Raw genomic sequence first — 56,304 nt, forward strand, 5'->3', positions numbered from 1 at the left:
CTTGACGAGGTGGAGGGGGAGATTCCGTGCAGCAATTGCAATCATCACAACAGGGCTTGCGACAGCGGGCCATCATGATGGGCCGGCCATGAAGCGAATTGACCAGCGTCGAATCCGGTTGGACGACGCCCTCTCCAGGCTGATGCAGACCGAGGCCGGCAGGGCCGAATACTGGCGCCGCCTGGACGCTGAATGCGACCACAGCCCGTTGGTTGAGTTGCTGGATAAAAGTCTCGATTTGGAGGGTGATGTCATTGAATGCGGCGTGTTCCGGGGCACATCCACCCGGCTGATCGCGCGCCGGTTGACCGAACGCTCACCGACGAAGAAACTGTTTGCCTGCGACAGTTTTGAAGGGTTCCCGCAAGACCGGATTCAGAGCAAGGACCTCAACCCGTTGCGGTTTCGCTTCCGTCACAAGATCCGCCGCAAATTCGCGCGGGCTGCCGATGTCCCGTTTCGGCTCATGCAGTTCTTCGAGGCCTACAGGGTCAATGGCTATGTGGTGAAGGGGTTTTTCTCCGATACGCTGCCGAAGCTGGTTCGCCGCAAATTCTGCTTCATCTTCATCGATTGCGACATCTATGATTCGCATCTCGACTGCCTCAACATCCTCTATGATCAGCTGGTTCCCGGCGGCCTTGTGATGTTTGACGATTATGCGCAGCCAAAATGGCCCGGCGCCTCCCGTGCTGTCGACGACTTCTTCGCCAGCCGCCCGGAAAAACCCCAATCCTTTGCCGGGCATCACGGCACAGCCTGGTATGTGCGCAAGCCGCTGGTCCTGCGGGAGGCGGCTCCCACTCCGGCTTTCATGCCAAGGCTACGCCAGTCCGCATAGCCCGAACGGTTTGGCCCCGCCGCGGCTGGCCCGGTTTCCAGTCCGTCAGGCTCCCGCGTCCGGCGAGCGCAGCTACCGCCATTTTGCGTCAGTTCGAAGCGTTGTAAGCCGCGATTGCCGCCATGTTGACGATGTCGGAATCCTTGGCGCCCATCGAAACGATCTGGATCGACTTGTCGAGACCGACCAGCAACGGTCCGATTACCGTGGAACCGCCCAGTTCCTGCAGCATCTTGGTCGAGATCGAAGCCGAGTGGAAGGCCGGCATGACCAGCACATTGGCGGTGCCGGACAGGCGGCAGAACGGATATTGCTCAAGCACGGCGGTGTTGAGCGCCACGTCGGCTGCCATCTCGCCGTCATATTCGAAATCAACCCGGCGCTTGTCTAGAATTCTGACGGCATCGCGCACCCGCTCGGAGCGTTCACCGGTCGGATGGCCGAAAGTGGAATAGGCCAGCATCGCCACACGCGGCTCATACCCCAGCCGTCGCGCCATGCTGGCCGCTTCCTCGGCAATGTCGGCAAGTTCCTCGGAATTGGGCATGTCGATGACGGCCGTGTCGGCGACAAACACGGTGCGGCCGCGGCACAGGGCCAGGGAAACGCCGATCATGCGATGCCCCGGCTTAACGTCAACGCATCGGCGGATATCCTCAAGAGCCGTGGAATAGTTGCGGGTGATTCCCGTCACCATGGCGTCGGCATCACCGAGCGCCACCATGCAGGCGCCGAAATGGTTGCGGTCGGTGTTGATCAACCGCTGGCAGTCGCGATGCAGGTAACCTTTGCGCTGCAACCGGGCATAGAGATAGTCGGTATAGGCTTCGACCCGGCGCGAGACGCGGGCGTTGACAAGTTCGATGCCGGGGCGGTCGAGATCGATGCCGGCCAGTTTGGCGGTTTCGCGAATCTGCTCTTCGCGCCCCAACAGGCAGGCGGTGCCGAGCCGCTGGTTCACATAGGAAACCGCGGCGCGCATGACCTGTTCCTCCTCGCCTTCGGCAAAGACAACCCGGCGCGGATGACGCCGCACCCGCTCGTATAGCCGCTGCAAGGTGGAGGCGATCGGATCGCGCCGGGCCGAGAGTTCCTGAGCGTAGGCGTCGAGGTTGAGGATCGGCATCTGCGCCACCTCCGACTCCATAGCCGCCTTGGCGACGGCCACGGGAATGGCCGAGATCAGCCGCGGATCGAACGGGACAGGAATGATGTATTGCGGGCCGAACCGCGGCCTGACACCCTGATAGGCCGCCGCCACGTCGTCGGGAACATCCTCCCGCGCAAGCTGGGCCAGCGCGTGCGCGGCGGCGATCTTCATGTCGTCGTTGATCGTGGTGGCCCTGACATCGAGCGCGCCGCGGAAGATGTAGGGAAAGCCCAGAACATTGTTGACCTGGTTGGGATAGTCCGACCGGCCAGTGGCCATGATCGCATCGTTGCGGATGGCCGCGACCTCCTCGGGCGTGATTTCCGGATCCGGATTGGCCATGGCGAAGATGATCGGATTCTTCGCCATCGATGCAACCATCTCCGGCGTCAGCGCGCCTTTGGCGGAGAGGCCGAAAACGACATCCGCGCCTTCCATGGCGTCAGCCAGCGAGCGCATTTTGGTCTTGACCGCATGACCGGACTTCCACTGGTTCATGCCTTCGGTGCGGCCCTCGTAGATCACCCCCTTGGTGTCGCACAGGATGATGTTTTGCGGTGGGAACCCCATCGCCTTGACCAGCTCGACGCAGGCAATTGCCGCGGCGCCTGCGCCATTGCAGACCAGTTTGGTGGTCTTGATATCCCTGTCGGTCAGATGCAGCGCGTTGATGAGGCCGGCGATGGCGATGATGGCAGTGCCGTGCTGGTCGTCATGGAACACCGGAATGTCCATAAGTTCGCGCAGCCGCTGCTCGATGATGAAGCAATCCGGCGCCTTGATGTCTTCGAGATTGATGCCGCCGAAACTGGGGCCGAGGTAGCGGACGCTGTTGATGAATTCGTCGACATTCTCGGTGTCGACTTCGAGATCAATGGCATCAATATCGGCAAAACGCTTGAACAGCACCGCCTTGCCTTCCATCACCGGCTTGGAGGCCAATGCGCCGAGATTGCCCATACCTAGAATGGCCGTGCCGTTGGATATCACAGCCACCAGATTGCCTTTGGCCGTGTAGTCGAAGGCCCGCGATGGATCGTCGGCAATCGCCTTGACTGGAACCGCAACACCGGGCGAATAGGCCAGCGACAGGTCACGCTGCGTCGCCATCGGCTTGGTTGGCGTAATTTCGAGCTTTCCGGGCCGGCCCCTGGCGTGGAAATCCAGTGCCTCCTGATCGGTTACAGCGGAAATTGAGCGATCTGACTTGTCCGTGCCTGGCATATCTTCCATCCCGTTGTGGGCGACCTTGTGTATGGTGCCTCAACCCTGTTGTCTTTGTCCTCATCCCACCGTTAGGGTGGATGGGCCGGGCTGTAAAGCCACGCATGCGGTGAAGCTTATTTGCCAAACAATTGAAAACCCAGGACAGGCATCCGCTCTTGAACGACGAATCCCCGCTAAACCCCGCCATACTGACAACTGCCCAGCTCGCCACGGCGGAAAGCCGAGCCACGGCCACGCCGATGATGGAGCAATTCATCGAGATCAAGGCTGCCAACCCGGATTCGATGCTGTTTTACCGGATGGGTGACTTTTACGAACTGTTCTTCGAAGACGCCGTCGATGCGGCGCGCGCACTCGGCATCACGCTGACCAAGCGCGGCCAGCATCTGGGCCAGGACATTCCGATGTGCGGCGTGCCGGTGCATGCCGCCGACGACTACCTGCAGAAGCTGATCATGCTCGGTTTCCGGGTGGCGGTGTGCGAGCAGGTCGAAGACCCTGCCGAAGCCAAGAAGCGTGGTTCCAAATCCGTGGTCCGCCGCGACGTGACCCGACTGGTGACACCGGGCACGCTGACCGAAGACAAGCTGCTGGATCCGTCGCAATCGAACTTTCTGATGGCGCTGGCGCGGGTCAAGGGATCGGGCGAGGCCCAGTACGGGCTGGCCTGGATCGACATTTCCACCGGTGCGTTTCACGTTGCCGAGAGCCGGCTGGCCAGGCTGATGGCCGACATCGCCCGCGTCGAGCCGCGTGAGCTGATCCTCGCCGACAATGTGTTTCACGACCCCGAAATCCGGCCTTTGATCGAGCAGATCGGCCGGGTGGCGGCGCCGCAACCGGCGGTGCTGTTTGACAGCGCCTCAGCCGAAGGCCGCCTCACCCGGTTTTTCGATGTCGGCTCGCTGGACGGGTTCGGCAGTTTCTCGCGCGCCGAACTGGCAGCGGCAGCGGCGGCCATCGCCTATGTCGAAAAGACCCAGATCTCCGAGCGGCCGGCGCTTGGCCGGCCGGAACGGGAACGCGACGGCGCACGGATGTTCATCGACCCGGCGACGCGAGCCAGCCTCGAGCTGGTCCGCACCCTGTCGGGCGACCGGCAGGGCAGCCTGATCAAGGCGATCGACAGGACGGTGACCGGCGGTGGCGGACGCAAGCTTGGCGAATGGCTGATGGCGCCGCTGACCGATCCGGACGCAATCAATGCCCGGCTCGACGGCGTCTCCTACCTGATTGCCAATCCGGCGCTGACCGACTCGCTGCGGCGCGGGCTGAAGGGTGTTGCCGACATGCCGCGCGCCCTGTCCCGGCTGGCGCTCAACCGCGGCGGCCCGCGTGATCTTGGCGCCATTCTGAGCGGCTTGAAGGCCGCACACGAGATCGCCGGACTGTTCGATGAGGCCGGTGCGCCGGCGCATCTGCAATCAGCGGTCTCGACGCTGCGGCAGGTTCCGGACGAGATCAGTTCGCGGCTCGATGCCACGCTTGATGATGAACTGCCGCTGCTCAAGCGCGACGGCGGCTTTGTCCGCGCCGGGCACTCGCCGGAGCTTGATGAACTCCGGGCCCTCAGGGACCAGTCGCGCCGGGTGATTGCCGGACTGCAATTGTCCTATGCCGAGGACACCGGAGTCCGATCGCTCAAGATCAAGCACAACAATGTGCTGGGCTACTTCATCGAGGTGACTGCGCTCAACGCCGCGCCGCTGACCGACACGGACGAGGCCAAGGCGCGCTTCATCCATCGCCAGACCATGGCCAATGCCATGCGGTTTACCACCACCGAACTCTCCGACCTTGAAACCCGCATTGCCAATGCGGCCGGCGAGGCGCTGGCGATCGAGCTGGGAGCGTTTGACCTGCTGGTGGAACTGGCGGTCGCCCATGCCGACGTGATCAAGGCGGCCGCCGATGCGCTGTCGATCATCGATGTTGCCGCCTCGCTGGCGGAGCTGGCACAGGAACAGGGCTATGCCCGCCCGCGCGTCGATGACAGTCTGGCGTTCGAGATCACTGCCGGGCGGCATCCGGTGGTGGAGCAGGCATTGCGCAAGCAGGCGGCACAGCCGTTCGTGGCCAATGATTGCAACCTGTCACCGCCAGCCGCAGCCACCGGCAGCGAAGAGGGCGGCACGATCTGGCTGCTGACCGGACCCAACATGGGCGGTAAATCCACCTTCCTGCGGCAGAACGCCCTGATTGCCATCCTGGCGCAGATGGGCTCCTTCGTGCCCGCCGGCGCGGCGCATATCGGTGTCGTCGACCGGCTGTTCTCCCGCGTCGGCGCATCGGACGATCTGGCGCGCGGGCGCTCGACCTTCATGGTCGAAATGGTGGAGACGGCGGCGATCCTCAACCAGGCCAGCCCGCATTCTCTGGTCATTCTCGACGAGATCGGCCGCGGCACCGCGACCTTTGACGGGCTGTCGATCGCCTGGGCGGCGGTCGAGCACCTGCATGCTCAAAACCGCTGCCGCGGCCTGTTCGCCACGCATTTTCACGAGCTCACGGCGCTGTCGGAAAAGCTGCCGCGGCTCTCCAACGCCACCATGAAGGTCAAGGAATGGCAGGGAGAGGTGGTGTTCCTGCATGAGGTCGGCGCGGGTGCAGCCGACCGGTCCTACGGCATCCAGGTGGCGCGGCTGGCAGGCCTTCCCGATGCTGTGGTCGCCCGTGCGCGCGAGGTGTTGCAACTGCTGGAGACCAGCGAGCGGGAAAATCCGGCGGCGCGGCTGGTCGATGATCTGCCATTGTTTGCGGTTCCCCTGCACAAGGAGCCCGTGAAACAAACCAGGGGACCATCGGAGACCGATGCGTTTCTCACCGGGCTCAACCCCGACGAGATGACGCCACGCGACGCGCTGGAGGCGCTCTACGAGTTGAAGCGGCGGCTGTCGGAACAGCCAAAGGGCTGAAACAGAGCGGCCCGGCACTGGATGTCAGATGCGAAGATTCGTCATCACCGGAGCTTCGGGCAGCGGCAAGTCAACATTGGTTGATGCCCTTGCTGCGAGCGGTTACGCGACGGTCGCCGAGGTCGGGCGACAGATCGTTGCCGAACAGATGGCTTCGCATGGCACGGCCTTGCCCTGGCGGGACAAGGCCGCGTTCATGGATCTGCTTTTTGTCCGGTCGATTGCCAGATTTGACCAGACCGGCGAAGCCGCAGACGAGATCGTATTTTTCGACCGCAGTTTCATTGAGGCCATCGCTTACGGCACCGTGATCGGCCGGGCGCCTGCGCCGGCCATGCTGCAAGCGGCAGCGCTGCGGCGTTTCGAGACGCCGGCATTTGTTTGTCCACCCTGGCGCGCGATTTTTGCAAACGACCGCGAACGGCGGCACGATTTCGAATTCGCCTGCAAAGAATATGAAGCCAATGTCGCCGCTTACGTAGCCGCCGGATATGACCTGATCGAGGTTCCACCAGCCCCTGTCTCCGACAGAGTGAGCTTTATCAGACACAGGTTGGACGATTTGTCCGGTTGTTAGCCTTCCAATCCGGCTCAAAAGAGTTAGAAAGTCGATGACATTCCGTTCCGCCAATCCGCAAGAGTTCCCATGAGCCAGTTTGACGTTCTTTGCATCGGCAATGCCATTGTCGACATCATCGCCCGCTGTGACGAGACCTTTCTCGTCGACAACACCATCATCAAGGGCGCGATGAACCTGATCGATACGGATCGCGCCGAGCTGCTCTATTCCCGCATGGGACCGGCGATCGAGACCTCGGGCGGCAGCGCCGGCAACACCGCCGCCGGCATTGCCGGCTTTGGCAGCCGGTCAGCCTTTTTCGGCAAGGTTGCCGAAGACCAGCTTGGCAAGATCTTCAGCCACGACATCCGTGCGCAAGGGGTGCATTTCGCCACCAAGCCGCTTGAACGCACACCGCCGACCGCCCGATCGATGATTTTCGTGACACCGGATGGCGAACGCTCGATGAACACCTATCTCGGCGCCTGCGTCGAGCTCGGTCCCGACGACATCGAAGCCGATGTGGTGGCCAATGCCAAGGTGACCTATTTCGAGGGTTATTTGTGGGATCCGCCGCGCGCCAAGGAAGCCATCCGGCTGTGCGCCGAGATCGGCCACAAGAACGGCCGCGAGATGTCGATGACCTTGTCAGACCCTTTCTGCGTCAGCCGCTACCGGGCCGAGTTTCTCGAGCTGATGCGCTCGGGCACCATCGACATCATGTTCGCCAATTCCGATGAAGTGAAATCGCTTTACCAGACCGATGATTTCGACGCGGCCGTCAAGCTGCTTGGCCAGGACTGCAAACTGGCCGCCGTCACCCGGTCCGAACATGGTTCGGTTATCATCCGCGGTGACGAGCGGATCGAGATCGAGGCCATTAGGGTCTGCGACGTGGTCGATACCACCGGCGCCGGCGATCTCTATGCCGCAGGATTTCTGCATGGCTATGCCAATGGAAGGTCACTCGAGGTGTGCGGAAAACTCGGCAGTCTCGCAGCCGCCCTGGTGATCCAGCAGATCGGCCCGAGACTTCAGCTCTCGCTCGCCGACGCCGCGCGCGAAGCCGGGATCATCTGATCCCTGTGCCACGGAGGCGTTGGTTACATCACGTCTTCCGGCCGGCGCCCGGCGCGCGAGCGGTAGGGTGAGAACGCCCAGCCATAACGAATGGCTCCACCGCGCACCGCAAAGGCCAGAACCACGCCCACCCCTGAAGCGGCAATCAACGGAGCTCCGAGCAGGCTGGCGGCGACAAAGCCACCGGCCCCGACAAGGGCTGCGGAGACGTAGATTTCAGGCCGCATCAGCACCGAGGGTTCGCCGGAGAGAAGATCGCGCAGAATGCCACCCAATGTCGCGGTCATCATACCGGTGACCACGGCAACACTCGGCGAGCCGCTCAGCGCCAAGCCCTTGGCGGCTCCCATCACCGCATAGGCCGACAGGCCAACGGCATCGAGCCAAAGCAAAAGCCGGTAGCGCGATTCCACCAGATGGGCCGTGAAATAGATGATCGCGGCGACCACCGCGCAGACAATCAGATAGGCCGGTTTTTCCACCCAGAACACCGGCGTGGCGCCCAGCACGAGGTCGCGAAAAGTGCCGCCGCCAATGCCGGTGATGGCGGCCATGAAGCCAAAGCCGATCATGTCGAGCTGCTTGCGCGAGGCGGCAAGTGCGCCAGTTGCGGCAAAAACAGCAACTCCGGCATAGTCGAGAACATCAAGCGGGGTCATCGGCGCTGTCTCCTCCCCGCCGTTTCAAGACGCGGGCTGCGGGCAGTCCGGCGAAGGCCGGACCGGCCCACCTCGCCTCAGGTGTCGTATCCGGCCGCCGGGTTTGGCCCATCGGATTGCGGCGCGGCCTCTTTCGGGCCGCCCTTGGCGACGCCCACCATGGCCGGACGCAGCACGCGGTCCCCGATCACGTAACCGGACTGAACCACCTCAACGACGGTATTGTTGACCACGGCGGGATCGGGAACCTCATACATCGCCTGATGAAAATTCGGGTCGAACTTCTGCCCCATCGGATCGAGCTTGCGCACGCCGTGACGCTCCAGGGTCGAGAGCATGGCGCGCTCGGTCAGCTCGACGCCTTCCACCAGGGACTTGAGGCCGTTGTCGGCAGCGGCTTCGGCCTGCTCGGGCACTGCGGCAAGGGCGCGCTGCAGATTGTCGGAGACCTGCAGCATGTCACGGGCAAAGCCGGACACGGCAAAGCTCTTGGCGTCCTTGATTTCACGCGCGGTGCGGCGGCGCAGGTTTTCCATCTCGGCGGCCAGACGCAACCGCTGGTCCTTCATCTCGGCGAGTTCGGCGAGCAGCACTTCCACCGGATCGGGGTCGGGTGCCGAAGCGGGATCTGCGGCCTGATCGATTTCAGGTGCGGCGTCTGCCGTTGGGTTTTCGTGTTCGTGGCCCTGGCTTTCATCGCTCATAGTGTGCATGTCCTGACTGTTCCGTAAAATGTCCAGAGACCGTGCCCGACAGGCACGATCCCGATCTGCCTCGCATATCGAGGTTCAGGCGGTAAAAATCAAGGCCCGAAGCCCATATGGGCGATCTATTGCATGTCACGTTCAAACCTACTCGTTTGAACGATAACGGACATGCAACATTTCCAAGCGCTACAGCGACCTTTGCGCATCCGGCTGGATGCGCGGCGCTGTAATGCATGTCGCGTTCAAACCTACTTGTTTGAACGATAACGGACATGCATCGTTTTCACAGGCTGCAGTGCCGGATCAAGCCAATCTGCTTGGCGTCACCCAGTTGGGCCGGCCGGAGCGAGACGCGTCGCCTCACTTGCGCCGTGCCGCAGATTGCCGGTTGGGGTTCGGGGTCAATTGCGCACCAGTCTGGAGACCAGTTGGGCGGTGTAGTCGACCATCGGCACGATGCGGGCATAATTGAGCCGGGTCGGCCCGATAATGCCGACGGCTCCCACCACCCGGTCATCGCCATCACGCCAGGGCGCGACGATCAACGAGGAGCCGGACAGGGAGAACAACTTGTTCTCCGAGCCAATGAAGATCCGCACACCGGAGCCCTCTTCGGCCAGCGTCATCAGTTCGATCAGGCTTTCCTTGCGTTCGAGCTCGTCAAACAGCAATTTGAGGCGATCCAGTTCCTCACCGGCGGACAGGCCATCGAGCAGATTGCCGCGACCGCGCACGATCAACCGTGCTGCGCCGGCGCTTTCACGGGTTCCGGCCCAGACGGCAAGGCCCCGTTCGACCAGATCCTGCGACAGCACATCAAGCGCGGAGCGGACTTCGGCGGTTATCCGCTCGAGCTCGGAGCGGACTTCGCTCATGGTACGCCCGGCAAGGTGGGCATTGAGAAAATTGGCCGCTTCGGTCAACTGACTGGCGGTCACTCCTTCGGGCAATTCCATGACCCGGTTTTCGACCTGGTCATTGCCACCCACCAGCACCACCAGCGCCCGCCTTGGGTCAAGCCGGATGAATTCGATGTGGCGAATGGTCGAATCCTGCTTGGCAGCGATGACCAGGCCGGCGCCACGGGTCATGCCCGACAGCATCTGGCTGGCTTCCGTCAGCAGCGATTCGACGGGCCGCCCGGATTCGCCGGAATGAACCTGACGCTCTATATTCTCGCGCATCTCCGGTTGAAGATCGCCGACCTGCATGAACGCATCGACAAAAAACCGCAACCCCTTCTGGGTCGGCAGTCTTCCGGCACTGATATGAGGCGCATAAATCAACCCCAGCCCCTCAAGATCGCTCATCACATTGCGGATAGAGGCCGGCGACAGGGTCATGGGCAACATGCGCGCCAGGCTGCGCGAGCCCAGCGGATCGCCCGATTCCATATAGCTTTCCACAAGCGCACGGAAGATCTCGCGCGCACGCTCATCAAGAGTTCCGGAAAGATCCGACGATATGGAGGGTGTGTTCATGGTCATCTAAGCAGTCCTCGGGGCCACGTCTGTCGATCCGGCAGAAGGTGACAGCGGCCCTTGCAATGGAATATAGGGGCTTGCGGCGCGGCACGGAAGGGGCAAGTGCCGCCAGGCGCTGTCGCATATGTTTTCCTTTGCATCATGACGCCGCCAACGCTAGAAGGCGGCAACATTGGGAACAGGAGAGACACCATGCGTCCATCGGGCCGGAAGACAGACAAGATGCGGGCGGTCAGCTTCGAACGCAACGTTTCCAAGCATGCCGAAGGCTCGTGCCTGGTCAAGTTTGGCGACACCCATGTGCTGTGCACCGCCAGCCTTGAAGAGCGGGTTCCGCCATGGTTGCGCAATGGCGGCAAAGGCTGGGTCACAGCCGAATACGGCATGCTGCCGCGGTCAACCGGCGACCGCATGCGCCGGGAGGCGTCATCGGGCAAGCAGGGCGGCCGGACTCTGGAAATCCAGCGTCTGATCGGCCGCTCGTTGCGCGCCGTGGTCGATCTTGAAGCGCTGGGCGAACGCCAGATCACGGTCGATTGCGACGTCATTCAGGCCGATGGCGGCACCCGCACGGCGGCGATAACCGGTGCCTGGATTGCGCTGCATGATTGCCTGAAATGGATGGAAGCGCGCACGATGATAAAGACCGAGCGGGTGCTCAAGGACCATGTCGCCGCCGTCTCGTGCGGAATCTTTGCGGCCCAGCCGGTGATCGACCTTGATTATCTTGAGGATTCGGCAGCCGATACCGATGCCAATTTCGTCATGACCGGTGCCGGCGGGATTGTCGAAATCCAGGGCACGGCCGAAACCGAGCCGTTCACGCAAGAGCAATTGCTGGAATTGCTTGAGCTGGCCAAGACCGGCATCGCCGATCTGGTTTCACTGCAAAAGGAGACGGTCGCACGGCCGCTGTAACACCTGATGTCGAACCCGTCTTTCACAACGCTTCTGGTGGCCAGCCACAACGCCGGCAAGATCTCGGAAATCCGGGGTCTGTGCGAGCCGCTGGGCATCAAGGTTACCTCGGCCGCCGAGCTGGGCCTGCCCGAGCCCGCGGAGACGGGTGACACCTTCGAGGCCAATGCGGCGACCAAGGCGCTGGCTGCGGCCAAAGCGTCGGGTCTGATGGCGCTGTCGGACGATTCAGGTCTGGAGGTCGATGCGCTCGAGGGCGCCCCCGGCGTCTACACCGCCGACTGGGCAACGCTGGCCGATGGCAACCGCGATTTCGCCGTCGCCATGCAGAAGGTCGAGGATGCGCTCAAGGCTCGCGGCGCCGAGAGCGAAGACCAGCGCAGCGGCCGTTTTGTCAGCGTTCTGTGCCTGGCAACGCCTGAAGGCGATGTCAGCTTCTATCGCGGCGAAGCGCCGGGCGTCATGGTCTGGCCACCGCGCGGTTCGCTCGGCTTCGGCTATGACCCGATGTTCCGACCCGATGGCCACAGCCGCACATTCGGCGAGATGCAGGCGGAGGAAAAGCATGGCTGGAAGCCGGGTCAGGCGACAGCGCTGTCGCATCGGGCCCGCGCCTTCAAGCTGTTTGCCGAACAACGTCTTGGCGTCGCGGCAACATGAACCAGGCTCTGCACCCATCCGGCATTACCGCCCCCGGCTCCATCCTGCCCGACACCGGCAAACCCGGATTCGGCATCTATCTGCACTGGCCGTTCTGCGCCGCCAAATGCCCCTACTGCGATTTCAACAGCCATGTCAGGCACACAGGCATCGACCAGCAGGCCTATATCGACGCCTTCCGCAAGGAAATCGGCGCGATGCGGACGCTCACCGGACCGCGGGTTGTCACCAGCATCTTTTTCGGCGGCGGCACGCCATCGCTGATGGCGCCTGCAACCGTGGGCGCGATCCTTGATGCGGTGCGCGAGGCCTGGGCGGTGCCCGACGGCATCGAGATCACGCTGGAGGCCAATCCCTCCAGTGTCGAGGCGGAGCGGTTTCGCGGCTACCGCCAGGCCGGGGTCAACCGGGTGTCGATGGGCGTCCAGGCGCTCAACGACCCGGACCTCAAACGACTTGGGCGGCTGCACAACCGTGCCGATGCGCTCAAGGCCATCGGACTGGCGCGCGACATCTTTCCACGCATGTCGTTCGACCTGATCTACGCCCGCCCCGACCAGACGGCGCAAGCCTGGGCGGCGGAGCTTGAAGAGGCGATTTCGCTCGCCGCCGATCATCTTTCCCTCTATCAGCTGACCATCGAGGAAGGCACACCGTTTCACGGGCTTTACAAGGCCGGCAAGCTGATCGTTCCTGATGGTGAGCTATCGGCTGAGCTTTATGAACTGACCCGCCAGGTCTGCACCAGTCACGGGCTGCCCGCCTACGAAGTCTCGAACCACGCCCGGCCTGGCGCCGAGAGCCGGCACAATCTGACCTATTGGCGCTATGGCGATTATGCCGGCATCGGACCCGGCGCGCATGGCAGGCTGACCACCGGCGCGGGCAAGATCGCCACGGCCACCGAACGCCATCCCGAGAGCTGGCTCAAGCTGGTGGCGGAGCAGGGCCACGGCATGACGGAGTCGACCGCGCTCAGCGCCGCCGAACAGGCCGATGAATTGCTGCTGATGGGGCTCAGGCTGCGCGAGGGAATCGATCTCAGGCGGTGGCAATTGCTGTCAGGCCGGTCGCTTGAGTCCGAACGCACGGGATTTCTGATCGAGCACGGCATGATCGAGGAGATGGGGCCAGACCGGATCCGCTGCACCCCTGCCGGCATGTTGCTGCTTGACGCTGTTGTGGCTGATCTGGCGACCTGAAACGGCCGGCCGCCGCTCAGCCTGGTGCCGCCCATCCAGCCGCCGAACGGGCGTCACGTTGCGACATTCTGGCTGATGCGCTGCCGCCGGTTGATTGCACCTGGCGTCACGGCGAGACCGCTGCAAGCGTTCTGCGCGGCGGCTGTTGATCCGTCATCCGCACAACACCCGCCTCGGACAGAAAGTTCGCGGCGTCGACCGCCGGCACTGGCGGTGAATAATAATAGCCCTGAACCAACAGACAACCGAGCTGCTTCAGCGCCGCCAGTTCCTCCTCGGTCTCAACGCCTTCGATGACGCACCCCAAACCCATGTCGGAGCTGAGCGCGAGCAGCGACTTGACGATCTTGTAGCTGGCCGGATTTTCATGCAGGCCGGACACAAAACTGCGGTCGATCTTGATCTTGGTCAGCGGCAGGGCATGCAACTGACTCAAGCTTGAATAGCCGGTTCCAAAATCGTCGAGGGCAATACCGCATCCAAGCAGCTGAAAGATTTCTATGGAGGCCTTGGCCTGGCTGAAATCATACATCATCGCGGTCTCGGTGATCTCGAAATCGATCCGGCAAGGATCGACACCGCTGGACAGTATGATGCCGACAATGGTTGCTACGCCGTCAGAGGTACTGATGTCATGGGTCGAGAGATTGAAGGAAAGCCCAACATCTTCCGGCCACGTGGACGCCGAAGCCAGCGCTTTGTTCAAAAGCACACAGGTCAATTCGCTGATCAGACCAACCCGCTCGGCGACCGGGATGAAGTGATCTGGCGGAACTTTGCCGAGCACCGGACTGGTCCAGCGCGCCAGGGCTTCGAACGACACCACCTTGGCAAAGCGCGTATCCATGATGGGCTGAAACACAACCTCCATTTCGGCCGCGAGATTGGCGCTGCCAAGCACCTGCTCGATCCTTTGGCTCTGGTCGATTTCGACAACGTGCTCTTGAGTGAACAACACCGGATGGCCGCGATTGGTGCGCTTGCTCCTGTACAGCGCATAATCGGCACGCTCATAGAGTTCATGCGCATCGGCGGCCAGATGCGGATAGACGGAAAATCCCATCGATCCGGAAACCTGCACCGTTGCCTCTGCCAAGACAAAAGGATCGCGCAACGCCGTGCACAACCGCTCTCCCATGGCAAGCAGTTCGGCATCATCGGTGCCACAGTCGGTGACAGTGACGGCAAACTCATCGCCACCGAGCCGGGAAATCTGGACGTTGCTGCCTGCAAGTGCGGCAAGCCGCTGTCCGACTTCCACCAGCAAATTGTCGCCCACCGTATGGCCATAAAGGTCATTGATCGGCTTGAATCCATCAAGGTCGATGATACCCACGGCAACACGCCTGTCACCGGATTCGGACACCGCCGCTTCGAGGTGCGCGAAAAACTGACGGCGATTGGAGAGACCGGTCAAGCTGTCGAGATTGGCCAGCTTGGCATTTTCCCGGCTGATCGCTTCCAGCTCGCTTCGTGCGCTGACGGCGCCGGCAAAATGCCGGAACTGAATCGCGACCACCAGCAGCAAGGCGATCGATACCAGCGCCATGTTTGTCGCCATGCCGACAAACGAGGCAATGCCTGCCAGACTGAAATAGACCACAAAGGAGGTGTTGATGACGATCGCGACAATGAAGGCGGCCGACCGCAATTGCTGCAAGCAGATGATGACGCCAACACCGGTAATGGCGATGAAGAAAGCGATGTTGCCCTGCCCGTAAGCATCGCCATAGGGATAGAGCGACAATGCCCAGACGGTGAGGCCGACACTGAGAACAAATGCAAATTTGTTGGTGCGGGTCAGTGCCTGATGCGCGTATTGCGCGGTCGGAACCGTGCGTCGCATCCGCCACCAGCCGACAAGCCGGACAGCGCACACCAGCGACAAACCGAGTGGAACATAAACCGCAAGCCACACCGGCGCCGTTGTCATGAATGGATAAGCAAGCGCCCATGAATTGACAAGGACGATACTGTACATCAACGGGACCTGGCTGGAGAACACCGCGAACTGGGCTTTCAACAGATCGGAATCGTCATCAGGGACTGTCAGATGGCCAGTGATCCATGCAACGAATGATCTGAACACTTTACACCGCCATCTTCTTGAATCCTGCAAAAACTCCTGCTCCGATCTTTCCTAGTATCAAGCGAACGTTAAATTAGCGTATAGGTAGAACATCCCGCCCTCATCCGTGAGACAACTGAGCAGGTAGCCCCGATATGATTTCTTGTAAGTCGCGGTTGAAATTCAACGGTATGGGGCACCGGTCCGGTTAACATCCCCCTGGCAAGCGTTCCCGGACAAGCAAAACTCGGCGCGGGTCGCTTCTGCGCCAAACTCTGCTAAACCCGCCTGATACGGAAAACCTGATGGAGGCGGGTCATGCCCATGACCGCAGCGGAGCGAAAATGACGCGCAAGACATCAAGAGCTTCCGGCGATGCCGGATCCGGGACCCCGCCTGCGGCCGAGCAGCCGGCGCGATCGTTCCGCATCGGCACGCACGAGATCAACGCACGGCCGGTGACGCCGGGGCTTTATCTGGTCTCCACGCCGATCGGCAACTTAAGCGACATGACCCTGCGCGGCCTTGAAACGCTTGGCGGCGCCGATATCATCGCCTGCGAAGACACCCGCGTCAGCCGGGTGCTGCTTGACCGCTACGGCATCATCACACGGCCCTACGCCTATCACGAGCACAATGCCGAGCGTGTCGGCCCGAAGCTGATGGCGGCCCTGACGGCGGGAAAAAGCGTGGCGCTGATTTCCGACGCCGGCACGCCGCTGATCTCCGACCCGGGCTACCGGCTGTCGCAAACCGCGATCGAGGCGGGCGTGCCGGTGGTTCCTGTCCCCGGCGCCTCGGCGCCGATGGCCGCACTGGTGGCTTCGGGTCTGCCCAGTGACGCATTTCTGTTTGCCGGCTTCCTGCCGTCCAAGGACAAGGCGCGGCGCGACCGATTTGCCGGCTTCGCCACGACCGAAGCCACGCTGATGTTCTTCGAAAGCCCGAACCGGCTGGCCGCCAGCCTCAAGGCCGCCTCCGACGTGCTTGGCACGGAGCGACCGGCTGCTGTCTGCCGCGAACTGACCAAGGCTTATGAGGAGGTGCGGCGCGGCACGCTGGGCGAGCTTGCCGCTCAGTATCAGGGCGAGAATGTGCGCGGCGAGATCGTGCTGGTGATCGGCCCCGGCACGACGCCGCTGCCATCGCAAGACGATGTCGATGCGCTGCTGGCGAAGCTCGCAGCCGAGCTTCCTGCCGGCAAGGCTGCCACCGAAGCGGCGCGGCTGACCGGGCTTGTGCGCAAGGATCTGTATCAGCGGCTGCTCGCCATGAAAGACCGCGCTGCACAAGCTCCGCAGTCGAAAGGCGAGGCGTGAGGTCGGGCGGCAAGCTTGCTCGAAAACGGCGCTCCGAGCGCAAGGGCCGGCGCGCCGAATTGTTTGCCGCCCTTTCCCTGCAGCTCAAGGGCTACCGGATCATGAACCTGCGCTACCGCACTTCGGTAGGCGAAATTGACCTGGTTGCGCGAAAGGGCGACCTGATCGCCTTTGTCGAGGTCAAGGCGCGGCGCGATCTGGCGTCGGGCGTCGATTCCGTAAGCTATGCGGCGCAGCGGCGGATTCACGCCGCCGGGGCCCTGTTTATCAGCCGCCAACCGGATTCGGCGCAGCTGTCCTGGCGCTGCGATATCGTCGTGGTCAGCCCCTGGTCGTGGCCGGTGCATCTCGAGGATGCGTTTTAAGACAGCGGCTGATGATGCGGCGCTTGTGCCGGAGCGGGCTGTTCGACCCGGTGCAATCCCTGCCAGGCCTCATCCTCGTTTACCCAGATCGAGCCACAGCCGATTTACCCGAGGGCCCGCTCGACAAGCCGCCTGAACATGGCGATACCGGGCTCGATTATGGCATCGGGAAAGTCGTAATCCGGATTGTGCAGCGCCGGACGGTCGAGCCCGGCGCCAAGACCAAACATGGCGCCTTTGCAACGGCCTGCAATTTCCCCGTAATCCTCCCCCCAGCGAAACGGATGTTCGGGTATCACCAGGCTCAGACCCAAGGCGTCGGCTGCGTCAACAATCATCTCGACCGCCTCGGCATTGTTACGGGTTTCGGTATACTCCTCGCGCGTCTCGAACCTTATCTCAAGGCCGCTTTTGTGCGCAATGTGCGTGGCGCGGTCTGAAAACGCCTGCCACATGGCGTCGAGCGCTTCGCCTCGCCCAGACCGCAACGTGACGTGAACCTCGCCTGCACCCGGGCAAACGCCAGAGGCCTGTACGCCCATCTGGCTGTAGACCGGAACAATCAACGCATACTCTGACGGGGTTTCAAACTCTTGCTGCAGCTCCTGCGCCATCAGCGTGATCCGGGCCATAGCAAAGGAGGGGCTGGCCCCGGTTTCCGGCTGGGCGCTGTGCGCTTCCTTGCCTGCAAGCCGGACGGCGGCATATTTCACCGCCGAGGCAAAGGTTCCGGTGCGACAGATGATCTGACCCGCAGCAAAGCCGGGAAGGTTGTGCAACGCAAAAGCATAATCAGGGGCAATTTTGGCATAGTTGGGGTGATGGCAACAGTTTCTCGCTCCCGAACCGGTTTCCTCATCAGGCTGAAACAACAAGGCGACGCGCCCTTTTTCAGGCCTTTGCGCAGCGAGCGCCTGCGCCAGCCCAGCGACAATGGCCATATGCCCGTCATGCCCGCATTTATGGCCGACGCCGTCATGGATAGACCGATACGGCAGGTCGAGATTGATCTCGTGGATCGGCAAGGCGTCCAGTTCGGCGCGGATCAAGACCGTCTTGCCCGCCTCCCGTCCGGCATAGATGGCCGCAAACCCGGCACCGTGCAAAGGCAGGAATTCGTCAGGCGTCGCGTGCTCCTGCAGGAAAAGACGCAGGTATTTTGCGGTCTCAACCTCCTGGCGCGACACTTCCGGATGAGCATGAAGCCAATGTCGAAGCGCAATGATCTTGTCCATGGCAGGTGTCGTCATCGTCAGGCCCTTTCGCGCGTTGGCTGCGGCCCCGGCATCGGGGGTTCAGGAGCGCTCAGGTTCCCGTTGGGAAGACCTGAACGACAGGAAATGGTTTGGTCATGTCACGAAGAGAAAATCAAAGGGTTAAAGTGACGATAATGTCGCCACCCGCCGTGACCCGAACCGGTGCCTGCCCGCACCAGAGCGCAGTGTCTGCAAGTGCAAATCGTCCCATGCTCGCCTTGCCCGAGGGTGACACTCCACTCATTCTCGCCAAACCCTCCCCCTTCCCCGTTGCAATTGCCCCCGCCGCCGCCCTATGTGGGAGATATCGAACGGCGGAGACACCAGACCCATGAGCAAGATCCGGAATGTCGCGGTCCAGATGGACCATGTGAGATCAATCAGCATTGCCGGCGATTCGACCTTCGCCATGTCGCTGGAAGCCCAGGCGCGCGGCTACCAACTGTTTCATTACACGCCGGAGCAGTTGTCGATGCGCGACGGCAAGATCGAGGCGGTGGCCGAACCGATGATCCTGCGTGATGTCGAAGGTGATCATTTCGAGCTTGGCCCGCAAGAAAAGATCAACCTGGCCGATATGGATGTGGTTCTGCTCAGGCAGGATCCGCCCTTCGACATGGCCTATATCACCTCGACGCATCTGTTGGAGCGGGTTCACCCGAAGACGCTGGTGGTCAATGATCCGGCCTGGGTGCGCAATTCGCCGGAAAAGATCTTCGTCACCGAATTTCCCGACTTGATGCCGAAAACCCTGATTTCCCGCGATCCGGCGGCGATCGCCGCGTTTCGCGCGGAAGTCGGAGACATGATCCTCAAGCCGCTCTACGGCAATGGCGGCGCCGGAGTGTTCCATCTCAGGCCCGATGACCGCAATATGGGGTCGCTTCTGGAAATGTTCGCCCAGATGTACCGCGAGCCGTTCATCGCGCAGGAATATCTGTCCTCGGTCAGGGCCGGCGACAAGCGCATCATCCTGATTGACGGCGAGCCGGTGGGCGCCATCAACCGGGTGCCGGCAGAACATGATTCACGCTCCAACATGCATGCCGGCGGCCGCGCCGAGCGGAGCGAACTGACTGCCCGCGAGCAGGAAATCTGCGCCCGGATCGGGCCGTCCCTGAAGGAGCGTGGCTTCATTCTGGTCGGCATCGACATCATCGGCGACCTGATGACCGAGATCAACGTCACCTCGCCCACCGGCTTGCGCGAGATCAGGAAATTCGGCGGGCCGGATGTGGCGGCGCTGTTCTGGGATGCGGTGGACTCCAAGCGCTGACAGCAGCAAGAGCTCATGCCGAGCGGCATTGTAGCGGGAAGCCACGGCCTGCCGGCGCCGTCTGGCAATGCAGAAAACACAACCTGACTCAACCGGTTACATCTTAGTGGTGTGTTTGTTGCCGTCTTGTTCTTGTTTTATTCCATAAAACATGCTTGAGTTCTGCCTGGATCGCGCAGGACAGGCAATTTCGACGCTTGCCCTGCGCATGGCAAGGGGCAGGCGCATGGTTGCACGGGTCAGCACGGTTTCGTTCCAGGGCATCGAGGCTGTACCGGTGGATGTGCAGGTGATGGTGGCGCCGGGCAAGGTGGGCATGCACATCGTCGGATTGCCGGACAAGGCGGTGGCCGAAAGCCGCGAGCGGGTGCAGGCGGCGCTGCATGCCTCGGGTCTGGCGCTGCCGGCCAAGAAAGTCACCGTCAATCTGGCGCCGGCGGATCTGCCCAAGGAGGGCTCGCATTTCGACTTGCCGATCGCGCTGGGGCTGATGGCGGCCCTTGGCGCCATTCCGGGCGATGCGCTCACTGGCTACGTGGTCTTGGGCGAGCTGTCGCTTGACGGCACCATCGCCAGCGTGGCCGGCGCCCTGCCCGCAGCCATCGGCGCCAATGCTCTCGGCAAGGGCCTGATCTGCCCGGCAGACAGCGGACCGGAGGCGGCCTGGGCCGGCGAGGAAATCGAAATCCTGGCGCCGCGCTCGCTGATTGCCATGGCCAATCATTTCCGCGGCACGCAGGTTCTCTCCCGCCCGGTAGCGGCGATGCGGGCGGCAGCCGCCAACATGCCGGATCTGTCGGATATAAGGGGACAGGAAACCGCCAAACGGGCACTCGAAGTGGCGGCCGCAGGCGGTCATAATCTGCTGATGGTGGGACCACCGGGATCGGGCAAATCAATGCTCGCTGCCCGGTTGCCGTCGATCCTGCCGCCGTTATCGGCGCCCGAACTCCTCGAAGTGTCGATGATCCACTCGATCGCAGGACAATTGGCCGGAGGCAAGCTGTCGGACCGGCGGCCGTTCCGCGCGCCGCATCATTCGGCCTCGATGGCGGCGATGGTCGGCGGCGGCTTGCGGGCCCGGCCGGGCGAGGTTTCGCTGGCCCACAACGGCATCCTGTTTCTTGACGAGTTTCCCGAATTCACCCCGCAGGTGCTCGATTCGCTGCGGCAGCCATTGGAGAATGGCGAGAGCGTGATTGCCCGGGCCAATCACCGGGTCAGCTATCCCGCCAACATCCAGTTGATTGCGGCAATGAACCCCTGCCGCTGCGGCATGGCCGGCGAGCCGGGGCATTCCTGCGCCCGCGGCCCGCGCTGCCAGAGCGATTATCAGGGCCGCATCTCCGGGCCGCTGATGGACCGGATCGACATCCGCATCGATGTGCCGGCGGTCACCGCGCAGGACCTGATCAAGCCGCAGCCGGGTGAGCCAAGCGCCGATGTCGCCGCCCGCGTGTCCAGGGCGCGCACGATGCAACAGGCCCGCTACGGCGAACTGGGACGACCCGACATCCGCACCAATTCGCAATGCTCGACCGCGCTGCTCGAGACCGTGGCCCAGCCCGATGCCGGCGGGCGGGCGCTGCTCAGTGATGCGGCGGAGAAAATGCGGTTTTCGGCCCGGGCCTATCACCGCATTCTCAAGGTGGCGCGCACGCTCGCCGATCTGGACGGAATCGACACGATCGGCCGGATTCACCTCGCCGAGGCGATCTCCTACCGGGTCGCGGCGGAACGGCTGTCGCAAGCGGCGTGATCTGCGCTTCTCTGTGGGGCACCCCTCGGGTCCGGCGCAGCAGCCTGCTCAACCTCCGGTGGGAGTGCCACTTGCCATACTTCGGGTACGGCAGTCATGCTTTGGCATGCCTTGCGAGCCAACCCGTCGGGGAACTGGGCAATCCAGACAGATGCAGTGCTGACTGACGGCTATTCGCCCAACCCGTCAAACAGCGCCGTCGACAGGTAGCGTTCGGCAAACGACGGGATGATGACGACAATCTGCTTGCCGGCGTTTTCCGGACGCTGGCCGATGCGAACCGCGGCGACGAGCGCGGCACCTGAGGAAATGCCCACCGGCAGACCTTCAAGCCGCGCCACCCGGCGGGCCATCTCGAAGGCCTCGTCATTGGTCACCTGGGCGACCTCGTCATAAATCCCGGTGTCGAGCACACCGGGCGCGAAGCCTGCGCCGATTCCCTGAATCTTGTGCGGTCCGGGGTTGCCGCCGGACAGAACCGGCGAGTCGGCCGGTTCGACGGCGATGACCTGAACCCCTGGCTTGCGCTTTTTCAGCACCTGGCCAGCACCGGTGATGGTTCCGCCGGTGCCGATGCCGGAAACCAGGATGTCGATGCCGCCCTTGGTGTCGTTCCAGATCTCCTCAGCCGTGGTGGTGCGGTGGATCTCGGGATTGGCCGGATTTTCGAACTGTTGCGGCATCACCGAATCCGGGATCTGATTGAGCAGTTCCTCGGCCTTGGCGATGGCGCCCTTCATGCCTTTGGGGCCTTCGGTCAGCACCAGTTCGGCGCCGAGAAGCGCCAGCATCTTGCGGCGCTCCACCGACATGGTTTCGGGCATGGTCAGGATCAGCCGGTAGCCCTTGGCGGCCGCGGCGAAGGCCAGCGCGATGCCGGTGTTGCCCGATGTCGGCTCGATCAGCACCGTCTTGCCCGGCGTAATCCGGCCTTCGGCTTCCAGCGCTTCGATCATGGCGACGCCAATGCGGTCCTTGACCGAGCCTATCGGATTGAAGAACTCGAGCTTGGCCAGAAGTTCAGCCTTGACCCCGTCTGCATCAGCCAGCTTGCCAAGTCGGACGATCGGGGTGTCCCCAACCGTGTCGATGATCGAGTTGTAGATGCGGCCGCGGCCGGGCGTGTCAGCTGAATGTTGGGACATCACAGAACTCCTTGTTGATTGCGGCGACTGTAGACGCGGCATGCCAGACAGGCCAGCCATTGCACTGAGCGGCAATGAGCGCAGATGCAAAATTATTCTCCTGCCGGATCAAAGTGTGGAAATTCTGTTCACTTCCCCCTGACAGGCTCAGCGGACGAGAAATCCGCCAGCCAGGGGATCGTCCTGCTCGATGAGGAATTCAGCCTTGCCGGAATAGAACGCCCGGCCGGAGACCCGCGCGGTGATTGCCTGATGCGGCCCGGACGTAGTTACCGAGGCGACCGCGCCTGAAAACCGGCTGCCGATGATGCTTTCGAAGACCCGCGTCTGCCCCGTCGCAATCTGACCGCGGGCCTGCATCGCAGCCAGCCGCGCGGTGACGCCTGACCCCGTGGGCGAGCGGTCGACCTGGCGCTCGGCGAAAACACAGACATTTCGGGTCGGCTGATCCGACCAGGCGTCGCGGCCATCGGTCAGTATCGTGCCATAGAGAAAGGCCAGATCATCGGCGTCGGGATGGCTGAGCGGAACTGCCGGCTGGGCCGCCCTGGTCAGCGCATCGGCGGCATCGACGAAGGCTGCGACCGGATCGCGACCGAATTTGAGTCCGAACTGACGGGCGTCGGCGAGAGCATAAAAGGCGCCGCCATAGGCGATGTCGAAGCTGATCTTGCCCCACTTGCCAAGGGTGAGCACCCTGTCACGAGCGAACAGGAAAGACGGCACACTTTCGAAGCTGACCTCGGCGGCCTTGCCGTCACGCATGACCACGTCGGCGCGGACCAGGCCACAGGGGCATTCGATGGTGACCGTGGCCATGGTTTCGCCCGCCGGCACCAGGCCCTGATCCACAGCATAGCGGCCGAGCGCGACGATGGCGTGACCGCACATGGTGGAATAGCCCTCATTGTGCATGAACAGCACCGCCAGATCGGCGCCGGGCAGGTCCGGCTCGACCAGCAGCGCGCCATACATGTCGGCATGGCCGCGCGGCTCGAACATCAGAATCTGCCTGAGATGATCGAGATTGTCGCGGACGAAGCTACGTTTTTCGAGGATGGTGCCTTTTGGCAGATCCGGATACCCACTGGTGACGATGCGGAGCGGCTCGCCGCCGGTGTGCATGTCGATGACGGTCAGCGGGCCGCTCATTGCGCCCCTGTCGAACCGAAGCCGCCGGCGCCGCGTTCGGTCTCGCTCACAGCCTCGCGAAGGTGGATTCGGGCCTGCACCACGGGCGCGATGACAAGTTGCGCGATGCGCATGCCGCGGCTGACGGTGAAGGTTTCGGTCCCGAGATTGGCGAGGATGACCTTGACCTCGCCGCGGTAATCGCTGTCGATGGTGCCGGGCGCATTGAGGCAGGTGATGCCGGATTTGAGCGCCAGCCCCGAGCGCGGCCGGACCTGGCCTTCAAAGCCAGCGGGGATTTCCATGATCAGGCCTGTTGGCACCGCCAAGCGGCCGCCCGGGGCTATTTCCAACGGCCTGTCCCGGGCCACCGCCGCGCGCAGATCCATGCCGGCGGAGCCTGCTGTTTCATAGGCCGGCAGGTCGAGGCCATCGCCGTGCGGCAGGCGCAGAATTCCGAGTTTTGGGGCGGGCGGGGACTGATGAACAGGCTGGATCATGGGGCAAGCTTTTACCCTTGGCAGACGAAGGTCAATTGCATGGCGGGCAGCAAGCGGCTAGAACGCAGCGCAATCAACAGGAATTGTCGTTCGATGCCCGATACACTTGCCGAGGAAGCCGGCCGCCGCCGCACGTTTGCCATCATCTCTCACCCGGACGCCGGCAAGACGACGCTGACCGAAAAGCTTTTGCTGTTCGGCGGCGCAATCCAGCTGGCCGGTGAGGTCAAGGCCAAGAAGGACCGCATCCAGACCCGGTCCGACTGGATGAAGATCGAGCGCGAGCGCGGCATCTCGGTGGTCACCTCGGTGATGACCTTCGAGTATGACAACCACGTCTTCAACCTGCTCGATACGCCCGGCCATGAAGATTTTGCCGACGATACCTACCGGACGCTGACAGCGGTCGACGCGGCGGTGATGGTGATCGATGCCGCCAAGGGCATCGAGCCCAGAACGCTGAAGCTGTTCGAGGTCTGCCGGCTGCGCGACATTCCGATCCTCACCTTCATCAACAAGATGGACCGCGAGGCGCGCAATCCGTTCGAGATTCTCGACGAGGTCGAGCAGAAGCTTGCACTCGACACAGCGCCAATGACCTGGCCGATCGGCCAGGGGCGATCATTCTCCGGCACCTATCATCTGAGCAAATCGGCGATCCGTAAATCCGACAAGGAAACCGAACTGACGCCGGTCAGCGGGCCGGACTCGGACAAGGTTGCCGGGCTGCTCCCGGAAAACGAGCGCGCCACCTTCATCGAGGAGACGAGCCTGGCGGCGGAAGCCTGCCGGCCGTTTGATCTGGAGGCCTTTCGCGAGGGCCATCTGACACCGGTCTATTTCGGCTCGGCGCTGAAGGCCTTTGGCGTGCGCGACCTGATCAATGCGCTGGGAGAACTGGCGCCGCCACCCCGCGCGCAAGTGGCCGATACCCGCACGGTGGAAGCCACCGACCCGAAGATGTCCGCTTTCGTGTTCAAGATCCAGGCCAACATGGACCCCAATCACCGCGACCGTATCGCCTTTGTGCGGGTCTGCTCGGGCAAGCTCGAGCGTGGCATGAAGGCGCGGCTGGCGCGCACCGGCAAGCCGCTGAGCCTGTCGGCGCCGCAGTTCTTCTTCGCCTCGCAGCGGCAGATCGCCGACACCGCTTACGCCGGCGACGTTGTCGGCATCCCCAACCACGGCACGCTGAGAATTGGCGACACGCTGACCGAAGGCGAAGCGCTGGTGTTCCAGGGGGTGCCGAATTTCGCACCGGAGATCCTGCGCCGGGTGCGGCTCGAGGATGCGATGAAGGCGAAAAAGCTCAAGGAAGCGTTGCAGCAGATGGCCGAGGAAGGCGTGGTGCAACTGTTCTCGCCCGAGGATGGGTCGCCAGCGATTGTCGGCGTGGTCGGTGCGTTGCAGCTCGACGTGCTGAAGGAGCGGCTGTCGGGCGAATACGGGCTGCCGGTGAGCTTCGAAATGGCGCGGTTTTCGATCTGCCGCTGGATCTCGGCGGGCGATAAAAACGATCTCGAACGCTTCATCACCAGCCATCGCGGTGACATCGCCCGCGATCTTGACGGCGATCCGGTGTTTCTGGCGTCCGACCAGTTCTCGCTCAACTACGAGGCGGAGCGCTGGAAGATGATCGATATGGTGGCGATCAAGGAGTATCACGTCACCAAGGCGGCCTGAGGCGGCTAAGCGATCCGCGCGGCACACCAGCCGTGTGAACGCAGATCCGGAACATTCGGTCCTTTTCGGCGTTGGCCACTCAACGCTGATGGAGGACCCTATGCGCGGATCCTATGCCCGCTTTGCCGCGATGATCATCACCTCGACGGTCGTGATGTTCGCGCTGATGTATCTCAACACCTATGCGGCGAGCCATGTCTGGTTCAGCCAGACACGGATGTGGATGGCGCTGTATATGGGGGCGGCAATGGCTGTCGTCATGCTGGCGTTCATGCTCGGCATGTATTCCAGCAAAGGTGGCAACATCGCCATCTTCACGTTCGCCGGGCTGGTGTTTGCCGGGTCGCTCTATCTGGTTCGCAGTCAGGACACGGTGGGGGATGAAGCCTGGATGAAGGCGATGATTCCCCACCATTCGATCGCCATCCTGACCAGCTCGCGGGCCGCCATCTCCGACCCCAGGGTGCGCAAGCTGGCCGATGACATCATCGAGGCGCAGCGCCTGGAAATCGCCGAGATGGAAGCGCTGATTGCCGACCTGAATGGCGGTCCGGCGGCGACCCCCGAGATCGACGGCAAATAGGCTGTCGCTCGCTTCCGCCGCGCGCCAACACCGACACGGACAGGAGCATATCAGGGCCGGCACGGCAGTTAATTTGCCGAGATCATTGGAACCAAAGCCCCGCCATTCCGTTTCACTTCGGCGCAGCTGCACCGCCTTGTTGTTAAGGCAAGCGCGCTTGATGCCTATGGCCAGAAAAAAATGCGATCACGTTAAGCATGGCGGTCGGGCTGCTTTTGGGGAACGCTCAATGGTCACTAAAGCGATTGCAAGATCGGCGCGCGCGGCGATCACCTTTATCATCGCAACCTTGCTGATTTATTCCGCGATCGTCGGCTCTCTGGTCTACCAGGGTTTTGATGATGCGGAAGAGCGCGCCGAAATGTCCGCAATAGCAGCGGCAAAGGCGGTGAAAATCCATGCCGGATGGATCGTCGAGGTAGCTGCGCAAGCGTTGCGACGAATGGACTCGGCTCTCGGACCAGGTGTTCAGCCCAATGATGGGTCGACCTTAAGCGGCGTCAGAGATGCTCTTGAAGGACTTCCTGCAAGCGCCAAGGCCTACATTGTCGCCGCCGATGGACACACCCTCTACACGACAGACCCAAACTTCGTGGACCTCGACATTCGCGACCGGGAGTATTTCTCCGATCCGGCGGCGGGCAAACCGTTCTTCACCTCGTCGCTCCTCATCAGCCGGCTTGATGGCAGTGAGATCTTCGCGTTCAGCCGGCGGCTCGAGCGAAAGGGCGTGTTCATCGGCGTGGCAATCATTTCCTTCGATGCGGCTCTGTTGAAAGACTTGCTCGACTCGCTGGATCTGGGGACAGACTCAACCATCAGCATCGTTCGATCGGACGGCATGCTTGTGGCCCGTTACCCCCCGGCTGACGCTCCGCTGGACCTGAGCCAATACGTGCTTTTTACCGAACTGCTGCCCAGATCGGATTTTGGTATCTACACCAACAAGTCACCGTTGGACGGCGTGAAAAGAATAGTAAGCTATCAATCCGTCCCGGGCACTGACCTTATCGCCTTGGCGTCAGTGGGGACGGCCGAAGTGATCGGGCGGTTCTGGCACCGTGTCTGGGTCTTTCTGGTGTTCGTCATTCCGACCATTATCGGACTGGCACTCAGCGCGATCTGGATCATACGGCTGTTGCAGAAAGATGGTCGCCGTCACGAAGAGCTGCGAGCGGCTCTGGCCACAAACACGATGCTGTTTCGCGAGATCCACCACCGCGTGAAAAACAATATGCAGTCGATGCAATCGCTTGTGAGAATGCAGAATCTGCCCGAAACCGTGAAAACCGATATACAGTTGCGGTTTGCGGCGATGTCCACCGTGCATGAGCACATGTACAACCGCGATGCCTATGCGGCGCTTGACGCGCCGGCCTTCATAGCTTCAATCGCGCAAACGCTGGTTCAGGCCTATGGCTCGTTTGCCAAGTTGACCCTGGACATAGACCCGCTGTTGATCAATCACGAGCGGGCAACGCCCCTGGCGCTGCTGATCAATGAGGTCGTCACCAACGCGCTGAAATATGCGGACCCGGCCAAGCCCGATGTGTCGATCTCCATCAGTCTCAAACACTTGCCGGGTGACATGGCGAAACTGGTCATTGCGGACAACGGTCCCGGATTTGATCCCGCGCACAATCGCCCCGGGATGGGCACCAAGATCATCAAAGGCATGGTGATGCAGCTTGGTGGATCGCATAGCTACGCCTTTGATGGCGGCACGGTGTTTTCCGCCGATATTCGTATCGGCTGATGCCTGTCACGCCGGCAGCGCCGTGCATCAGTGCCAGGCTATCGCCGGAAACAGGATCAGCATGGCAAGAGCGAGAATCTGCATGCCGATGAAGGGCACCAGCGCACGGAAGATGGTGGCAAGCGAGATGTCGGGCGGGGCGACGCTCTTGAGGTAGAAGGCGGCCGGGCCGAAGGGCGGCGACAGGAACGAGACCTGCATGTTCATGCAGAACAAGACGCCGAACCAGACCGGATCATAGCCGAGACTTGTGATGATCGGCACGAAGATCGGCATGGTCAGCAGTGCGATGCCGACCCAATCGAGAAACATGCCGAGGATGAACAGAATCAGCATCATGAACAACAGGATGATGGTCGGGTTGTCGGACATGCCGGTGATCAGATCGGAGACGAACTTGATGCCCCCCATCAGATTGAAGACGCCGACCAGCGCGCTGGCGCCGATGCCGATCCAGACGATCATGCCGACGGTGCGGAGGGTCTGAAGGGCGGCGCCCTTGAGCAGCGACAGCGTGAATTCGCCGCGGACGATGGTCGAGAGCATGACGCCCGCAACGCCGACAGCGGAGGCTTCGGTGACGCTGGCAATGCCGGCATAGATCGACCCCAGGACGCCGGTGACCACCATAAGCGGCAGGATCAGACCCTTGAGCAGCCTGATTTTTTCAGCCATGGCGACCGGCGGGCCTTCCTGTACCGGAGCGATGGCCGGATTGAGATGGGCGCGGATCAGAACATAGACGACATAAAAAGAGGCCAGCATCAGGCCCGGCAGGAAGGCGGCGGTGAACAGGTCGCCGACCGAGACATTGGCGGTGAGGCCATAGATGATCAGCACGATCGAGGGTGGCACCATGGTGCCGAGCGCGCCGCCGGCGCAGACCACGCCGATGGCCAGATGCTTGTCATAGCCCAGCCGCAGCATCTGCGGCAGGGCGACAAGACCCAACAGCACGATCTCGCCGCCGATGATGCCGCTCATTGCCGCCAGGATGACGGCAACGGCGATGGTCTGGACGGCGACGCCGCCGCGCAGACGCCCGGCCAGCAGCTTCATCGCGTCAAACAGGTCTCGGGCAATGCCGGAACGGTCGAGAATTGCCGCCATCAGCACAAACATCGGCACCGAGACGAAAACGAAGGACGAGACGAACGAATAGACCCGGCTGGTGATCAGCGGCACCACCATCGGCCCGAACCAGCCGAGCGCGAAGATGAGCGCCACAAGCAAGGTGACATAGGCGAGCGGAATGCCCGAGACCAGCAGCGCCAGCAGCATGGCGAACATGACAAAGGTGCCGCCCTCGATGCCGAGCGACTGCAGCGAACCGAAGATTTCCATCAGCGCTTACCCCGGGCATAGTTGACTGCGAGAATGACGAACTGGACGGCCATCACCGCCAGCACGACCAGCATGAACACCTTGAGCAGTCCCGGATAGACCGGGTCCCAGGCGCTGCCGGAGCGTTCAAGCCGGAACGAACCATCGGGCCGGAAGGCTGCACGCTGGACCATGATCCAGGCGGCCCAGGCAAACATGGCGCTGGCTGCTGCGCAAATCAGCGAGATGACGATATCGAAGACGCGGCGGACGCGCCGCGGCACGGCGTCATAGATCAGCACCACGCGGATGTGCTTGTCGTGGGCCGAGCAATAGAGTCCGCCATAGATAAAAGCGATGCCGCAGAGGAAGATGGTGGTCTCATGCGCCCAGATGGTGGGCGCGTTGAAGACGTAGCGCAGCACCACTTCGTTGATGAGAATGGCCACGGAAGCGACAATACCCGCAGCGAACACCAGCCCGGTGCGGTCGACGAGACGGCCGAGGGCGCCGGCTTCGGCAATCGGGCCGCCGGTCGAGCCCTCGGCCTCCTCGAGAGCCGGTGCTGTCGGATCGTCGGTCATGTCATCCTCCTCCAAAGTTGCCGGGCGGCGAACCGCCCGGCAGGGGTTGATCTGTCAAGTGCCGGACGAGCGGTCTACTGCATCAGGCCGGCGTCCTTGAGATAGGTGGTCAGCACTTCGTACACCTTCTTGGCGTTGTCGGAGCGCTCGGCGACCTTGGCCCATTCACCCATGGCGATGGTGCGGAACTTGGCACGCTCCTCGGCCGACCAGTCATGCACAGTGACCTTGCCGCCAGCCTTGTCTTCCTCGACGGCTGCGAGATCCTGTGCGGCAAGGGCTGCCACCTGGCTCTGGGCAAACTCAGCGACGCTTTGCTCAAGGATGGTTTTGGTGGCGTCGTCGAGCGCATCCCACTTGGCCTTGTTCATCGAGATCTCGACCAGCGGCATGGAGTGGAAACCGGGATAGACCGGGTGCATCGCCACATCGTGCATGCCTTGTGCCTTGTTGGTCGAATAGACCGTGTAGTCGGCGGCATCGATGACACCCTTGTCGAGCGAGGTGAAGACTTCCGACCCGGGCAGATTGACCGGGGCTGCGCCGGCTGCGGCAAACACCTGCTGGACCAGGCCTTCGGGCGCACGCAGCTTGAGGCCCTTGAGGTCAGCGACACCATCGAGCGGCACTTTCGAGACAAAGGCTTCAAGGCCCGGCGTGGTGGCGCCGATGAAGTGCAGGCCGTAGGGCTCAACCAGTTCGTTCATCAGCTCCTTGCCGCCGCCCTTGGCCATGAAGTCAAACATTTCCTGCGGTGCCGACCAGGCGCCGACCGGGTTGGCGACCAGGCCGAAAGCCGGATCCTTGCCGGAGAAATAGGACGTGTCGGTGATGTGCCCGTCAAGAATGCCGCCGGCAATGGCGTCCTGGGTCTCGTTGTGGGCGACGATGGATTCCACCGGCAACAGTTCGATGGCCAGCTTGCCGCCGGTCTTTTCCTTGATGCTGTCGGCCCAGCCCTGCTGCAGCACGAAATTGGGGTTGCCGGCCGGATCGGAGGACTGGAATTTCAGCGTCATTTCCTGCGCCAGCGCAGAGGCGCCAAGCGCGGCGCCGATGACCGAAGCCAGGGCGAGTGTGGTCAGGGATTTCAACATAGCAAATACCTCCCGGGTATGCGTTTCAGTTTTGCCGGGTCTCGAGCCTATCGGGAACCGGACCGGTTTCGAGAGATACGGCAGCCGCATCCCCCATCTTGCGAAGCACCGCTTCGGAAAGCAAATCAAGTGAGGCCGTGACATCAACGACGATGCCGCTTTCGTCGTGGCCAAGCGGTTCGAGCGTCGCCAGCTGGCTGTCAAGCAGGCCCACGCCGACGAAATGATCGCGGCGGGATTTCAGCCGGCCGGCGATCAGGTCGCGGGCGCCGCTCAGATGAATGAAGCAAGCTGACGGCAAATGGCCGCGCAGACGGTCGCGGTAGATCCGGCGCAGCGCCGAACAGGCGATGACCACACCGCCCGAAGCTTGCGCCGCGGCTGCCGCTGCCACTCCGACGCGGTCGAGCCAGGGCAGCCGTTCGGCGTCGCTCAGCGCCTCGCCGCGCGACATGGCGGCGCGGGCCTCTTCGGAATGGTGATCATCGGCATCGACCAGGGCCAGACCCAGACGTGCGGCCAAGGTGCGGGCCAGCGCAGATTTTCCAGCGCCGCAGACCCCCATCGCAATCAAGACCCTGGCCTTGCTCTGACCGTCCATCAGCATCCTCCTCCTTGTCTCCGCTCTACTGGTAGCGCTAACATTTGTCAACCTAAGCAAACGTGCTAAACTTTTCCCACTGCAACAAAAATTAGACAGACCCTTGAAAAACAAACGAAATATCTCGATTACCATTGCCGATGTTGCGCGTGAAGCCGGTGTTAGCGCTATGACTGTGTCGCGCGCCTTGCGTGAACCGGAGCGGGTCTCGGTCAAGTCGTTGAGCCGTATCCGGGCGGTGATCGCGCGGCTTGGCTATTTGCCGGATCCGGCGGCGCAGGCGCTGGCGGCGGGGCGGACCAATGTGATCGGGGTGATTGTGCCATCGGTCACCAACAACGTGTTTGCCGATGTCATGCGCGGCGTCTACGCGGCGGCGGAGGACAGCCGCTGGCAGGTGCAGCTGGGCAATTCGCGCTACTCGCCGCTGGAGGAAGAGCGGTTGGTGAAAACCTTCCTGAGCCAGCGTCCGGCCGGGCTGATCATATCGGGCATCGACCAGTCGGACGAAACCCGGGCGCTGCTCAGGACCTCGCCCTGCCGCATTGTGCAGATCATGGAGATATCGGACCAGCCGCTCGACATGATGATTGGCTTCTCCCATCTCGAAGCCGCGCGCGCGGCAACCCGGCATCTGCTCGCGATGGGCTACACCCGGCCGGGATTTCTGGGCGCTAGGCTTGATCCGCGCACGCAACGGCGGCTTGCCGGGTTTCGCGACGTAGCCGCGGCTGCGGGGCTGCTTGAGGACCGCCGCATCGTCACCACCCCGCAAGCCTCTACCGTGACGCTGGGGGGCCTGCTGATGGCGGATCTTTTGTCGCGGGCGCCGGAGACCGACGCGATCCTGTGCAACAATGACGACCTGGCGCTGGGCGCACTGTTTGAGTGCCAGCGCCGTGGCATCGCCGTGCCGGGCAAGATCGGCATTTGCGGCTTCAACGATCTGGAGATGATGGCCGCAGCGCATCCGGCAATCTCGAGCGTGCGCACCCATCGCTACGAGATGGGCGAGCGCGCCATGCGGATGCTGGCTGCGGCGCTCGACGCAAGCGAGCCGGCAGAGCCGGTGGTCGATCTCGGCTTCGAGGTGGTGGAGCGGCAGAGCACGCTCAGACCCTAGGGGCGGGCTGGAACGTGACACGGACAGACGCAATTCCAGGCGTGGACTCGCGGAAGGCAGCGGGAGAGAGCACTCCCGCCGCAGCTTGACGACCATGTAAAAACCCAATATCCCATATTCAAGATTTTCTCTTGTATTCGGGATTAAGCTGTGTCTTCACTCAATGACAGGTTGGCGGAGCGGCTCAGGCAGGTGCGGATGGCGCACGGCTGGTCGCTGCAGGAGCTCGCAGACAGGGCTGCGGTCAGCCGCTCGACGCTGTCGCGGATCGAAAACGGCGACGTCAGCCCCACTGCCGAAACCCTGGGCAGCCTGTCGACGGCCTACCAGATGACCATCTCGCAAGTGCTGGCGCCGATCGAGGCGGGGTTCGCAGCCATTGTCCGGCGCGCCGACCAGAGCCAGTGGAGCGATGCCGAGAATGGGTTTGCCCGCACCATCATATCGCCGCCAAGTGGCGGCCTGACTGCCGAGGTGGTGCGCTGTACGCTCTCGCCCTACCAGATAATCTCCTACGCAGCGCCCTCGGTGCCGGGGCATGAGCACCATCTGGTGATGCTGTCGGGGTCGCTGAGCGTGACGCTCGGCGACGAGCCGCATCAACTCGAGAGCGGTGACTGCCTGCGCTACCAGCTGTTCGGTCCTTCCCGGTTCCAGACCGGTGTCGACCCGGCAAGCTACATGATCTTTCTCGTGTGAGGTGGGTATGACCAGTATCAGCATTCAGAGCCTGGCGGCCGATGAGCTGGACGCGCATGCCGACAGACTGGCCGGGATCATGGCGCAGACCGTGGAAGACGGGGCAGCGATCGGGTTCATGCAGCCGTTCTCCGCAGCCGACGCTCTGGCATTCCTGGCCGGACAGGTTTTTCCGGAGGTCCGCGCCGGCCGCCGCAAGCTGCTGATCGCCCATCTGGATGGCCAGACGGTGGGGTCGGTGCAACTGATCCTGGCGTTGCCGCCGAACCAGCCGCACCGCTGCGAGGTGGCCAAGATGATGGTCAGCCCGCAGGCCCGGCGCAAGGGCGTTGGCCGGGCGCTGATGCGTGCTGTCGTCGACGAGGCACGCGCGGCGGGCAAGACGCTGGTGACACTCGACACCCGAACCGGCGACAAGGCCGAGCCGCTTTACCGGGCGGCGGGCTTCGAGACTGCCGGCGTGATCCCCGGCTTTGCCCGCGACCCCGACGGCAGGGCGCTGCATGCGACCACCTATATGTACAAGACGGTGTGAACAGCGTGCTGGCATAATAGTTTATGCCCGCACCAGAATCACCGGCTGGATGACGACTGCAGCCCGGCTCTGAAGAGAAGGGCATGGGGGTGGCCGCTGTTGCCCGGTGCGCGCCTAGCCGGGCGCTGCCCGGCGTTTCTGCAGCAACTGCCTTGCTGCAATCGGCGCCACCAGCAGCAGCCCAACCACCGTTGCGATCAAATCGGGCGAAACCAGCAGGATGGCGGCCAGTACCAGGGCGATGCGTTCATACCAGCGAAGCGGCGCAAAGAGCCAATTGGATACCGCGGCAGCCAGGGCCCAGATGCCAAGCACCGTGCCGCTGAATGCAAGGCTGAATGCCGTCCAGGTGAAGTTATCGGTGACCAGCAGCAGCGCCGGCTGAAAGGCAAAGACAAAGGGCACCAGCGCCTTGCCCATGCTGAGCCGGAAGGCGGTGTTGCCGGCCTTGAACGCATTGGCATTGGCAATGCCCGCGCCCGCATAGGCCGCCATGGCGACCGGCGGCGTCACGTCGGCCAGAACCCCGTAATAGAAGACGAAGAAATGGGCGACCAGCGGCTGGACCCCGAGCAGGCCGAGAATCGGCGCCGCAACCGCAACCATGATGATGTAGTTCGCGGTTGTGGGAATGCCGCAGCCCATCAGAATACAGACAATGGCCGTCAGGATCAGGGTGAAGAGCAATGTCAGCGTCGGCACACTCATCAGCTCGAAGGGCAGGAAAACCAGAAGATCGTGGATCGAACCGGCCCAGTCCTGCGCAACGCTTGTGACCATATAGGCGATCTTGAAGCCCACGCCGGTCAGCGTGACCACGCCGATGACGACGCCGACCAGGGCAGCGGCTGCGGTGACCGACAGCGACTGCTTGGCTCCGAGGATGAACCCCTGCCAGACGCCATGAATTGTGCCGCGCAGGCCGCCGACGATGCCGCTTTCGCCAACCTGCTGAATGACAAGCACGCCGATACAGGCGGTGATCGACCAGAAGGCAGCAGAAAAGGGCGTGCGGCCGGACAACAGGATGGCAACCAGAACGACAAGCGGCACCACTGTCAGCCAGCCTTGCTTCAACACCTTCCAGGCATTGGGAAGTTCGGCAACAGACAGGCCGCGCAGGCCGAGCCGGCGGGCTTCCAGATGCACCTGGACCAGAACGCCGAAAAAGTGCATGAAGGCGGGAACGAGGGCTGCCGTGAGAATGGTGGTCAGCGACAGACCGAGATATTCGATCATCAGGAAGGCGACGGCCCCCATGACCGGCGGGGTGATCTGTCCCCCGGTCGAGGCGGCGGCTTCCACGGCGGCGGCAAAGTGGCGGGGATAGCCGATGCGGATCATGGCCGGGATGGTGAGCGCGCCTGTGGTCACCGTATTGGCGATCGACGAGCCTGAAATCGAACCCAGCAGCGCCGATGACAGGACCGAGACCTTGGCCGGTCCGCCCGCATAACGGCCCGCGACTGCGGAGGCCACGTCAATGAACAGCTGGCCCAGCCCGATCCGCGTCGCCATCACCCCGAACAGCACGAAATGGAACACATAGGTGGCAATCACGCCGAGCGCGGTGCCGTAAATGCCCTGAGAGGTCAGATAGAGATGGTTGACAATGTTCGACCAGCTGGCGCCCGGATGAACGAAGATGCCGGGCATCGACTTTCCGAAATAGGCATAGGCGATGAACAACAGGGCGATCACCGGCAGGGGCCAGCCCATCGAGCGGCGCACGGCTTCCAGAAGCACAACGATCAGAATCGTACCCATCACCACGTCGATGGGCAGCGGATTTCCGACGCGGAAGGCAAGTTCGCTGTAGATCCAGGGCACATAGAGTGCGGCGATGAACCCGGCAATGCCGAGCACCCAGTCGGTGAGCGGCAGCCCGAAGGGCGCCAGCGCACCTGGCTTCATCTCTTTCTTGCCGAAAGCGGAAAAGCTCAGGAATACCACAAGCAGCGTCGCACCGAGATGCAGGCCCCGGTGCACGGTTGCCTGCGGGATGCCAAAGCCCGCGGTGTAAAAATGGTAGCATGACAACAAAAACAGGATCGTTGCCGTGGCGATGGTCAAGGACCAGGCCAGAACCCGGAAGCGAAGCTCCGGGTCGTAGGTTTCCTCGATCATCTGCAGTTCATCGGCAGTCAGATGACGGACGTTCTCGGCTGATTCCGGCTTGTGTTTATCCACGCCCATGGTCCCCAGCACCTTATGTGAGCTTTAGAAATTGAGGGCCGCGCAATTGCTGCGCGGCCCCTTGGAAATCGCTGTTGCCTCACAAGCAACCGGTTTTTGTCTTACTTCAGAAGCCCGGCTTCCTTGTAGAACTTTTCTGCGCCCGGATGCAGCGGAATGCCGACGCCGCTCAGCGCGGTTTCCTTGGTGATGGCCTTGCCCTTGGCGTGACCGGCATCAAGCTGCTTGCGGGTGTTGTCGTTCCACAGTGCCTTGGTGATGCCGTAGACCAGCTCTTCCGGCTGATCGGCGCTGGTGACCCATTGTGCACCGACAGCCAGCGTCTTCACATCGTCCGCATTGCCTTCATAGGTGCCGCCCGGAACCGTATCGGTCGCAAAGAAGGTGTAGTTTTCGCAGATCGACGGCGCCTCGTCGCACGAGATCGGCACCAGCTTCACGTCGTGCTGGCTGGCAAGCTCGGCAATGGCGCCGGCCGGGTAGCCGCCAACAAAGAAGAAGGCGTCCATGGCGCCGTCACGCATGCGGTCTGCGGCCTGGTCGGGCTTGAGGAATTCCGGTGAAATGTCGGCTTCCGACAGACCGTAGCCTTCCAGGATGACGCGGGCATCGACGAGGGTGCCGGAACCGGGCTCGTCGAGCGAGACGCGCTTGCCCTTGAGATCGGCAACACTGTTGATGCCGGATCCGGCGCTTGCCACCAAATGGATGCTTTCGGGATAGAGATTGGCGATGGCGCGCAGCTTTTCGACCGCAGGCTTGCCGTCCCAGATGCCTGTTCCGGTATAGGCCCAGGTCGCGACATCGGACTGGGCAAAGCCCGATTCCAATGAGCCGCTGGCAATGGCATTGATGTTGGCAACCGATCCATTGGCCGACAGTGCCGAGGCTACGAGACCGGGAACGCCGCAGGAGCCACCCGCATCGCAAGCGCGCGAACCGGGCGGGTTGGAAATCGCATTGGCCAGCAATCCGCCGATCGGATAGTAGGTGCCGGCTGTCCCGCCGGTGCCAATGCGGAAGAAGGAGATGTCCTGTGCCATGGCGTTTGTCGCCAGGCTGAGGGCCAGTGCAGCGCCCGCGATGATTTTGTAGTGTTTCATGATAACTCCCTGTGTAGTCTTGCAATTTGCTGCCAGCTTATGTGCGTTCACGCACACGGGCAAGGCATCCGTGTTAGTCGGCAACAGCGCAGGGATCAAGTTTCAAATTTTTGTTCAATGCGGCCCGGGACGCACCCGGCACGATCTCTCGCGAAAAGGCCGGCAATGGCGCGGAAGTGACGACGTTGTTACGGCCTGGAAGACCCAGATCCGCTTCAGTCAGCTTGCGGGGCTCGTGTCATCTCGCTGGTCATGACAGGGCTATACTGGTCTCAACCTCAAGGCTGCTTTGCAGCTTAGGCCGAAGACGCATCGTCTTCGGCCCGATCATCGGAGAGGCCAGGTCAGGTGACTGAGACATCCGGGCCGCGCTGCGTCCCGGAGCTCCTCTTTCAGCCGATGGTTTCCTCAAGGGCGTCGAGGATTGCGGTCCAGCCGCTTAGGTGGCCGTTGCGCGCCTCCTCGCTGCGGAACTTGACCTGGTGCAACGTGACCTCGGTAACGCCCGGTTCGATCTCGGTGAAATCGATGGTGACGACGCTGTCGTCGAGCGAGTATGGCGATTCCCAGGTGAACGACAGCCGCGAATGCGGATCGATCTCCAGATAGGTGCCGGCGTGGGGGATTTCCTTTTCCGCCGTCGCCATCAAGATGGTGAAACGGCCGCCCTTGACCGGGTCATTGGTGACTTTCGAGGTCATGTCGCTGCCACCCGGGCGCATGAATTTGGCCAGCATCGGCGGCGACAACCAGGCGTCGAACACCCTGGTGCGGGGGGCGGAAATCTTGCGGCTTACGGTCAGTTCAAGTTCCTTGATTGCATCAGTCATTGTCGTCGTCCTTTGAAACGAGTGCCTCTTCAAGCGCCGACAGGCGCAGTTCCCAAATCGACTTCAATTGCCCGAACCAGCTCTCAGTCAGCTTCAGCGGCTCCAGCTCGGCGGCGATGAAATGCTCGCGGCCCACAGTCCGGCGGGTGACAAGCCCTGCCTCCTCCAACACCTTGATGTGCTTGGAGACGGAGTTCAAAGACATGTCGAAATGAGCGGCAAGCGCGGTCACCCTCAACGCCCCTTCCTGAACAAGCAGCGTCAAGATCCGCCGCCGGGTGGTATCTCCGGTGGCCTTCAATACGCGTGACAGAACTTCGTCGTCCATTTATTCACCCTTATGGTTGAATACGCCTGTCCAGCACAATAGTCAACCACAAGGGTGAATATTGTGCTGGGCTCGCCAGAAAGGCCGTTCCGGCCACTGCTTAAACCGTGAAACAGATGAACACAAAAATGCCGGGACGCTGTGCCGGCATTTGACGGGCGAAGAACGATGCAGTCAGCCGCAGACTAGGGGGCCGGCTTGATGAAGCTGCCGTTTTGCAATTCGGTCACCGCCTGGATCAGCTCGGCGCGGGTGTTCATGACGATCGGGCCATGCCAGGCCACCGGCTCCCGGATCGGCTTGCCGGAGACCAGCAGAAAGCGGATGCCCTCGTCGCCGGCCTGCACGGTGATCTCGTCACCGGTATCAAACACCACCAGCGTTCGGTCGCCCGACATGTCGCGGATCTGGATTTCCTCGCCCTCGACTTCCTTTTCGACCAGCACGCCGAACGGCCTGGACGCATCGCGGAACGAGCCGGAACCGGCGAAGATGTAGGCGAAGGCCGAGCGGTAGGCGTCGACCTTGAAGGTCTTCTTCTTGCCCGGCGGCACCGAGATGTCGACATAGGACGGTTCGGCGGCGATGCCGTCGACCGGACCGCGCTTGCCCCAGAACTCGCCGCAGATGATGCGCACAGCGGTGCCGTCATCGTCGATTTCGACCGGAATGTCGGCGGCGGTGACATCCTGGTAACGCGGCGCGGTCATCTTCATCGACGCCGGCAGATTGGCCCAGAGCTGGAAGCCATGCATGCGGCCGCTGGCGTCACCCTTGGGCATTTCCTGGTGCATGATGCCGCTGCCTGCGGTCATCCATTGCACGTCGCCGGCGCCGAGGATACCGGTGTTGCCGAGGCTGTCGCCGTGATCGACGGTGCCGGCCAGAACATAGGTAATGGTCTCGATGCCGCGATGCGGATGCCAGGGGAACCCCTTGAGATAGTTTTCAGGGCGTTCGTTGCGGAAATCGTCAAACAGCAGGAACGGATCGGTCAGCGACGGATCGTCAAAACCGAAGGCGCGCTGCAGATGCACGCCGGCGCCTTCGAGATGCGGCACGGCGGTGGACAAATGGCGGACTGGTCTGATCGACATGGCAGTCTCCTCGAGCTCGGACCGGCAGCTCAGGCCGGTGATGTGGACGTTGACCCCTAAATAGCCGTTTGCGGCGTTTACAATAAGAGCGCTGGGGAGAACGCACTGTTCAACCGGATACACTCAGATTCAATGTCCGACGGTTGTCACGGCCGCCACCATGCCCGAAGAAACACCAGGCCGCTCCGGTTTGGAACCCGGAAGCCGCGCTGGCGTTGACCTGCCATAGCAAAGGAGAACCCGATGACCGACAGACCCGATCCGGAAGCCGGACCGCAGATGACACCGGAAGACGTGTCCGCCCACACCACGCTGACGCAGGAGGAAAAACTCAATCAGCTCAGCGACATGAAGTTCGAACTGGAACGCCAGACCGGCCGTGGCACCGCCAGCCTGGATCAGGTCGAGGCGCGGATGGCCTCGATCAACCTGGCGATTTCGCGGGTGAAAAACCAGCAGCGCTGAGCCCGCCGCCAGACGGCGGGTCGGGGACCGTCTGCCTTCTGACCGCAGACTGTTCCGCCGCTCGATCTGCCAGCGGGAAAAGTAGACCTGCCGGCACTACGATAGTGCGGAGAGCGGAACCGCCGTGGTTTCCTTGATCTCTTCCATGACGAAGGAGGCGGAGACGTCGGCCAGTTTCACCCTGGCGATCAGCCTCTGATAGAGCCGGTCGTAAGCTTTCACGTCGGAAACGCGGGCGCGGAGCACGTAATCGAGATCGCCAGACGTGCGGTAGACGCCGACGATTTCGGGAAAGGCGCTGACGGCATCGCGGAAGCTTTTGAGCCAGTCGGCGTCATGGCTGTCGGCGCGCACGAAAATGAACACCGACAGGCCGCAGCCGGCCATCTCGGCGTCGAGAATGGCGACGCGATCCCTGATCAGCCCGCGCTCCTCCATCAGCTTGACCCGGCGCCAACAGGCGTTGCGCGACAGGTTGACCCGTTCCGACAGCGCATCGACCGACAGGGTGCTGTCCCGCTGCAACTGGGTCAGAATTCGGATATCCATCTCGTCTATCTGGTGCATTCCGATTTATCTATCCCATTATCTGGCGTTTTCAAGGGACAATCGGGACAAATTCTCCTTCGAAGCCGGCTATCCTTCCCCACGCAAAGCTTGGACGAAGGGAAACTTGCCGATGCCGAACCAGCTCGCCCGCCTGTTCACCGCGCACCTGCGCGCGGTGGATGAGACCTATTTCGAACATTTGCGCTTTGCCGCAACATTTTCGGCCAAGCTTTTTGCCGCCGGTTTCTGCGCCCTGGTGCATGCGATGCTGCCGTTCATCTTTGAGAAAACTGCAAGTGGTATCATCAACGACTTGCATCACCGGATGCATAACCGGAGCAAATAGAACCGCATGTGCAGATGGGCCGCCTACCGAGGAACGCCGATCCCGCTGGAGCAGATCGTCTCCGCCCCCGGCCATTCGCTGATCGACCAGTCGCACCAGGCCACGGAAGCCAAGACGGCGACCAATGGCGACGGGTTTGGCGTCGCCTGGTATGGCGAGCACGCAGAACCCGGACTTTACCGCGATGTGCTGCCGGCCTGGTCGGACTGCAATCTGAAATCATTGGCGCGGCAGATCCGCTCGCCGCTGTTTCTGGCCCATGTCCGCGCCTCCACCGGAGGGGCGACCAGCCGCGACAATTGCCACCCCTTCGTGCACAACACCTGGTCGTTCATGCACAACGGCCAGATCGCCGGGTTTGAAAAAATCCGGCGGCCGATGGAAGCGGCGCTCTCGGACCGGCTCTATCAGGCGCGGCATGGCACCACCGATTCGGAGCTCCTGTTTCTGCTGGCGCTCGAATTCGGGCTCGAGACAGACCCGGCCGCCGCCTTTGCCGAAGCCATCCGCTTTGCGCTGGCGCAATCGGCCCGCGCCGGCGTGCGCGAGCTGGTGCGCTTTACCGCTGCATTTTCCGATGGCCAGACGCTCTATGCGATCCGCTATGCCACCGACGCCCATGCGCCGACACTCTATTCGGCGCCGACCTGCGCCAACCAGGGACATTGCCTGGTCTCCGAACCATTCACCGACGCTGACACGAAATGGCACGAAATCCCGGCCGGCAGCTTTGTGACGCTGAAGGCCAGCGGCATCTCGTCGGCGCGGTTTTCGCCGCTGCAGGCGGAAGCGGTGACGGTGGCTGAACTGGCGTGAGGGCGACGGGGAGGGGATTGGATTCGCAACACCGGGACAATGCGGACACCCTCTACTACCTCTCAGTTGATGCAATTCGAAATCCAGATCTCATGACCTGTATTGCGATGCAGCGCTACAAGCGAATAGAATTTATTACGGCGTGAAGGTATCGACTTTTTGAGCACAACATGCGCTACTTTAGCGAGTGTTACTCAATAGGAGTTAGCTATGGCTTCGCTTCCGTACATTACCTCAGCGGGCAATATTGATAAGGCTCTAGCCACGATCAAAACTGCGCCTGTACCCGAACGAGTTAGCCAGGACTTTGTCAAAACAATCCTGAAGATACCCGGCGGCTCAGGCGATCAGATGACCGCATTTCTGAAAAAGATCAATTTCGCGGCTTCCGATGGAAAACCAACCGAGCTTTACACCAAGTTCCGTAACCCAACATCATCTGGCCAAGCCGTTGCTCAGGCAATCAGACATGCTTACGCACCACTGTATACACGCAATGAGTTTATGCATAAACTCAATGACAATGAACTGCTCGGCTTAATCGTTGAAGAGACAGGTCAGGCGCATGATTCTAACCCCGTTAAGCTCGCATATGCCTGTATAAAGGCTTTAAAAAAGCATGCGACATTCAATATCGGAGATGTTTCTTCCGCAGGCGCTCCAGAACGGGAGGAAAATTTTCAAAGAGACACCGTTAATTTCAATCAAAAAGCGGAAGATAGCGCTCCGCCAAAGACTGGAAGCATTGGCCTAAATCTCGGCTACACAATTAATCTGAATCTTCCAGCAACCACGAATCCAGAGGTGTTCAATGCGATCTTCAAAAGCCTCAAGGACAATCTTCTGAGAGATGACGATGCCTAAACGACCCGATGGTTTGATCCGGGCCTTCGGCATGTCCGGACTCCAGATAGTCAGCGATATGAAGGCCATAGAAAAGGATAGCGGCCATGATTTGGCTGTTACGCCGAAATCGGCCACAGATCGGAAGGTTTCCGAGTATGAGCAATTTGAAGCGCAACTGCGCGCCGAAGCCGCTCGCATGTCTGAATTCTATGAGGTTTTCTATTGCCTAGAGAATTCAATACGGAAGCTTGTCAAAGGCATCATGATCGAAGCAGAAGGCGCAGACTGGTGGCAAAGTGTAAGGGTTGATGAGAACAAGATCCGAAACCCTGCTCGAGGTCGTCACAAAAAAGAAGTAGACAGCGGTATTACTCCGCGGTCTGACGATCTCATCGATTATACGACATTTGGAGAGCTTTCACAGTTGATCACGGATAATTGGGACATTTTTGACCCGGTATTCTCCTCAAAGATCGCGGTCAGCAATATCGCTAATCAGCTAAACCTTCTACGCGGGCCAATTGCACACTGCAATGCAACGGATGAGCTAGAGCAGGATCGATTGAACTTAGCTGTACAATCTTGGTTCAAGCTCATGTCATAGCCACCGGCCCATTGCTTATTGATTTGTCGGTCATGATTGCAAGGGCTGAGCCCTCAGCTGCCGCGTCCGCTAAAAGGCCTTAGCAATCCGCGCCGCCAGCCGGTCGGCGACCTCGCCCTTGCTCAGATCCGGCCAGTCCTCGACGCCATCTTTCGAGACGATGCGGACGCGGTTGCGGTCACCACCCATGATGCCGGTGGCGGGCGAGACGTCGTTGGCGACGATGAAATCGGCCCCTTTGCGGGCCAGCTTGGCCTGCGCGTTGGCGACGACGTCGGCGGTTTCGGCGGCAAAGCCGACCACGAGGTGGGGGCGGCTCTGGTGATGGCCGATGGTCTTGAGGATATCGGGATTTTCGGTGAGCTCGAGCGGCGCCGGGCCCTCGCCTTCCTTCTTCTTGATCTTGTTTGCGGCGGAGGTTGCCACCCGCCAGTCGGCGACGGCTGCGACAAAGACGGCAATGTCGGCGGGCAAGGCGGCGGTGACAGCGTCAAGCATGTTGGCCGCACTCTCGACCCGGACCACCGTGACGCCCACAGGATCGGCAAGGGTGACCGGACCGGAGACCAGCGTCACCTCGGCGCCGAGTCGGGCAAGGCTGGCAGCGATGGCGTGGCCCTGCTTGCCCGACGAGCGGTTGGCGATGTAGCGCACCGGGTCGATCGGCTCATGCGTCGGGCCGGAGGTGACGATGGCGGTTTTGCCTTTGAGCGGCTTTGGCGCGTCATCCAGCAGCGCCTCGATGTGCGCGACGATCTGCAAGGGCTCGGCCATGCGGCCCTCGCCGGCCTCACCGGTTTCGGCCATTTCACCGGCCATCGGGCCGATGAAGCCGATGCCGTCACTGCGCAAGGTCGCGACGTTGCGGCGGGTTGCAGCGTGCGCCCACATCGCCGGGTTCATGGCCGGCGCAAGCAGCACCGGCGCGTTGGTGGCGAGCAGCACGGTGGAAGCCAGATCACCCGCCATTCCATGGGCCATCCTGGCCATCAGATCGGCGGTGGCGGGCGCCACGCAGATGAGATCGCAATCGCGCGCCAGCCTGATATGGCCGACGTCCTGCTCGTCCTCGCGCGAAAACAGATCGGTGTAGACATGATCGGCGGCGAGCGCGCCCACAGCCAGGGGGGTGACGAATTCCTGCGCGGCCCGGGTCATCAGCGGCCGCACCTCAGCCCCGCGCTCGCGCAGACGGCGGATCAGATCGAGTGACTTGTAGGCGGCAATGCCGCCGGAAATGATCAGCAGGATGCGTTTGCCGGCAAGGGTCATGGTGCGGGGTCCCAAGGGTTGATGAGGGTGAGGCCGCAATCGGCGAAATCGCGGACATTGCGGGTGGCAACCGGCAGACCGCGCCTCAGCGCTATGGCAGCTATCTGGGCGTCGAGGATAGAAACGGGACGGCCTACGGAGCGGCGGGAAGAAAGCACTTTTGCATAAAATGGAGCATCAGCACTTTCAAATGCCAGGAGCCGCTCAGTCTCATATGACTCAAGAAACTCGGCGATCATAGCGCCAAGAACTTCGCTACGGCGCCCGGCTGGCAAAAACGCAACGCCAGCGAGCAATTCCGCTTTGACCACCGACGGGACGCAAAGCACATTCGGATCAAGGGTAGCGAACCATGTCATGACCGCTTGATCCGGCCGTATGGAAATTGCCTCAGAAATCACATTGGTATCGAGGATCATTCGTCTTCAAGCCAGTCGAAGACAGGTCGCTCGCCAGCGAGCTCGGTGCGCGGCCGTATCTCAAGATCAAAGGCGCCGTACTTCTCGCGCAAGGCCATCACACGGTCATAGAAAGTTTCACCGGCGGGCTTTGCCGAAGCGTTGCGATCATCTTCGCGCACGGATTTGCGCAACAGCACACGTGCCTCTTCCTCCATGGAGACGCCATGGCGCGCGGCACGCTCGCGCAGCGCCTGCTTCACCTCGTCATCGAGATTACGGATGGTGAGTGATGCCATGGTGAACCTCGCCTGAAGAGATGTGCCTGATGCCTGCAATGTATGCATTGCAATCATTGCAGTCAAACGAAGCGGTAACGGAGAGGTGGGGGCGTCCGCCAGGGCGAGTGGTCGCTGCAGGCACTACCCTGGAGGCAAGCGGCAACCCGGCGCCAGGCCGGGTTGCCCAGGTCTGGTGCGGTCAGGCCGCCTTGAGGATCTCGACCATCTCGATTTCGAATATCAGATCCTTGCCAGCCAGCGGATGGTTGGCGTCGACGGTGATTTCCTGTTCGGCAACGGCGGTGACAACCAGCGTCATCTGCGCACCCTCTGGCGTTTGCGCCTGCAGCTGCATGCCTTCCTGCGGTTCGAGTTCCGGCGGCAGAGCCTCGCGCGGAACCTGCTGAACCTTGGCCGCGTCGTGGGGACCGTAGGCCTCCTCAGCCGGAACGGTGACCGTCTGCTTGTCACCGACCTTCATGCCCTCGACTTCGCGGTCAAGTCCGCTGATGATCTGGCCGGAACCAACCTGGAACTCCAGAGGCTCGCGACCCTCGGAACTGTCGAACCGGGTGCCGTCTGTGAGTTTGCCGGTATAGTTTATCCGAACGGTGTCGCCGGGTTTGGCCTCGCTCATATAAATATCCAATGCTTGTGTGTTTTCCGGGCGTCCGCAAATCTACGGATCTCGTGCGCGATGCGCTGCCGGGTTTCCTGCCCTGACGGCGTCTATGGAGCCGTCGGCGAATGTTGGCGCGGCGTTCAATGGCCGATCCAATCCCCTATTTTGCGTGAAAAAGGCCAAGATTGCAAATCTGACGGCCGATTTTTTTCAAAACCACAGGTGTCCTGGTCCCGGCCTTTCGGGTCAGGGATGGCGGAAATCTTGGCGCAGCCGCAGCGCATGCGTCGCTTCGGGCTCATCGACCGGCTCAAACCCCAGCAATTCGTAAAAGCTGCGTGAGGCGGGGGTGGCGCGGAGGCGAATGCGGCAGAAATGGCTCGCGGCGCCGTCGAGGGTGTGGGCGACCAAAGCTCTGGCGATACCGGCATGGCGGTGGTCGAGGCAGACATAGAGATGGCGGATGCGGCCGGCGTTTTCGCTGGTATAGGGATCGCGGTTGAGGCCGCAGAAGCCAATCAGCGTGTCATCATCGAAAGCCCCAACCAGGCGCTCGCCGGGACCGTCGAAGCGGTTGGCGCCGGACTTCCAGTCCTGGATCATGCGTTCAACATAGGCATAGCCATCGCTCCAGGCTTCGTCCGACAGCGGCTGGGCGTCGTGGTCGTCGAGCGATATCGGCCGATAGCTGATCATGGTCCGGCCATCGGGGCCGTTACCATAGCGGATGGACCGCCAACGCCCCCCACACCGCTGCAGCGGCAATGATCCACAAGGCCACACGACCCGAGCGGGTGTGGCGGGCTTCGGCCTTGCCGATGGCTTCGGACGTGGCGGCGTCAAACCGCAGTCCGTTCTCAGCCATCACGCCCACTTCATTGGCGAAGCGTTCGGTGCGGATGGCAAGATCGGGCAATTGCTCGGCCAGTCTGAGGGCTGCGATCGCGCCGGCCTTGATGTCGACGGCGATGCGCCTGGGGCCGAGATTGTCCCGGATCCAGCTGCCGACCACCGGTTCGGCGGCCTTCCACATGTTGAATCTGGGGTTGAGCGTGCGGGCGACACCCTCGACCACCACCATGGTCTTCTGCAGCATCACCAGTTCGGGCCGGGTCTGCATGTCGAACAGTTCGGTAACCTCGAACAGCAGCGTCAGCAGCCGCGCCATGGAGATGGTTTCAGCCGGCTGGCCATGGATCGGCTCGCCGATGGCGCGAATGGCCTGGGCAAAGCTCGCCGGATTGTGGCGGGCATTGACATAGCCGGCCTCGAAATGGACATCGGCGACGCGCTGGTAATCGCCGGTTATGAAGCCATAGAGGATCTCGGCCAGGAAGCGGCGCTCCTTTTTGCCAAGTCGGCCGACAATGCCCATGTCGACGGCGACGATCATGCCGGCCGGATCAACGAAGAGATTGCCCTGGTGCATGTCGGCATGGAAGAAGCCGTCGCGCAGCGTGTGGCGCAGGAACGACTGGATCAGCGTGTCGGCTATCGCATCGAGATCATGACCGGCGGCGCGCAGACCCGCAACATCGCTCATCTTGATGCCGTCGATCCACTCCATGGTGACGCAGTCGCGGCCGGTGCGCTCCCAGTCGACCGAAGGCACCCGGAAGCCGGGATCGTCTTTGGTGTTGGCGGCCATTTCCGAGAGCGCCGCGGCTTCGAGCCGGAGATCCATCTCGATGCGGGTGGTCTGCTCCAGCGTTCTGGTGATCTCGACCGGGCGCAGCCGGCGCGAGGACGGGATGAAGCGCTCCTGCAGTTCTGACACCAGGTAAAACGCCTCGAGATCGTGCCTGAAGCGTTGCCGCACGCCGGGCCGGATCACCTTGACGGCAACCTGGCGGGGGCCGTTCCCGCTAGCGACTTCAGCCTTGTGCACCTGGGCTATGGAGGCGGCGGCAATCGGCGGATCGAAACGGGTGTAGAGGTCGGAAATCGGCCGGCCCAGCGAGGCTTCGATGGCCATGCGGGCCTGAGCCTCGGGAAATGTCGCCATCCGGTCCTGCAGGCCGGACAGATCCTCGGCGATGTCGGCGCCGACCACATCGGGCCGTGTGGCCAGAAACTGGCCGAGCTTGACCCAGGAGGGACCAAGCCGCTCGACTGCGCGGGCCAGCCGGTCGGTGCGCTCGGCATTTTTTGCCTGCCGCTTGGCCAGCAGCCCGGCAATCCGATGGCCAAGCTTGAGCGGGCCGGGAAGCTCGTCGGCGGGCAGCGAGGAAACCACGCCCTCGCGCACAAGGATGAAGCCCGCCCGAATCAGGCGCAGATAGGTGCCGAGACTTGCCATGCCGCTTAGATCTTCCAGGCCGAGTGAAGGGCTGCAATGCCGCCGGTGTAATTGGTGTAGCCGACGCGGGCGAAACCGGCACGCGCAATCATCGCGGCGAAATCGGCCTGGCGCGGGAACTTGCGGATTGATTCAACCAGATACTGATAGGGCTCGGCCTCGCCGGCGATGGCCTTGCCCATGGCGGGAATGCCGTTGAACGACCAGGCATCATAGATCCGGTCAAGGATCGGCATCTCGACTTCGGAGAATTCGAGACAGAGGAATCGGCCGCCGCGCCGGAGCACGCGATAGGCTTCGCGCAGCGCCTTGTCGATGTCAGGCACGTTGCGAATGCCGAAAGCAATCGTATAGGCGTCGAAACTGTTGTCCTCGAACGGCAGCGCCTCGGCATTGGCCTCGACGAAATCAAGATTGCCGGCATAGCCCTTCTTTGCAGCGCGCTCGGCGCCGACGCCGAGCATCGAGCCATTGATGTCGAGCACGGTGCCCTGCGCCTGGCTGTGCGAGGCTTCGACAATGCGGAAGGCAATGTCACCGGTGCCGCCGGCCACATCAAGAAAACGGAAGCCTGAATGGCGCGGCGGATTGAGGCTCGCAACCAGCGCGTCTTTCCAGAGCCGGTGCAGACCCGCCGACATCACGTCGTTCATGATGTCGTAGCGCTTGGCGACCTTGTGAAAGACGTCGTTGACCAGATCCTGCTTCTTGCCGTCCTCGACGGTGCGGAACCCGTAACTGGTCTGCATTCCGCCATCCGTGGCGACGCGCTGTTCTGACATCACTTCATCCCGTGTTTGTTCACCTGGCGTCAATTCCGCCCGCATCCTGCCAAGGAACCGGCTTAATCTGGCGCGACCATAGCGGAACACTCGGCTCCACGCTATCTAGGCATCAAAGAACCCGCCTGCGGCATAGCGCATCGTCTTATAAGGCAGCCGCAGAGAGATTGGAACCAGCCTGAGGACTTGCCGTTGCCCGAATTGCCCGAAGTCGAAACGGTCCGCCGCGGCCTGCAGCCGGTGATGGAAGGCGCGAGGATCATCCGTGTCGAACAGCGCCGGGCCGATCTCCGGTTTGCCTTCCCTGACGGATTCGCCGCCAGGCTCGAAGGCCGGCTGATCATTTCGCTCGGCCGCCGGGCAAAATACCTGATTGCCGATCTCGATGACGGCACCGCGCTGATCAGCCATCTGGGCATGTCGGGGTCGTTCCGGATCGAGGCGGACGGAACCGGATCGCTCAAGCCCGGCGTGTTTCACCACCCCCGCTCAAAAGACGACAAGCACGACCATGTGGTGCTGCATGTCGACGGACCGGCGGGCCGGGCGCGGGTGATCTACAATGACCCGCGGCGGTTTGGCTATATGGAGCTGATGGCGCGGGCAGCTCTTGCCGATCACCCCTGGTTCAGGAGCCTGGGGGTGGAGCCGACCGGCAACAGTCTCAACGCCGCCGAACTGGCCGGGCGGTTTGCGGGAAAGAAGACCCCGTTGAAGGCGGCACTGCTGGACCAGCGCATCATCGCCGGCCTTGGCAATATCTATGTTTGCGAAGCGATGTGGCGGGCAGAGCTGTCGCCACTCAAACCGGCCGGACTGCTGGTCGGCAAGAGCGGCCGGGCGCGCAAGCAGCTCGACGAGCTGACCGGGGCGATCCGCACCGTCATCGACGAGGCGATTGCAGCGGGCGGCTCATCGCTGCGAGACCACATCCGCACCGATGGCACGCTGGGGTATTTCCAGCACGGATTTTCCGTCTACGACCGCGAGGGAAAGGCTTGCCCCCGCCCCGGCTGTGGCGATACGGTCCGGCGGATCGTGCAAAGCGGGCGTTCGACATTCTATTGCCCGCGCTGCCAGACAAACTGACCCGGGCCAACCCCCCCATGGGCAGATCCAGAGGGCGACCCCGAACAGGGCTGACAAGGAGAGACGCGATGGCGCTCAAGACATTGAAGACAGAAACCCGCGGCCGGGTGGCCATCATCACGCTCAACCGGCCCGACGCGCTCAATGCGCTGAATTCGGAGCTGCTGGAAGAACTGCGCACCGTGCTGGCGCAATATGGTGCGGACGAAAAGATCGGCGCGATCGTGCTGACCGGCTCCGAAAAGGCCTTCGCCGCTGGCGCCGATATCAAGGAAATGCAGCCCAAGGATTTCATTGGCGCTTATCTGGAAGACTTCTTCGAAGGCTGGAGCGCGGTTGCGGCAACGCGCAAGCCGGTGATCGCGGCGGTGGCCGGCTATGCGCTGGGCGGCGGCTGCGAGCTTGCCATGATGTGCGATTTCATCATCGCTGCCGATAGCGCCAAGTTCGGCCAGCCGGAAATCACGCTCGGGGTGATCCCGGGCATGGGCGGGACCCAGCGGATGACCCGCGCCATCGGCAAGGCCAAGGCGATGGACCTGTGCCTGACGGGGCGGATGATGGAGGCCGAGGAAGCCGAGCGCTCCGGTCTTGTGGCGCGCGTGGTGCCGGCCGATGAACTGATGGCCACCACCATCAAGGCGGCAGAGAAGATCGCCGGATTTTCCCTGCCGGTGGCGATGATGGTCAAGGAATCGGTCAACCGGGCTGACGAGTTGACGCTGGCCGAGGGCCTGCGCTTTGAACGGCGGATGTTCCACTCGCTGTTTGCTTCGGAAGATCAGAAGGAAGGCATGGCCGCCTTCGTTGACAAGCGCAAGGCGCAGTTCAAGCATCGCTGATCAAAACAACCGGCGGGCCGCGCCAAAGTCGATTTTCGCGTTGACGCAAGCCGCGATACCCGGTATAGGCCCGCCATCGAATGGCAGCTTTGGAGCTCGCCGTGGTTTTCTCGCATTCCGCATGTTGAAGCGACAATCCTCGCCAGAGGCGCTTTCCTGCCGGAATTGAGCATGTGACACTTTGAGAGGCATTCATGGCCAATACAACTTCGGCGAAAAAAGCGACCCGCAAGATTGCTCGCCGCACTGACGTTAACAAGGCACGCCGTTCGCGTGTTCGCGGCTTCCTTCGCACCGTCGAAGAGGCCATCAGCTCCGGCGACCAGGCCGCAGCGGCTGCCGCATTGAGGGCTGCACAGCCTGAACTGATGCGCGCCGTCGGCAAGGGCGTGTTTCACGCCAACACCGCCTCGCGGAAGATGTCGCGGCTGTCCAGCCGGGTCAAGGCGCTCAACGCCTGAGCATCTGAAAATTGGTTTGACGGCTAAAGGCCCGGCTTTGTCCGGGCTTTTTTCATTTGCCGCAACAACTTGCGCCGGGGCACAGTTTAGCGGCTGCTTACGCAGGCCAACAATTCCCGCATTATGACATCAAAGATCTATTGTTTTCAATATTTTACGGAAGGTAGGAGATTTGCTGCCGGATAAGAAGCACTGATTCTCCGCGGAGGCTGTCAAGCCCCGAAAATTCGTATCCAAGGGTTCCTGACGGGTCAAAAAACAATCGAAGTTGCGAAAAGGCAATGAATCCAATCGCCTGTTGAAGCCACCCGCGAAAGGCTTTTTTCAACCTTTGCGAGTCAATCCCCAAAGTGTGAAGTTTTCGTAAATAAGCTGCTTGATCTGCCTATCCCATCCTGCCTAAATACACCTCGACAAGGGGCACGGAGCCGGATGGTTCCAGGGACACTTCGCTGCAATTTCAGCACGGGTTTTCCATCCCGCCTCTTGGAGTACGGCGTTCTCGCCGTGCAAACTCAAATAAAACCTTCGGTTGCACGGGCGCACTGTCGTCCTGCAGTGAAGTGTTGGCTGGCGGAACACGGGTTCCGGCGGAACGATGAAGTTATGTCCGATCCGGCGTTACGAGGCCGCCAGCGGGCAACACAGAGGAGGACACCAATCGCGGGGGCAACCGCACATAGTCTGCGCCAGGCCATGATGGTCGGGGCGCCTACCCAAATGTGGCAATCAGGGAATACAGCGGCGATGCAAACAAACATGACAACAGCGCGTAAAGCGGCACAATGGGGCGCACAGGATCCTGGCGCCCAACCGCTCGGCGGGGATGTTTGCCCGACGACTGACAAGGGGGCGAACATGAACAAGAGCTCGAAAGTCTTCGACCGCGTTATGACGCGCTTGAAGGCTCAGGTTGGACCGGAGGTTTTCACCAGCTGGTTCGGGCGGCTGAAACTGCAATCCGCATCCAAGAGCGTCGTCCGCCTGTCGGTGCCGACCGCCTTTTTGAAGTCCTGGATCAACAACAAGTATCTGGACCAGATCAGCGCCTTGTTCAGCGAAGAGGATGCCGACATCCTCAAGGTCGAAATTGTTGTACGGTCGGCGACACGGGTCAACCGGCAGGCCAGCGAAACCGAGACCGAAACACCGGCAAACCCGGTCAACACCCAGCAGACTCCGGCGGCAGCGCGCAAGGAATCGCACCTGACAGTGAAGGGCGTGGGGGCGCATCTTTCAGGCTTCGCCAGGGCGCCACAGGCAGCCAATGCCGTCATCGGCTCGCCGCTTGACCCGCGCTACAGCTTCGAGAGCTATGTCGAAGGCTCGTCCAACCGGGTGGCGCTGGCTGCGGCCAAGACCATTGCCGAAGCAGGCACGGGATCGGTTCGCTTCAATCCGCTGTTCATCCATTCCAATGTCGGGCTGGGCAAGACCCATCTGCTGCAGGCGATCGCCGCTGCGGCCAGCCGTCATGCGCGCAATCCGCGGGTGGTCTATCTGACTGCCGAGTATTTCATGTGGCGCTTCGCCACCGCCATTCGCGACAATGATGCGCTGTCGTTCAAGGAATCGCTGCGCAACATCGACCTGCTGGTCATCGACGACATGCAGTTCCTGCAAGGCAAATCGATCCAGCACGAATTCTGCCATTTGCTCAACATGCTGCTTGATTCAGCCCGTCAGGTCGTTGTCGCGGCAGACCGCGCGCCCTGGGAGCTGGAATCGCTGGACCCGCGTGTCCGCTCCCGGCTGCAGGGCGGCGTCGCCATCGAAATCGAGGCGCCCGACTTCGAGATGCGGCACGAAATGCTGCGTCAGCGGCTGGCCATTGCCCAGATCGAGGACGGCTCGCTGGATATCAGCGACGACATTCTGGCGCATGTGGCGCAGAACATCACCTCAAGCGGACGGGAACTGGAGGGCGCGTTCAACCAGCTTCTGTTCCGCCGCAGCTTCGAGCCCAACCTGACGCTGGAGCGGGTCGACCAGCTGCTCGGCCATCTGGTCAATGCCGGTGAGCCCAAGCGCGTGCGCATCGAAGACATCCAGCGCGTGGTGTCCCGCCATTACAACGTCTCACGCCAGGAGCTGGTCTCCGACCGGCGGACCCGCGTCATCGTCAAGCCGCGGCAGATCGCGATGTATCTGGCCAAGACCATGACGCCGCGGTCGTTCCCGGAAATCGGCAGGCGCTTCGGTGGCCGCGACCACACGACCGTGCTGCACGCCGTGCGCAAGATCGAGGGGCTGGTCAATGCTGACACCAAGCTCGGGCACGAAATCGAGCTGCTCAAGCGGCTGATCATCGAATAGTCACCACTTCGAACGAATTATCCCCAGAATCCCGGCCCGGCTGAAAAAGTCCGGGCCGGTTTTGGTTGCATATCAGGGGTGGAATCTGCCACTTTGCTTGCCCGGGCCCGGCGCACCCTGCGCCACAGACAAGGCCAGGCCGGGCAAAAGCCTGACAAGACAGAATTTGAAAGGCCCTCGCCTCGCGGCGTGGGCCCCAAGCCAAGCGGTAGCCAGATCATGCGTGTCACCCTCGAGCGTTCCAATCTTCTCAAGTCACTCAACCACGTGCATCGCGTGGTCGAACGGCGCAACACGATACCGATCCTGTCGAACGTGCTGCTCAAGGCCGAGGGCGCCACGCTCGACATGAAGGCGACCGATCTGGATCTGGAAATCACCGAGGCGACACCGGCGATGATCGAGCAGGCAGGCGCCACCACGGTGCCGGCGCATTTGCTCTACGACATCGTGCGCAAGCTGTCGGATGGCTCCCAGGTGCTGCTGTCGACCGATACCGAGGGCGGATCGATGACGGTGGCGTCCGGCCGGTCGAAATTCTCGCTGCAGTGCCTGCCGGAATCGGATTTTCCGGACCTGACGGCGGGCGCCTTCAGCCATACATTCCGCCTGCCTGCGACACAGCTCAAGATGCTGATCGACCGGACCCAGTTTGCGATCTCGACGGAAGAGACCCGCTACTACCTGAACGGCATCTTCGTGCACACCATCGAGAGCGAAGGCGCCCTGAAGCTGCGGGCTGTGGCCACCGACGGCCATCGTCTGGCGCGCGCCGATGTGGACGCTCCTTCGGGTTCGGAGGGCATGCCCGGCATCATCATTCCGCGCAAGACCGTGGGCGAATTGCAAAAGCTGGTCGACAACCCCGATGTCATCGTGACGGTGGAGGTCTCCGACGCCAAGATCCGCTTCACCATCGGCTCGGTGGTGCTGACCTCGAAACTGATCGACGGCACGTTTCCCGATTATCAGCGGGTGATCCCGACCGGCAACGACAAGGAACTGACCGTCGAATGCCAGTCCTTCGCACAGGCCGTCGACCGGGTATCGACGATCTCGTCGGAACGCGGGCGCGCGGTCAAGCTGGCCATTGCCGAGGGGCAGCTCACCCTGACGGTCAACAATCCGGATTCGGGCAGCGCCACCGAGGAGCTGGCGGTCGGCTATGACCGCGAGCCGCTGGAGATCGGCTTCAACGCCAAATACCTGCTCGACATCACCAACCAGCTGTCGGGGTCGGATGCCGTGTTCATGCTCGCCGATCCGGGCTCGCCAACGCTGGTGCGCGACACCGCCGGCGATGATGCGCTGTATGTGCTGATGCCGATGCGGGTGTAGCCGCACTTGGCCGCGTGTGCCGGGCCAGGCTACCGGCCGCAATGCGGTTGAGCGGAGACCAGCATGGCCCCCAAGGTACACATCCAGCGACTGAAACTTTCCGGATTCCGCAATTATGCGCGCCTGTCGCTTGAGCTTGACCAGCGCCACGTGGTGCTGGTCGGCGACAATGGCGCCGGCAAGACCAATCTGATGGAAGCGCTGTCGTTGCTGACGCCTGGCCGCGGCATGCGGCGCGCGTCCTATGGCGACATGATCAAGGCCGCATCCGGTTCGGACAGCGGCTTCAGCGTTTTCGCCAGCCTGGAAGGCATGGCCGGGCCCGTGGATATCGGCACCGGCGTGGACGGCGGTGAAGATGGCGGCGGACGCCGGGTGCGGATCAACGGGGCGCCCGCGCGATCTATCGAAGAGCTGCTTGAACATTTGCGGCTGTTGTGGCTGACACCGGCAATGGACGGGCTGTTTACCGGGCCGGCGGGCGACCGGCGCCGGTTCCTGGACCGGCTGGTGCTGTCGGTGGACCCGGCCCATGGCGGGCGGGCGCTGACCTATGAACGCGCCATGCGCAGCCGCAACCGCCTGCTGTCGGAAGCCCGGCCCGATCCGGCCTGGCTTGACGGGCTGGAGGCGCAGATGACCGAGCTCGGCGTGGCGATGGCGATGGCGCGCAATGAAGTGGTCAGCCTGCTTTCGGGCCTGATCGAGGAGAATTCCGCGCACAGCGTGTTTCCGGCAGCGACGGTGCGGCTTGACGGCTTTCTCGACGGCGAGGCCCTGTCATCGGCCAGCGACATGGAAACCGCCTTCGCCGACCTGCTCAGGTCCGGGCGGGGCCGGGATGCAGCGGCCGGGCGAACCCTGTCGGGGCCGCACCGGTCCGATCTGATTGTGCACCACCGGGCCAAGGCGATGGCGGCGGCGCTGTCTTCGACCGGCGAGCAAAAGGCGTTGCTGATCGGCATCGTGCTGGGTCACGCGCAACTGGTGCGCGCCATGACCGGCCACGCGCCGGTTCTGCTGCTTGACGAGATTGCCGCCCATCTCGACCAGGGCCGCCGGGCGGCGCTGTTCGATCTGATCGAGGCGCTGGAGTGCCAGGCTTTCATGACCGGGACCGATGCCCAGATGTTTGCGACACTGGGAACCCGCGGCCAGATCTTCACGGTGACCGACGGGAGTGTTACACCGCTGAGCGACCCGACCGGCTGAATCTAGC

54 protein-coding genes are annotated in these 56,304 nt (G+C 62.1%); 28 read left to right on the plus strand and 26 right to left on the minus strand.

Features of this window, described 5'->3' with window-relative positions:
* The first annotated feature begins 88 nt into the window (after nt 1-88).
* Nucleotides 89-841, plus strand: a complete 753-nt coding sequence (locus PZ897_RS09080) for a TylF/MycF/NovP-related O-methyltransferase (protein WP_275751835.1) — start codon at nt 89-91, stop codon at nt 839-841.
* An 88-nt stretch (nt 842-929) separates the two neighbouring features.
* Here the strand turns inward: PZ897_RS09080 and PZ897_RS09085 are convergent, their stop codons facing one another.
* The gene (locus PZ897_RS09085; RefSeq protein WP_275751837.1) at nt 930-3,215 is read right to left on the minus strand and encodes an NADP-dependent malic enzyme; all 2,286 of its coding nucleotides are present in this window, start codon (nt 3,213-3,215) and stop codon (nt 930-932) included.
* 158 nt (nt 3,216-3,373) lie between these two features.
* On the opposite strand from PZ897_RS09085, the gene mutS reads away from it, so the two are divergent.
* The 3 genes from mutS to PZ897_RS09100 all read left to right on the plus strand — a co-directional run bounded on the left by mutS (nt 3,374) and on the right by PZ897_RS09100 (nt 7,772).
* Nucleotides 3,374-6,133 (plus strand): DNA mismatch repair protein MutS, encoded by a 2,760-nt coding sequence (gene mutS, locus PZ897_RS09090; RefSeq protein WP_275751839.1) that lies wholly within the window; start codon nt 3,374-3,376, stop codon nt 6,131-6,133.
* A 28-nt stretch (nt 6,134-6,161) separates the two neighbouring features.
* Complete coding sequence (locus PZ897_RS09095; RefSeq protein ID WP_275751840.1) at nt 6,162-6,710, plus strand: AAA family ATPase; 549 nt, start codon at nt 6,162-6,164, stop codon at nt 6,708-6,710.
* Between the two features lie 69 nt (nt 6,711-6,779).
* The gene (locus PZ897_RS09100; RefSeq protein ID WP_275751841.1) at nt 6,780-7,772 is read left to right on the plus strand and encodes an adenosine kinase; all 993 of its coding nucleotides are present in this window, start codon (nt 6,780-6,782) and stop codon (nt 7,770-7,772) included.
* 23 nt (nt 7,773-7,795) lie between these two features.
* Here PZ897_RS09100 and PZ897_RS09105 read toward each other — a convergent pair whose 3' ends face one another.
* The 3 genes from PZ897_RS09105 to hrcA form a co-directional block, all read right to left on the minus strand.
* Entirely contained in the window at nt 7,796-8,431 is a 636-nt protein-coding gene (locus PZ897_RS09105; protein WP_275751842.1) for a trimeric intracellular cation channel family protein, read from the minus strand.
* Between the two features lie 77 nt (nt 8,432-8,508).
* The gene (grpE, locus tag PZ897_RS09110; RefSeq protein ID WP_275751843.1) at nt 8,509-9,144 is read right to left on the minus strand and encodes a nucleotide exchange factor GrpE; all 636 of its coding nucleotides are present in this window, start codon (nt 9,142-9,144) and stop codon (nt 8,509-8,511) included.
* A 395-nt stretch (nt 9,145-9,539) separates the two neighbouring features.
* Nucleotides 9,540-10,619 carry a heat-inducible transcriptional repressor HrcA gene (hrcA, locus tag PZ897_RS09115; RefSeq protein ID WP_275751974.1) on the minus strand — a complete coding sequence of 360 codons (1,080 nt, stop codon included), beginning with the start codon at nt 10,617-10,619 and terminating at the stop codon, nt 9,540-9,542.
* 195 nt (nt 10,620-10,814) lie between these two features.
* Between hrcA and rph the strand changes: the two genes are divergently transcribed.
* From rph to hemW, 3 genes are read left to right on the plus strand one after another with little or no spacing between them, the layout of a single operon-like run.
* Nucleotides 10,815-11,540 (plus strand): ribonuclease PH, encoded by a 726-nt coding sequence (gene rph / locus PZ897_RS09120; protein ID WP_275751845.1) that lies wholly within the window; start codon nt 10,815-10,817, stop codon nt 11,538-11,540.
* A gap of 6 nt (nt 11,541-11,546) precedes the next feature.
* Nucleotides 11,547-12,200: a non-canonical purine NTP pyrophosphatase gene (locus tag PZ897_RS09125; RefSeq protein ID WP_275751847.1), complete on the plus strand. Its 654-nt coding sequence runs from the start codon at nt 11,547-11,549 to the stop codon at nt 12,198-12,200.
* The gene (gene hemW / locus PZ897_RS09130; protein WP_275751849.1) at nt 12,197-13,402 is read left to right on the plus strand and encodes a radical SAM family heme chaperone HemW; all 1,206 of its coding nucleotides are present in this window, start codon (nt 12,197-12,199) and stop codon (nt 13,400-13,402) included. The genes PZ897_RS09125 and hemW overlap by 4 nt, the downstream gene beginning before the upstream one ends.
* Before the next feature lie 106 nt (nt 13,403-13,508).
* Here hemW and PZ897_RS09135 read toward each other — a convergent pair whose 3' ends face one another.
* On the minus strand, nt 13,509-15,491 hold the full coding sequence (locus PZ897_RS09135) for an EAL domain-containing protein (RefSeq protein WP_275751851.1): 1,983 nt from the start codon (nt 15,489-15,491) through the stop codon (nt 13,509-13,511).
* A gap of 323 nt (nt 15,492-15,814) precedes the next feature.
* On the opposite strand from PZ897_RS09135, the gene rsmI reads away from it, so the two are divergent.
* Nucleotides 15,815-16,789, plus strand: coding sequence for a 16S rRNA (cytidine(1402)-2'-O)-methyltransferase (rsmI, locus tag PZ897_RS09140; protein ID WP_275751852.1), 975 nt, complete (start codon nt 15,815-15,817; stop codon nt 16,787-16,789).
* Entirely contained in the window at nt 16,786-17,154 is a 369-nt protein-coding gene (locus PZ897_RS09145; protein ID WP_275751853.1) for a YraN family protein, read from the plus strand. Before rsmI ends, PZ897_RS09145 begins: the two co-directional genes overlap by 4 nt.
* Before the next feature lie 104 nt (nt 17,155-17,258).
* Here the strand turns inward: PZ897_RS09145 and PZ897_RS09150 are convergent, their stop codons facing one another.
* Entirely contained in the window at nt 17,259-18,404 is a 1,146-nt protein-coding gene (locus PZ897_RS09150) for an amidohydrolase (protein ID WP_275751854.1), read from the minus strand.
* Between the two features lie 337 nt (nt 18,405-18,741).
* Between PZ897_RS09150 and gshB the strand changes: the two genes are divergently transcribed.
* The gene (gshB, locus tag PZ897_RS09155) at nt 18,742-19,686 is read left to right on the plus strand and encodes a glutathione synthase (protein WP_275751856.1); all 945 of its coding nucleotides are present in this window, start codon (nt 18,742-18,744) and stop codon (nt 19,684-19,686) included.
* 226 nt (nt 19,687-19,912) lie between these two features.
* Entirely contained in the window at nt 19,913-21,445 is a 1,533-nt protein-coding gene (locus tag PZ897_RS09160; RefSeq protein ID WP_275751858.1) for a YifB family Mg chelatase-like AAA ATPase, read from the plus strand.
* 170 nt (nt 21,446-21,615) lie between these two features.
* Here PZ897_RS09160 and cysK read toward each other — a convergent pair whose 3' ends face one another.
* The 3 genes from cysK to dut form a co-directional block, all read right to left on the minus strand.
* Nucleotides 21,616-22,590, minus strand: a complete 975-nt coding sequence (gene cysK, locus PZ897_RS09165) for a cysteine synthase A (protein ID WP_275751860.1) — start codon at nt 22,588-22,590, stop codon at nt 21,616-21,618.
* A 147-nt stretch (nt 22,591-22,737) separates the two neighbouring features.
* The gene (locus tag PZ897_RS09170) at nt 22,738-23,742 is read right to left on the minus strand and encodes a proline racemase family protein (RefSeq protein ID WP_275751861.1); all 1,005 of its coding nucleotides are present in this window, start codon (nt 23,740-23,742) and stop codon (nt 22,738-22,740) included.
* On the minus strand, nt 23,739-24,221 hold the full coding sequence (gene dut / locus PZ897_RS09175; protein ID WP_275751863.1) for a dUTP diphosphatase: 483 nt from the start codon (nt 24,219-24,221) through the stop codon (nt 23,739-23,741). The genes PZ897_RS09170 and dut overlap by 4 nt, the downstream gene beginning before the upstream one ends.
* A gap of 93 nt (nt 24,222-24,314) precedes the next feature.
* Here dut and PZ897_RS09180 point away from each other — a divergent pair, with 93 nt between their 5' ends.
* From PZ897_RS09180 to PZ897_RS09190, 3 genes are all read left to right on the plus strand, one after another.
* Nucleotides 24,315-25,904 (plus strand): peptide chain release factor 3, encoded by a 1,590-nt coding sequence (locus tag PZ897_RS09180; RefSeq protein WP_275751864.1) that lies wholly within the window; start codon nt 24,315-24,317, stop codon nt 25,902-25,904.
* Nucleotides 25,905-26,004: 100 nt separating this feature from the next.
* Complete coding sequence (locus tag PZ897_RS09185) at nt 26,005-26,487, plus strand: DUF305 domain-containing protein (RefSeq protein WP_275751866.1); 483 nt, start codon at nt 26,005-26,007, stop codon at nt 26,485-26,487.
* Nucleotides 26,447-28,243 (plus strand): cache domain-containing protein, encoded by a 1,797-nt coding sequence (locus PZ897_RS09190; RefSeq protein ID WP_275751869.1) that lies wholly within the window; start codon nt 26,447-26,449, stop codon nt 28,241-28,243. The genes PZ897_RS09185 and PZ897_RS09190 overlap by 41 nt, the downstream gene beginning before the upstream one ends.
* Nucleotides 28,244-28,270: 27 nt before the next feature.
* On the opposite strand, the gene PZ897_RS09195 is transcribed toward PZ897_RS09190, so the two are convergent.
* From PZ897_RS09195 to PZ897_RS09210, 4 genes are all read right to left on the minus strand, one after another.
* On the minus strand, nt 28,271-29,587 hold the full coding sequence (locus PZ897_RS09195; protein ID WP_275751871.1) for a TRAP transporter large permease subunit: 1,317 nt from the start codon (nt 29,585-29,587) through the stop codon (nt 28,271-28,273).
* On the minus strand, nt 29,587-30,150 hold the full coding sequence (locus tag PZ897_RS09200) for a TRAP transporter small permease (RefSeq protein WP_275751873.1): 564 nt from the start codon (nt 30,148-30,150) through the stop codon (nt 29,587-29,589). The genes PZ897_RS09195 and PZ897_RS09200 overlap by 1 nt, the downstream gene beginning before the upstream one ends.
* Nucleotides 30,151-30,224: 74 nt before the next feature.
* On the minus strand, nt 30,225-31,247 hold the full coding sequence (locus PZ897_RS09205) for a TRAP transporter substrate-binding protein (RefSeq protein ID WP_275751875.1): 1,023 nt from the start codon (nt 31,245-31,247) through the stop codon (nt 30,225-30,227).
* 25 nt (nt 31,248-31,272) lie between these two features.
* On the minus strand, nt 31,273-31,848 hold the full coding sequence (locus tag PZ897_RS09210; protein ID WP_275751876.1) for a gluconokinase, GntK/IdnK-type: 576 nt from the start codon (nt 31,846-31,848) through the stop codon (nt 31,273-31,275).
* Between the two features lie 103 nt (nt 31,849-31,951).
* On the opposite strand from PZ897_RS09210, the gene PZ897_RS09215 reads away from it, so the two are divergent.
* The 3 genes from PZ897_RS09215 (at nt 31,952) to PZ897_RS09225 (ending at nt 34,205) form a co-directional block, all read left to right on the plus strand.
* On the plus strand, nt 31,952-32,971 hold the full coding sequence (locus PZ897_RS09215) for a LacI family DNA-binding transcriptional regulator (protein ID WP_275751878.1): 1,020 nt from the start codon (nt 31,952-31,954) through the stop codon (nt 32,969-32,971).
* Between the two features lie 150 nt (nt 32,972-33,121).
* Nucleotides 33,122-33,670 carry an XRE family transcriptional regulator gene (locus tag PZ897_RS09220; protein WP_275751879.1) on the plus strand — a complete coding sequence of 183 codons (549 nt, stop codon included), beginning with the start codon at nt 33,122-33,124 and terminating at the stop codon, nt 33,668-33,670.
* Between the two features lie 7 nt (nt 33,671-33,677).
* Nucleotides 33,678-34,205, plus strand: coding sequence for a GNAT family N-acetyltransferase (locus PZ897_RS09225; RefSeq protein ID WP_275751880.1), 528 nt, complete (start codon nt 33,678-33,680; stop codon nt 34,203-34,205).
* 114 nt (nt 34,206-34,319) lie between these two features.
* Here the strand turns inward: PZ897_RS09225 and PZ897_RS09230 are convergent, their stop codons facing one another.
* From PZ897_RS09230 to PZ897_RS09250, 5 genes are all read right to left on the minus strand, one after another.
* On the minus strand, nt 34,320-36,401 hold the full coding sequence (locus PZ897_RS09230; protein WP_275751881.1) for a TRAP transporter permease: 2,082 nt from the start codon (nt 36,399-36,401) through the stop codon (nt 34,320-34,322).
* A gap of 101 nt (nt 36,402-36,502) precedes the next feature.
* The gene (locus tag PZ897_RS09235; protein ID WP_275751882.1) at nt 36,503-37,504 is read right to left on the minus strand and encodes a TAXI family TRAP transporter solute-binding subunit; all 1,002 of its coding nucleotides are present in this window, start codon (nt 37,502-37,504) and stop codon (nt 36,503-36,505) included.
* A gap of 392 nt (nt 37,505-37,896) precedes the next feature.
* Nucleotides 37,897-38,334 (minus strand): SRPBCC domain-containing protein, encoded by a 438-nt coding sequence (locus tag PZ897_RS09240; RefSeq protein ID WP_275751883.1) that lies wholly within the window; start codon nt 38,332-38,334, stop codon nt 37,897-37,899.
* A complete protein-coding gene (locus PZ897_RS09245) occupies nt 38,327-38,662 on the minus strand; it encodes a metalloregulator ArsR/SmtB family transcription factor (RefSeq protein ID WP_275751885.1) in 336 nt (111 codons plus the stop codon). Before PZ897_RS09245 ends, PZ897_RS09240 begins: the two co-directional genes overlap by 8 nt.
* A gap of 185 nt (nt 38,663-38,847) precedes the next feature.
* On the minus strand, nt 38,848-39,759 hold the full coding sequence (locus PZ897_RS09250) for a pirin family protein (RefSeq protein ID WP_275751887.1): 912 nt from the start codon (nt 39,757-39,759) through the stop codon (nt 38,848-38,850).
* A 243-nt stretch (nt 39,760-40,002) separates the two neighbouring features.
* On the opposite strand from PZ897_RS09250, the gene PZ897_RS09255 reads away from it, so the two are divergent.
* Nucleotides 40,003-40,224 carry a hypothetical protein gene (locus PZ897_RS09255; protein WP_275751888.1) on the plus strand — a complete coding sequence of 74 codons (222 nt, stop codon included), beginning with the start codon at nt 40,003-40,005 and terminating at the stop codon, nt 40,222-40,224.
* Between the two features lie 96 nt (nt 40,225-40,320).
* Here the strand turns inward: PZ897_RS09255 and PZ897_RS09260 are convergent, their stop codons facing one another.
* On the minus strand, nt 40,321-40,791 hold the full coding sequence (locus tag PZ897_RS09260) for an Lrp/AsnC family transcriptional regulator (RefSeq protein ID WP_275751889.1): 471 nt from the start codon (nt 40,789-40,791) through the stop codon (nt 40,321-40,323).
* A 112-nt stretch (nt 40,792-40,903) separates the two neighbouring features.
* Between PZ897_RS09260 and PZ897_RS09265 the strand changes: the two genes are divergently transcribed.
* From PZ897_RS09265 to PZ897_RS09280, 4 genes are all read left to right on the plus strand, one after another.
* Nucleotides 40,904-41,119 carry a DUF6356 family protein gene (locus PZ897_RS09265; RefSeq protein WP_275751890.1) on the plus strand — a complete coding sequence of 72 codons (216 nt, stop codon included), beginning with the start codon at nt 40,904-40,906 and terminating at the stop codon, nt 41,117-41,119.
* Nucleotides 41,120-41,125: 6 nt separating this feature from the next.
* Nucleotides 41,126-41,935 (plus strand): class II glutamine amidotransferase, encoded by an 810-nt coding sequence (locus tag PZ897_RS09270; RefSeq protein WP_275751892.1) that lies wholly within the window; start codon nt 41,126-41,128, stop codon nt 41,933-41,935.
* Nucleotides 41,936-42,145: 210 nt separating this feature from the next.
* On the plus strand, nt 42,146-42,799 hold the full coding sequence (locus tag PZ897_RS09275) for a DUF5343 domain-containing protein (protein ID WP_275751894.1): 654 nt from the start codon (nt 42,146-42,148) through the stop codon (nt 42,797-42,799).
* Nucleotides 42,792-43,385 (plus strand): Swt1 family HEPN domain-containing protein, encoded by a 594-nt coding sequence (locus PZ897_RS09280; protein ID WP_275751896.1) that lies wholly within the window; start codon nt 42,792-42,794, stop codon nt 43,383-43,385. The genes PZ897_RS09275 and PZ897_RS09280 overlap by 8 nt, the downstream gene beginning before the upstream one ends.
* A gap of 69 nt (nt 43,386-43,454) precedes the next feature.
* On the opposite strand, the gene coaBC is transcribed toward PZ897_RS09280, so the two are convergent.
* From coaBC to ubiE, 7 genes are all read right to left on the minus strand, one after another.
* Nucleotides 43,455-44,657, minus strand: coding sequence for a bifunctional phosphopantothenoylcysteine decarboxylase/phosphopantothenate--cysteine ligase CoaBC (gene coaBC, locus PZ897_RS09285; RefSeq protein WP_275751897.1), 1,203 nt, complete (start codon nt 44,655-44,657; stop codon nt 43,455-43,457).
* Nucleotides 44,654-45,076: a type II toxin-antitoxin system VapC family toxin gene (locus PZ897_RS09290; protein ID WP_275751898.1), complete on the minus strand. Its 423-nt coding sequence runs from the start codon at nt 45,074-45,076 to the stop codon at nt 44,654-44,656. The genes coaBC and PZ897_RS09290 overlap by 4 nt, the downstream gene beginning before the upstream one ends.
* Complete coding sequence (locus tag PZ897_RS09295; protein ID WP_275751900.1) at nt 45,073-45,354, minus strand: plasmid stabilization protein; 282 nt, start codon at nt 45,352-45,354, stop codon at nt 45,073-45,075. The genes PZ897_RS09290 and PZ897_RS09295 overlap by 4 nt, the downstream gene beginning before the upstream one ends.
* A gap of 181 nt (nt 45,355-45,535) precedes the next feature.
* Entirely contained in the window at nt 45,536-45,973 is a 438-nt protein-coding gene (locus PZ897_RS09300; protein WP_275751902.1) for a peptidylprolyl isomerase, read from the minus strand.
* 231 nt (nt 45,974-46,204) lie between these two features.
* Nucleotides 46,205-46,654, minus strand: a complete 450-nt coding sequence (locus PZ897_RS09305; RefSeq protein ID WP_275751904.1) for a GNAT family N-acetyltransferase — start codon at nt 46,652-46,654, stop codon at nt 46,205-46,207.
* 19 nt (nt 46,655-46,673) lie between these two features.
* Nucleotides 46,674-48,257, minus strand: a complete 1,584-nt coding sequence (gene ubiB / locus PZ897_RS09310) for a 2-polyprenylphenol 6-hydroxylase (RefSeq protein ID WP_275751906.1) — start codon at nt 48,255-48,257, stop codon at nt 46,674-46,676.
* 5 nt (nt 48,258-48,262) lie between these two features.
* A complete protein-coding gene (gene ubiE / locus PZ897_RS09315) occupies nt 48,263-49,039 on the minus strand; it encodes a bifunctional demethylmenaquinone methyltransferase/2-methoxy-6-polyprenyl-1,4-benzoquinol methylase UbiE (RefSeq protein ID WP_275751908.1) in 777 nt (258 codons plus the stop codon).
* Between the two features lie 192 nt (nt 49,040-49,231).
* Here ubiE and mutM point away from each other — a divergent pair, with 192 nt between their 5' ends.
* The 6 genes from mutM to recF all read left to right on the plus strand — a co-directional run bounded on the left by mutM (nt 49,232) and on the right by recF (nt 56,297).
* Nucleotides 49,232-50,128: a bifunctional DNA-formamidopyrimidine glycosylase/DNA-(apurinic or apyrimidinic site) lyase gene (gene mutM, locus PZ897_RS09320; RefSeq protein ID WP_275751909.1), complete on the plus strand. Its 897-nt coding sequence runs from the start codon at nt 49,232-49,234 to the stop codon at nt 50,126-50,128.
* Nucleotides 50,129-50,196: 68 nt separating this feature from the next.
* Complete coding sequence (locus tag PZ897_RS09325; protein ID WP_275751910.1) at nt 50,197-50,970, plus strand: enoyl-CoA hydratase; 774 nt, start codon at nt 50,197-50,199, stop codon at nt 50,968-50,970.
* 194 nt (nt 50,971-51,164) lie between these two features.
* On the plus strand, nt 51,165-51,431 hold the full coding sequence (gene rpsT, locus PZ897_RS09330) for a 30S ribosomal protein S20 (protein ID WP_275751912.1): 267 nt from the start codon (nt 51,165-51,167) through the stop codon (nt 51,429-51,431).
* A gap of 858 nt (nt 51,432-52,289) precedes the next feature.
* Complete coding sequence (gene dnaA, locus PZ897_RS09335; RefSeq protein ID WP_275751913.1) at nt 52,290-53,747, plus strand: chromosomal replication initiator protein DnaA; 1,458 nt, start codon at nt 52,290-52,292, stop codon at nt 53,745-53,747.
* 219 nt (nt 53,748-53,966) lie between these two features.
* On the plus strand, nt 53,967-55,085 hold the full coding sequence (gene dnaN, locus PZ897_RS09340) for a DNA polymerase III subunit beta (protein ID WP_275751914.1): 1,119 nt from the start codon (nt 53,967-53,969) through the stop codon (nt 55,083-55,085).
* Nucleotides 55,086-55,148: 63 nt separating this feature from the next.
* A complete protein-coding gene (gene recF / locus PZ897_RS09345) occupies nt 55,149-56,297 on the plus strand; it encodes a DNA replication/repair protein RecF (RefSeq protein ID WP_275751916.1) in 1,149 nt (382 codons plus the stop codon).
* Nucleotides 56,298-56,304: the final 7 nt, after the last annotated feature.

Source organism: Hoeflea sp. YIM 152468, from assembly GCF_029210485.1.
Classification (GTDB): Bacteria; Pseudomonadota; Alphaproteobacteria; order Rhizobiales; family Rhizobiaceae; genus Hoeflea.

Excerpts from the sequence above, each read along its gene's own strand:
- PZ897_RS09085 (WP_275751837.1), bottom strand. The coding sequence starts at position 3,215 with ATGCCAGGCACGGACAAGTCAGATCGCTCAATTTCCGCTGTAACCGAT.
- dnaN (WP_275751914.1), top strand. The coding sequence starts at position 53,967 with ATGCGTGTCACCCTCGAGCGTTCCAATCTTCTCAAGTCACTCAACCAC.
- PZ897_RS09300 (WP_275751902.1), bottom strand. The coding sequence starts at position 45,973 with ATGAGCGAGGCCAAACCCGGCGACACCGTTCGGATAAACTATACCGGC.
- PZ897_RS09295 (WP_275751900.1), bottom strand. The coding sequence starts at position 45,354 with ATGGCATCACTCACCATCCGTAATCTCGATGACGAGGTGAAGCAGGCG.
- rsmI (WP_275751852.1), top strand. The coding sequence starts at position 15,815 with ATGACGCGCAAGACATCAAGAGCTTCCGGCGATGCCGGATCCGGGACC.
- PZ897_RS09125 (WP_275751847.1), top strand. The coding sequence starts at position 11,547 with ATGTCGAACCCGTCTTTCACAACGCTTCTGGTGGCCAGCCACAACGCC.
- ubiE (WP_275751908.1), bottom strand. The coding sequence starts at position 49,039 with ATGTCAGAACAGCGCGTCGCCACGGATGGCGGAATGCAGACCAGTTAC.
- PZ897_RS09255 (WP_275751888.1), top strand. The coding sequence starts at position 40,003 with ATGACCGACAGACCCGATCCGGAAGCCGGACCGCAGATGACACCGGAA.
- cysK (WP_275751860.1), bottom strand. The coding sequence starts at position 22,590 with ATGTCCCAACATTCAGCTGACACGCCCGGCCGCGGCCGCATCTACAAC.
- PZ897_RS09275 (WP_275751894.1), top strand. The coding sequence starts at position 42,146 with ATGGCTTCGCTTCCGTACATTACCTCAGCGGGCAATATTGATAAGGCT.
- dnaA (WP_275751913.1), top strand. The coding sequence starts at position 52,290 with ATGAACAAGAGCTCGAAAGTCTTCGACCGCGTTATGACGCGCTTGAAG.
- gshB (WP_275751856.1), top strand. The coding sequence starts at position 18,742 with ATGAGCAAGATCCGGAATGTCGCGGTCCAGATGGACCATGTGAGATCA.
- PZ897_RS09210 (WP_275751876.1), bottom strand. The coding sequence starts at position 31,848 with ATGGACGGTCAGAGCAAGGCCAGGGTCTTGATTGCGATGGGGGTCTGC.
- PZ897_RS09305 (WP_275751904.1), bottom strand. The coding sequence starts at position 46,654 with ATGATCAGCTATCGGCCGATATCGCTCGACGACCACGACGCCCAGCCG.
- PZ897_RS09240 (WP_275751883.1), bottom strand. The coding sequence starts at position 38,334 with ATGACTGATGCAATCAAGGAACTTGAACTGACCGTAAGCCGCAAGATT.
- grpE (WP_275751843.1), bottom strand. The coding sequence starts at position 9,144 with ATGCACACTATGAGCGATGAAAGCCAGGGCCACGAACACGAAAACCCA.
- PZ897_RS09170 (WP_275751861.1), bottom strand. The coding sequence starts at position 23,742 with ATGAGCGGCCCGCTGACCGTCATCGACATGCACACCGGCGGCGAGCCG.
- coaBC (WP_275751897.1), bottom strand. The coding sequence starts at position 44,657 with ATGACCCTTGCCGGCAAACGCATCCTGCTGATCATTTCCGGCGGCATT.
- ubiB (WP_275751906.1), bottom strand. The coding sequence starts at position 48,257 with ATGGCAAGTCTCGGCACCTATCTGCGCCTGATTCGGGCGGGCTTCATC.
- PZ897_RS09150 (WP_275751854.1), bottom strand. The coding sequence starts at position 18,404 with ATGACGACACCTGCCATGGACAAGATCATTGCGCTTCGACATTGGCTT.
- PZ897_RS09270 (WP_275751892.1), top strand. The coding sequence starts at position 41,126 with ATGTGCAGATGGGCCGCCTACCGAGGAACGCCGATCCCGCTGGAGCAG.
- PZ897_RS09190 (WP_275751869.1), top strand. The coding sequence starts at position 26,447 with ATGGCGGTCCGGCGGCGACCCCCGAGATCGACGGCAAATAGGCTGTCG.
- PZ897_RS09195 (WP_275751871.1), bottom strand. The coding sequence starts at position 29,587 with ATGGAAATCTTCGGTTCGCTGCAGTCGCTCGGCATCGAGGGCGGCACC.
- PZ897_RS09230 (WP_275751881.1), bottom strand. The coding sequence starts at position 36,401 with ATGGGCGTGGATAAACACAAGCCGGAATCAGCCGAGAACGTCCGTCAT.
- PZ897_RS09325 (WP_275751910.1), top strand. The coding sequence starts at position 50,197 with ATGGCGCTCAAGACATTGAAGACAGAAACCCGCGGCCGGGTGGCCATC.
- PZ897_RS09205 (WP_275751875.1), bottom strand. The coding sequence starts at position 31,247 with ATGTTGAAATCCCTGACCACACTCGCCCTGGCTTCGGTCATCGGCGCC.
- rpsT (WP_275751912.1), top strand. The coding sequence starts at position 51,165 with ATGGCCAATACAACTTCGGCGAAAAAAGCGACCCGCAAGATTGCTCGC.
- PZ897_RS09265 (WP_275751890.1), top strand. The coding sequence starts at position 40,904 with ATGCCGAACCAGCTCGCCCGCCTGTTCACCGCGCACCTGCGCGCGGTG.
- rph (WP_275751845.1), top strand. The coding sequence starts at position 10,815 with ATGCGTCCATCGGGCCGGAAGACAGACAAGATGCGGGCGGTCAGCTTC.
- PZ897_RS09280 (WP_275751896.1), top strand. The coding sequence starts at position 42,792 with ATGCCTAAACGACCCGATGGTTTGATCCGGGCCTTCGGCATGTCCGGA.
- hrcA (WP_275751974.1), bottom strand. The coding sequence starts at position 10,619 with ATGAACACACCCTCCATATCGTCGGATCTTTCCGGAACTCTTGATGAG.
- recF (WP_275751916.1), top strand. The coding sequence starts at position 55,149 with ATGGCCCCCAAGGTACACATCCAGCGACTGAAACTTTCCGGATTCCGC.
- PZ897_RS09290 (WP_275751898.1), bottom strand. The coding sequence starts at position 45,076 with ATGATCCTCGATACCAATGTGATTTCTGAGGCAATTTCCATACGGCCG.
- PZ897_RS09105 (WP_275751842.1), bottom strand. The coding sequence starts at position 8,431 with ATGACCCCGCTTGATGTTCTCGACTATGCCGGAGTTGCTGTTTTTGCC.
- PZ897_RS09180 (WP_275751864.1), top strand. The coding sequence starts at position 24,315 with ATGCCCGATACACTTGCCGAGGAAGCCGGCCGCCGCCGCACGTTTGCC.
- PZ897_RS09100 (WP_275751841.1), top strand. The coding sequence starts at position 6,780 with ATGAGCCAGTTTGACGTTCTTTGCATCGGCAATGCCATTGTCGACATC.
- PZ897_RS09235 (WP_275751882.1), bottom strand. The coding sequence starts at position 37,504 with ATGAAACACTACAAAATCATCGCGGGCGCTGCACTGGCCCTCAGCCTG.
- hemW (WP_275751849.1), top strand. The coding sequence starts at position 12,197 with ATGAACCAGGCTCTGCACCCATCCGGCATTACCGCCCCCGGCTCCATC.
- PZ897_RS09250 (WP_275751887.1), bottom strand. The coding sequence starts at position 39,759 with ATGTCGATCAGACCAGTCCGCCATTTGTCCACCGCCGTGCCGCATCTC.
- PZ897_RS09095 (WP_275751840.1), top strand. The coding sequence starts at position 6,162 with ATGCGAAGATTCGTCATCACCGGAGCTTCGGGCAGCGGCAAGTCAACA.
- PZ897_RS09160 (WP_275751858.1), top strand. The coding sequence starts at position 19,913 with ATGGTTGCACGGGTCAGCACGGTTTCGTTCCAGGGCATCGAGGCTGTA.
- PZ897_RS09260 (WP_275751889.1), bottom strand. The coding sequence starts at position 40,791 with ATGCACCAGATAGACGAGATGGATATCCGAATTCTGACCCAGTTGCAG.
- dut (WP_275751863.1), bottom strand. The coding sequence starts at position 24,221 with ATGATCCAGCCTGTTCATCAGTCCCCGCCCGCCCCAAAACTCGGAATT.
- PZ897_RS09185 (WP_275751866.1), top strand. The coding sequence starts at position 26,005 with ATGCGCGGATCCTATGCCCGCTTTGCCGCGATGATCATCACCTCGACG.
- PZ897_RS09080 (WP_275751835.1), top strand. The coding sequence starts at position 89 with ATGAAGCGAATTGACCAGCGTCGAATCCGGTTGGACGACGCCCTCTCC.
- PZ897_RS09225 (WP_275751880.1), top strand. The coding sequence starts at position 33,678 with ATGACCAGTATCAGCATTCAGAGCCTGGCGGCCGATGAGCTGGACGCG.
- PZ897_RS09245 (WP_275751885.1), bottom strand. The coding sequence starts at position 38,662 with ATGGACGACGAAGTTCTGTCACGCGTATTGAAGGCCACCGGAGATACC.
- PZ897_RS09200 (WP_275751873.1), bottom strand. The coding sequence starts at position 30,150 with ATGACCGACGATCCGACAGCACCGGCTCTCGAGGAGGCCGAGGGCTCG.